Origin of the sequence: Bacillus sp. Bvel1 (assembly GCF_014872755.1) — a bacterium.
Taxonomy (GTDB): Bacteria; Bacillota; Bacilli; order Bacillales; family Bacillaceae; genus Bacillus; species Bacillus velezensis.
In genome coordinates this window covers 171265-228518 of sequence record NZ_JAAOBZ010000006.1, presented here as the reverse complement: position 1 = coordinate 228518, position 57254 = coordinate 171265, and the positions used below count along the sequence as shown (strand labels likewise).

Genomic DNA, 57254 nt, shown 5'->3' with positions numbered 1-57254 from the left:
TGGTATGATACAACGTAGAATAAAATGAAGGACGAGGTGGAAACGTGCGGTTTATTATCGGTTTTATTTGGACGTTCCTTTTAACACATATGGCCTGTTATTTGGTCGCCTCCATGAACAGCGCGGCGTACAATTTCAAGCAATCATCCGTTATTGCCGTGGTTATTGCGGTGCTAGTCTTTGTTCTTGCGGAGATCATGCCTGTCAAACAGGATGCAAACCAGCATTAAATAAAAAAACCTGCTATTCAGCAGGTTTTTTTGTGTTCACGGTTTTCGTTGGTACGTCCACAATCTGTTGTGGTTTGAAGTTTCAGGGAACATTTCTCCCACCGTAAGCTTGATTTTTTGCGGATTTTTGACCATGCTTCCCGTTTCGCCGATTTCAACGTACACACCGTTATTCGGCGCTTTTTGTCCCGGGCGGAATTGATGCTGCTGTCCCACGTCATTTCCTCCTTTTTCTTTTTTATGTAGTATGCGCTTGTATGCGGAGAAATATCAAAAACCGCTGAATGAGATTCAGCGGTTTTTTTGTTCATCCTGTTTGTATAGAAGAGCTTTCAGGAGCGCTTTTTGCGCGTGAAGCCGGTTTTCCGCCTGCTGGAATACCGCAGAGTTCGGGCCGTCGATAATCTCGGACGTGACCTCTTCTTCCCGATGCGCCGGCAGGCAATGCAAAAATGTATAGTCGGGTTTGGCGAGACTGACGAGTGAGGCGTTGACTTGATACGGAGCAAACACATTCAGCCGCTGCTGCGTCTCTTCCTCCTGCCCCATGCTCGTGAAGACGTCGGAGTAAATCACGTCTGCATCCCGCACCGCTTCCTGCGGATTTTCGGTAAGGGTGATTTTCGCTCCGGAAACAGCCGCCGCTTCTTTCGCGGCATTCACCGCCTCTTCCTCTGCTTCATAGCCTTTCGGCGAAGCAACCGCAATGTCACAGCCCATTTTTGCGCAGCCGATCATAAGTGAATGCGCGACATTATTTCCGTCACCGATATAGGCGACTTTTACCCCTTTTAATTTTCCTTTTATTTCTTGTATTGTTAACAGATCCGCGAGTGCCTGACACGGGTGATACCGGTCGGTCAGCCCGTTTATGACGGGAATATCAGCATGCTCGGCAAGCTCTTCGACTTTTTCATGCTCAAAGGTGCGGATCATAATGGCATCAACGAAGCCGGACAGCACCTTCGCCGTATCCGCGACCGTCTCCCCCCGCCCAAGCTGCAGGTCGCTGCTTGAAAGAAATAGTCCCGTTCCCCCGAGCTGGGCCATTCCCGCTTCAAAAGACACACGTGTGCGGGTTGAAGATTTTTCAAAAATCATCGCCAATGTTTTCCCTTGGAAAATCGGCTGTATCGGATGTTGTTTTAATAATGAAGCTTCTGTCAGAAGCGCATTGATGTCTGACGGGCTGACATCTTTTAATGAAAGAAAATCTTTGCCGTACAAATGGGTTAATGTGTGTTCCGCTTTTATTGTGTGCATGATGCCACTTCCTTTTGATAAAGATCTTTGAGCGATACAGGCTGAGATTTGCCGGAGCCGCTTGCTAAAAATGCCTTTACGGTTTCCGGTTCAGTAAAGACCGTCACACCGTGCGTCATGGCTTCGATCCGTTGTTTACGCGCTTCTTCAGAGTGATTGAAATTAATATGGACCGCTTTATCCTTTCGCTCTGCCCATGCCGGGAACGCATCTTTGCATACGGTAAATCCCGCCTCTTGAGCCTGACGTTCCAATTCCGCATCACAGCCTTCCAGATAGATGCTGCCTTTTTTCTCCCAGACGTGCGCGTAGATTTTTTTCAGTGCGCTTTCTGCGTCAAACGCGACACACATGCCTTCTCCGGTCGACTTCATTTCCGGCCCGGGCTTTACGTCCACATCCTGAATGGCGTGAGAAGAAAAAACCGGGAATTTCACTGCCGTTCCGTGCTGATTTTGAACCTCGGGCTTGATGTCTTTAAGGGAAGCGCCGGCCAGCAATCTGGCGGCAAGCGGGATCATCGGCACCCCCATCACCTTAGACACGACAGGAACCGTGCGGCTTGCCCGGGGATTCACTTCAAGAACGAGAATATCCCCTTTGTCATCAATGACAAACTGAATGTTCATAATGCCTTTAAAAGCCAGTTTTACCGCGATTTTTTCGGCGGCCTCTTTTATATTCCGCTGCATATCAGGTGTGACAGACGGACCCGGAAGAATCGCAAAACTGTCGCCCGAATGGACGCCGGCCCGTTCAATGTGCTCTGTGTAAGTCGGCACGAATACTTCATGTCCGTCGGAAATCAGATCGATCTCCAATTCTTTTCCTGTAATGTACTGATCGATCAAAATCGGGTACGGCATGCCCGCTTCTTTTCCCAGCAGCTCTGACATTTGCGCTTCTGAATGAACGATGATCATGCCCATCCCCCCGATGACATAAGACGGACGGATCAGCACGGGGTAGCCGATTCGGCTTGCTTTTTCCGTTGCTTCTTCTTTTGAATAAGCCGTTTCGCCTTTGGCATGTTTGAGGTCAAGATCGTCAAGCAGCTGATAAAACAGATCCCGATCCTCCAGGGCATCAAGGGTTTCAAAGGATGTTCCGAGCAGCGGAATGCCCGCTTTTTCCAGCGGTTCAGCGGCATTGATCGCGGTCTGTCCCCCAAACTGGACGATGGCAAAATCAATGTTTTCATGTTCCGCCACGTTTAAAATATGTTCTGTCGTCAGCGGTTCAAAATAAAGCCGGTCGGCGATTTCATAATCCGTGCTTACTGTTTCCGGATTGTTATTGATCATAATCGTTTCATATCCCAGCTTTTGCAGGGTCAGAACGCCGTGGACGGCGCTGTAATCAAATTCCACTCCCTGACCGATGCGGATCGGGCCTGAGCCGATGATGAGAGCGCGTTTTTTCTCTTTTCGGCTGACATCTCCGTCGCTTTCCCCAAGGTAGGTGGAGTAGAAATAATTCGTCTTGGCATCAAATTCAGCGGCGCATGTATCTACGATTTTAAACGACGGGACGATGCCTGATTTCTTTCTGAGAGCACGGATGTCTTCTTCCGTTTTTCCCGTGAGAGATGCGATCATGACATCCGTGAAGCCTTTTACCTTCGCCTGCTTTAAAAGCGGGACAGACAGATGATCCCCTTCTTCCATCAGCTTGTTTTCTAATATGATGATATTTCGGAATACATGGAGAAAAAACGGGTCAATTTTCGTTTTGGCATGGATATCTTCTATCGTTTCACCGCGGCTTAACAGTTCCATGACGACGAAAAATCTCCGGTCATCCGGCGTTACCGCTAATTCCCACAGCTGATTGATCGTACAGCCGCCGAGTTCAGGCAGGCGGGTGCCGATCGTTTTCAGCTCAAGGGAGGCCGCCGCTTTTTGAATGGCCGCTTCCATATTTCTTTCGATCGCCATGACCTCTCCCGTCGCTTTCATCTTTGTTCCGAGCGTGCGGTCGGCATGTTTAAATTTATCAAACGGCCAGCGCGGGAATTTGACGATGACATAATCAAGCGCCGGTTCAAAGCTTGCATAAGTAGAGCCCGTCAGCGGATTTTTCAGTTCGTCGAGCGTATAGCCGACGGCAAGTTTCGCCGCCATTTTGGCAATCGGGTAGCCAGTCGCTTTTGACGCGAGGGCCGATGAACGGCTGACACGCGGGTTCACTTCAATGACATAGTACTGTTTGCTGAACGGATCCAGCGCAAATTGAATGTTGCAGCCGCCGACCACATCCAGCGCCGAAATAATCGCCAGGCTTGCTGAACGCAGCATCTGATATTCTTCATCCGTTAACGTCTGGGACGGTGCGACGACGATAGAGTCTCCTGTATGCACGCCGACGGGATCGATGTTTTCCATATTGCAGACGGTGATGCATGTATGATTGCTGTCGCGCATGACCTCATATTCGATTTCTTTAAATCCGGCGATGCTTTTCTCGACGAGGCATTGGCTGATCGGACTTGCTAACAGCGCCTGTTTAATAAGCGTCTGAAACGCTTCTTTTGTTTTCGCGATTCCGCCTCCCTTTCCGCCTAACGTGTACGCCGGTCTCAGAATAACCGGAAATCCGATAGACTCAGCGAAGCGGAGGGCGTCTTCTTCGTTGTCGACGATTTCGCTTTCCGGAACGGGCTGGTCGAGCTCTTTCATCAGGGCGCGGAACTGCTCCCGGTCTTCGCCTTTTTGAATGGTTTCCACCGATGTTCCTAAGAGCTTGACGTGATGCTTCTTCAGCACGCCTGCTTCTTCAAGTTTAACGGCTAAATTCAATGCCGTCTGGCCGCCCAAATTGGCAAGCAGACCGTCGGGCTTTTCTTTTTCAATAATGGCCTCAATGCTGTCGGTTGTGAGCGGTTCAAAATATATTTCATCGGCAAACGCCTCATCCGTCATAATCGTTGCCGGGTTGTTATTGACTAGAATAACGCGGTATCCTTCTTCTTTCAGAGCCATGCAGCCCTGCGTTCCTGAATAATCAAATTCAGCCGCCTGGCCGATGATGATGGGGCCGGAGCCGATGACTAATATGCTGGAAATGGTTGTATCTTTAGGCATGAGCGATTTCTCTCCTTGCTGGTATCACTTTCTCTAGAAATTCATCAAATATCCACTCGCTCTCAGCCGGACCGGGATGAGCTTCAGGGTGGAACTGGACGCTTAATACGGGAAGGCGCTTATGAATGAGCCCTTCCACTGATGTATCATTGACATGGTGAAATCTGATGGACAGCTCGTTTTCGTCAATTGACGCTTCATCGACGACATAGCTGTGGTTCTGGCTTGTCATAAACACCCGTTTCGTTTTCCGGTCAATGACGGGATGGTTGGCACCCCTGTGGCCGAACGGCAGCTTATACGTATTTCCTCCGAAAGCCAGGGCAATCAGCTGATGCCCGAGGCAAATGCCGAGTGCAGGGAAATCACTGAGTAAAGATGTAATCCGGTTCATGTACGGCGCAATCGCTTTCGGGTCGCCCGGGCCGTTTGAGAGCACGATTCCGTCAGGCTGAATGTCATAAACGGCGTTCATCTGCTGATACGGAATGACCGTTACTTTACAGCCGCGCTTTACAAGTGACGAGGCGATTGATTTTTTATATCCGAAATCAATCAGCGCAATATGCCGGTCTCCGTTCCCCATTGAAGTGATGTCTTCAGACTGCGCCAGCTCCGCCGGGTTTTGTGTTCCGGATGCTGCGGGAATTTCTCCTGCTGTTGACACGGCAGCGTTCATCGTGCCGCCGGAGCGGATGGCTTTGACGACGGCCCGTGTGTCCACTTCGGTTAAGAGCGGGATGTTCCATTTATTTAAATACTCTCTCAAGCTTGAGACTGCTTCATGGTGAGAAAAATGTTCACACGCTTCATAGACGGCAACAGCCTTGACTTGAGGAATTTTACTTTCAAGGTCTTTTTCATTAATTCCGTAGTTTCCGATCAGCGGATACGTAAAGACGATGATCTGCCCCTTATATGACGGGTCTGTAAGCACTTCCTGATAGCCCGTCATTCCGGTGAAAAAAACAGCTTCGCCAACACAGCGGGCCTCTTTTTCAAGTTCACCGCCGAATGATGTTCCGTCTTCCAATACTAAATAGCCTTTCATCTAAAGCCCACCTCTTGATGAATAATTAATTAAAAATATGAATTTTTATACTTTTATATCGAAAAAAATTACCGTTTCACTGCCGAATGCGCTTCGATCGCTGCTTTCAGCATACTGACGGCCGACAGCATTTCTTCTTCAGAAACCGTAAGCGGCGGGAGCAGCCTGATGACATTCGGTCCGGCCGGAAGCACGAGAAGCCCGCGTTCCTGCAGATCTCCGATGATGCCGGACACGGGACCTGCGCATTCAATGCCGATTAATAACCCTTTTCCGCGGATTTCTTTTACAAAAGGCCCTGTCAGTTCACGGTTCAGCTGCGCTTTTAAAAAAGAGCCTTTGTCTGCCGCCGCCTGGAGAAAGTCCGGCTGAAACACAATGTCCAAAGTTGCTTTCACAGCTGCCATGGCGAGCTTATTACCGCCGAAAGTCGTACCATGCGTACCCGGCGTAAAGGCGTCGCCAAGCTTCTTTTTGCCGATCACGGCTCCGACGGGAAAACCGTTTCCAAGCCCTTTCGCAGCAGTGATGATGTCCGGAGAGATGCCGAAGTGCTCATAGCCGAATGCCTTGCCCGTCCGGCCGATTCCGGTTTGAATCTCGTCTGCGATAAGCAGCGCCTGTTTGTCTTTGCAAAATGTCTGTAAGGCTTCGATGAATTCCGGATCGGCGGGATTGACTCCCCCTTCTCCCTGCACCGTCTCAAGCATGACGGCGGCGATATCATCCTCTTTTGAAAGCGTGCTGAATGCCGACGGGTCATTAAACGGAAGATAGTGAAAGCCTTGGAGCATCGGTCCGAAACCGGTCTTGATTTTGTCTTGTCCGGTGGCGGCCATCCCCGCATAGGTCCGTCCGTGAAAGGATTGATGAAATGTTACGATTTTTGTCTTTCCCGTTGCTTTACGGGCAAGCTTAATGGCGCCTTCATTCGCTTCGGCTCCGCTGTTGCAGAAGAAAACGAGATCCCCCGCGCTATGTCCGGCAAGCTTTGCCGCGGCTTTTTCCTGAAGATCATTTTCAAACAGATTGGAAACGTGCCATACGCTGCCAAGCTGTTCTTTCACCGCTTCTGTCACCGCATCATGACAATGGCCGAGATTGGAAACGGCGATGCCCTGAATAAAATCGAGATACGTTTTTCCGTTTTCATCCTCTGCGATTGTCCCTTTCGCTTTTTTAATATCGATAGGCCAGCGGCTGTAGGTTTGAAATAGGCTGCTCATGACACGCTCTCCTTTTCTTTGACGATTTTTGTTCCTCGGAAGACTTGATTGGTGAAAAACGCTCCTTTTCCGTTTACGATCATCACTTCCTCGACATCTTCACTCAGTGCCGATAATGCCGAGTTTACCTTCGGAATCATCCCCCCTGAAATCACGCCGTCATCGATGAGAGCCTGAATTTCTTGCGGCGACAAAGTATCCAGCCTGTTCTCTCCGTCCATAATTCCTTCGACATCCGTGACAAATAAAAGTTTATCGGCGTGTAAGGCTGAAGCGACGGCCGATGCTGCGGCGTCTGCATTGACGTTCAGCGTTTCGAAATCACTTGTCATGGAAAGCGGAGCAATAACGGGAATGATGCCTTCTTTCATTAATGCGTGGATGATTGACGGATCGGTTTTTTGTATTTCGCCAACTTCTCCGTATTTGTCTTGGTTAAGGTAAGATGCTTGAAGGAGACCGCCGTCCTTTCCTGATATTCCCGCGGCTTTCAGCCCGTTTTTCGCGAGTTCGGTTACGAAAAATTTATTGATCGTCCCTGACAAGACCATTTCCGCTGTTTCCAGCACCGGTTTGGTCGTTTTCCGCTGTCCATCGACAAATTCCGTTTCAATCTGCAATGTTTTCAGCATTCTTGAAATGTCCGGGCCTCCTCCATGCACGACGGCAAGGTTCCAGCCCGATTGCATAAGCTCTTTTACATTTTGAAAAAAATCGGCGGATAACTCGCGGATTACACTGCCGCCGCACTTAAAAACGATGGTTTTCTTCATGCCGCTCCCCTTTGCTATGTGCGATAGCTCGCATTGATTTTGATATAATCATAGGTTAAGTCACAGCCCCATGCCCGGCCGCTGCCGGAGCCTTCCTGCAGGCGGACTGCAATCGTAATTTCATCACCTGATAAGTACTCCTTGGCATCAGTTTCCGAAAACGGCTGAGGTTCGTTGTGTTTAAACAGACACTGACCGCCGAGGAAAACTTCCACTTGTTCGGCCGTTACGCTTGCCGCACTGTGCCCGATGGCGCCGATGATGCGCCCCCAGTTGGCATCTGTGCCGTAAACGGCGGTCTTCACGAGGCTTGAGCCGACGATTTTTTTGGCGATAATATTCGCCTCAAGGTTATTTTTCGCGCCTTCGACTCTGGCTTCAATTAATTTCGTCGCTCCTTCACCGTCTCTGGCAATATCTTTGGCAAGGTCTTCGCATACAAGCTTTAACCCCTTTTTAAATGCCGGCCAGTCAGGGTGCTGCTCCGTCAGGCAATCATTCCCCACGCAGCCGTTCGCCATCACAAGCACCATGTCATTCGTCGATGTTTCTCCGTCAACGGTGATTTGGTTAAATGAAACATCCGTAATCTCTCTGAGCGCGTTTTTGAGCGACTGTTCTTCCACGGCCGCGTCCGTTGTGACAAAGCCGAGCATTGTCGCCATGTTGGGGTGGATCATGCCGGAGCCTTTCGCCGCTCCGCCGATCGTGATGATGTTTCCGCCGATCACCAGTTCATAACACGTCTGTTTCGTCACTGTATCCGTCGTCAAAATGGCTTCTTCAAATGCTCCGGACACTGACGGCGCTTGACCGAGCTGTTCAATGCCCGCCTGAATTTTTTTCATGTCTAAAAGCTCGCCGATCACCCCGGTTGACGAAACCGCAACAAGCTCCGGCTCAATGCCGAGCTGGCTCGCGAAGCTGTCCCGCATTTCATAGGCGTCCTTTAATCCTTGGTCTCCCGTACAGGCGTTGGCAATCGCGCTGTTGACGATAACCGCCTGAAGCACGGCCTCTTTTTTTAAGCTCTCTTGCGTCACTTTCAAGGGCGCTGCCTGAAAATGGCTCTGCGTATATACCGCCGCACTGACTGCAGGCGCTTCGCTGATAATCGCTCCGAGATCTTTTTTTGAATAGCGCAGACCGCAGTGCACGCCCTTTGCCTCAAACCCTTTCGGCGAAGATACGCCGCCTTTTATTTTCGTGATTTCCTCACTCAGCTGAATCATATTTTCGAATCCCTCTTTCGTTCTATGGATAGACTGGCGTCATCGTAAGTCCCGTTTCTTCCTGCCAGCCATTCATGATATTTAAATTTTGAACCGCCTGCCCTGCGGCGCCTTTCATCAGATTATCTATGACAGAAACGATGGTGGCACGGTTTGTTCTTTCATCCACGGTGACACTGATATCACAAAAATTGCTGCCGTATACCTCTTTCGTCGCCGGAAATTCACCTTCCGGCCTGATTCTGACAAAATATGAATCTTTGTAGAATTCGGAATACAATTCTCTTACCTGTGCAGCAGACATACCAGGGGGAGCCTCCGTATATATCGTCGCCATAATGCCCCTTGTCATCGGCGCCAAATGTGCGGAAAACGTGATCGGACCTGTGCCGGGCTGCCAAGCCGCTAATTGCTGTTCAATTTCCGGAGTATGCTGATGCTCATTAACCTTATAAATTTTAAAATTATCATTCAGCTCAGAATAATGAGTGCCCATGGATGCTTTTCGGCCGGCACCGGATACGCCTGTTTTCGCATCAACAATCAGAAATGAATCTTGTAAAAGCTTATTCTTCGCCAGCGGGGCGAGCCCGAGCAGCACAGCCGTCGGAAAACATCCCGGATTGGCAATCAGCTTAGCAGTCTGAATCTCTTCTTTTTGCAGTTCGGCTAAACCGTAAACCGCGCTTTGAATCGTTCCTTTCGGCGCGGCCTTCCGCTTATACCACTTTTCATACACGGCCGGGTTTTGAATCCGCAGATCGCCGGATAGATCAATGACCGGGATGCCCGCCTCCGCCAGCTTGGGCGACCACTCTCCGGAAACGCCGGGCGGCGCGGCTATAAACATGACATCAATTTCGTTTCGAATCGTTTCTATATGAAGCGGCTGAAGTGATTGTGACGCTATATTCCTCAAATGCGGATATGAAGCGGCATATTCTTTCCCTTCGTCGCTCGATGAATATAATATACAATCTTCTGTATAAGGGTGATGGTTAAGAATCCTGACAAGTTCGGCGCCTCCATAACCAGTCGCGCCTATAATACCTATTTTCAACGGGTTCACCTTCTTGGTTTTTGTGAAATTATTTAACATTATAACATGAATAAAAATTAATTCAATTGTATATTTAATATTTTTTCATTCATTTTCCATCGGTTTTCGCTGACAAAAAACCCCCTCTCGATCGAGGGGGTTTCATAAGAAAAACAGGCTGATCGGATCAGCCTGTTTTTTTCAGCATCATCAGCCCGCTTATAAAAAACAGCACGGAGCTGGCGTAAAAAATAATATAAACCGTGAAGAAATCAGCGAGAAACCCGCCGAGAATAATGGCGGCAGCTGAAAATACGGCCGTCCAGAAATGATAGCTGCCGACTTTTTTCCCCCGCTCCCCGCCGTCAGTGTAATCGGCGATCATGATTTTCTCGCCGTGTTTTTGCATGGCGCCGAACAGGCCCAAAAGCACCTGCACCACATAAACCTGGTGCACGCCGGTAATGTGCGGGAGCGTCAGAAGAAGCACCGCCATCCCCCACGAATTCGCCATCAGGAACCAGCGGGGATCCAGTCTTGCCGACAGCCGGCCGAGCAGCGGATGAATCAATGCGCCGCTCAGGCCGAACAAGCCGTATGATAGACCGAATTGCGTGTAGCTGGAACCGATGTTTTTAATAAATAAAATATAAAACGGAAAGATCAGGCTGCCGGCAAAAAAGACACTGCTCTGAGACAGGATCAGCCATTTTAAATGGTTGTGTTTCATGATTTGTACCTCTGATAAAAATAATTCATAAACAAGTCATCGGGATCATATTTGTGTTTTTTCTGAAAGAACATATCGCTTTTCGGATATGCCTCGCGCATCTGCTCTTTCGTTTGATACAGCATATACGGCAGATAATAGCTGCCGCGGTGGCGCAACGCCGTATCCGTCATTTTTCTGACAATCCGCGCTGCACTCGCCTGGCTGTCTTTTGAAAACCCTTCATTGATTAAAAGAACGAGTGAAAACATGTCTTCCTTTGCGTATGACAGATCGGCTTTTTCATTTTTTTGCACGTAGCGGATCGTAATATTTACGAGATTGAGATCTTCATGTGACAGCGTCTTGCGTAAATCATGAATGTACGGTGCAAATTCGCCGACGGGCACGAAGTATTCTTGAAGCACGTCGGTGTTGTCCGTGTTTTCATATTCCAAAAATTTCGATTCTGACCGCATGACATTGTTCCTGGAGACTTTCACGCCGTTTTGACTGAGAAAATAAGACTGCTGGGTTGACCAGAACCAATTTCTTCCCCAGTCATACCGGCGGGAGAGGCCGAGCGCGAATTTCGTCAGCGCCGGATGCTCATCTTCTTTCAGTTCATTGTGCCGCTTTAATTCTTTCTGGTTGTCTGAGAGTGTGTAATCAGTCACATACATATCGTGCAAAAAGCCTTTATCCCCTGTTGCGATCCGCGCGAGATGCATGCGCACGGCGGGGTTGCGCTGAACATGCTGCGTAAAATATTGACTGTATGTATCAGCGTTCATGCGTTTCGTTTTCATTTCATAAAGCTCATCATCCGTCAGCTCAATATCCGCGTCAAGGATGACGCCGAACAGGCCGTAGCCGCCGATGACGGCTGAAAACAGGTCATCTTTCGGAGTAACGGTGATGACTTTGCCGTCCGCCTTTAAAAGATGAAACGATTTGACCGTATCAATCAGCGAACCGTACCGGATATCCCGGCCGTGGGCGTTGGCGCTCAGTGAGCCCCCGATCGTAAAAATGTTTTGCGATTGCATGACTTTTACCGCGAGCCCGTACGGATTGACATAGCGCTGAATATCATTCCACGTCGCTCCCGCCTGCACTCTGATGATTTTTTTCTTTCGGTCGAGACCGAGTATTTTGTTGTAGCCCGTCATGTCGAGAACGATACCGTCTTCATAATACGTCTGGCCGCCCATTGAGTGCTGGGCGCCTGCGATTGAGATCTTCAAATGCTTTCTCTTTGCTTCCTTAATCGTTTCGACCAATGTTTCTTTCTCTTTTCCTTTGACCGTCTGCTTAATTTTCACGGGCATGAGACGGCTGACATCCGTCATTGTCCCTGCCTGCCGCTCCGGCTCTTTGTGATAGGCGGAAACAGCGAACAGCGCCGTATAAACAAGAATGCTAAGGATAATGAGAAGTAATTTTTTCTTCATGGGTTCCTCCCTCGCATGCAGCCGGTCTATTATATCATGCCTCCGTCCGTTTTTTTCCTTTTTAACCCGATACCGCAAAAAACCCCGAATGGCGGGAAACTTGTTTTTTTAGTGACTTGCCCTTCTTTCCGCACGCCGGTCTGCAGCGACAAAGCAGACGCGTCCGGCAGAATCATGTTTAGTACAGTTCAAAACGGTCATCCGGAAAACACCAGGCATAAAAAATACACAGAAATCCCTAAAAATGATTTTTTAGTCAGTATATAAGGATATATATGCAGATGTATTACCAAAGGGATTGTTTAAAACATAGATGTTAAATGAGGTGGGGAAAATGAACATAAAAGGGATCAATCATCTTCTTTTTTCTGTTTCAGATTTGGAAAAATCCATAGAATTTTATGAGAAAGTATTTCATGCACAACTTCTGGTTAAAGGGCAAAAGACAGCATATTTTGATCTGAACGAGCTTTGGCTTGCACTTAACTTAGAGGCGGATATACCAAGAAATGAAATACATAAATCCTATACGCATACGGCCTTTACAATTGACCCAAAAGATTTTGATGCAATACTTCAAAGGTTAAAAAATCTAAATGTAAATATATTAAATGGGCGTCCTAGAGATAAGCAAGATCAAAAGTCAATTTATTTTACTGATCCCGATGGACATAAATTTGAATTCCGCACAGGTACACTCCAGGACAGACTGTCCTATTACAAAAAAGATAAACCTCATATGAAATTTTATATATAAAGGTTTGTTTGCAATCCAAAACAAGCCCTCACTGTCGCTTATATGCAGACAAAAGAAAAGCACCTCCAAACTTTAGGATGTACCTAAAATCCGGGGTGCATTTTCTTATTACTGAATCCCTAATGCGATTTTTGCGTAGCGTGACATTTTGTCTCTTGTCCACGGCGGATTCCAGACGATGTGGACCTCCGTCTCTTTTACATCCGGAATGTCGGCGAGCGCTTTTTTCACCTCGTCGACGATGATCGGAGCGAGCGGGCACCCCATTGATGTCAGTGTCATCGTAACGTGCGTCAGGCCGTCGTCATCCATATCAACGTCGTATACAAGGCCGAGATTGACGATATCGACGCCGAGCTCAGGGTCAACAACCTGCTCCAAGGCGCCCATGATGTTTTCTTTTAATGCTTCTTCCACGTTCCATCACTCCTTTTTCCTCAGTATAACGTAAAAGCGGCTTTTGTTAACACCTTTGTGCTTTATAAATGCTTATCGAACCAGGCGACGGTTTCTAAAACGGCGTATCTCGGGACTTTATGATCAGCCCGTTCGTCTTTCAGAAACTGAAGATGGTCGGGCCGGCTGCTGTAATGAGGTTTAATCGTTTCATAAAATCCGCGGGTCGGTGCATACGGAACGACTTTGTCTTGAACACCGTGCCAGAACAGCAGCGGGCGGCTGCGGAGTTTTTCCGGTTCCAGACTGAGATCGAACGGTTTGAGCCGCGCAAACAGTTCATCGACCTGTTCTTTTGTGACGTCAATGTCGATGTCCTGCTTTTGAATGTGGTCAATCTGCTGCTGAAAAAATGCCGTATAGTTCGGACTTCCCATCAGACTGACGCCGGCTTTGACCCAATCATACGCAGCCATCGCGCCGAATGTCGTAATTCCGCCCATTGACGTCCCCGCAAGACCGATCCGCCCGTCTTCAATCAGACCGCGCCCTTCAAAATCCTTTTTCAGCACGTCAAGCTCCTCGATTTCATTTAAGACAATGTCCCAAAAATGGACGGCGAGCTCTTCTGCTGACAGCTGTTCAGCGCGTTCACCGTGGTAAAGAGCTTCCGGCAGCACGGCTCTGAAACCCTTTTCAGCAAGCAGGTAAGCGAAATGAAGATTATGCTCCTTTGCGCTTGTAAAACCGTGAATAAAGAAAACAAGGGGAGCGGGACGGTCCCGATTTTCTTCTTTTACAATATGTAAAAACGGAATGCCTGATACGGTTTGATGATCAATAAGAATCACGTTGACTCCCTCCTTAGGATAACCATAATCATAAGTGTAACATGTAGACAATAAAGATGGTAAAAAGCTACACTGTACATAAGAGAAAAACAGCAAATTATATGACAAAAGGAGTTATTTATGGAGACAAAACCTTACCTCATCGCCTTAGATCTGGATGGAACCTTATTAAAAGATGATAAAACCATTTCCCCTGAAACGGCACGGACGATTCAGACGCTGAAAGAAGCGGGCCATCATGTCTGCATCTCAACCGGCCGCCCTTTCCGTTCCAGTTCGATGTATTATGACGAGCTTGGGCTGACAACGCCGATTGTCAATTTTAACGGAGCGTTTGTCCACCACCCGAAAGACGAGTCATGGGGACGATACCACACGTCTTTATCTGTCGATGTGGTCAGACAGCTTGCCGAACTTACAGAGACCTACCAAATACATAATGTGCTCGCTGAGATCATTGATGATGTGTACTTCCATTATCATGATGAGCATTTAATTGAGGCGTTTCATATGAATACGGCGAATGTCACATTCGGCGATCTGCGCGAAACGGTCCAAGAGGATGTGACGTCCGTATTGATTCACGCGAAGGAAGAGGACGTCGCGGACATACGCGCGCATTTATCCGATGTGCACGCCGAGGTCATTGACCACAGAAGATGGGCGGCTCCTTGGCATGTGATTGAAATTATTAAACACGGGATGAATAAAGCGGTCGGCCTGAAGAAAATCAGCGACTATTACCAAGTGCCGAGAGAACGGATCATCGCGTTCGGCGACGAAGACAACGATCTTGAAATGCTCCGATTTGCCGGGTGCGGCGTAGCGATGGGAAACGGCACGGATGAAGTCAAACAGGCCGCCGATCGCGTCACGGGTTCAAATGAAGCGGACGGAATCGCCGAATTTTTAAAATCCTATTTCTCCCTGTGAGGTTTTCCCGCTCATAACACAAAGCCTTCCGCCCATACTAAAACAGACGACTCATCTCGTCTAAATATGGAAGGGGGACATTGCAATGGGTAAACGAAACAAATCAAAACGGTTTATTCAGCAAGGCAAGGACTCTGTCAGTCTTCATGACGCAAGATTTCCATATCGGTCTACATTAGAGGAAGCACAGCATGATGCAGCAAAAGATTCGGCTGAAAGGCAGGTTGACTTTTAATGAGAAACGAACTGTTTTCTCAAGCCAAGTCATTTGTCCAGCAGGCCGTCATGATTGCTAACGGTTTCGAGGACGGCGACCAGGAAAAAGCTGTCTCACGCGCCAAAAATGCCGTGTCTTCCGCGTACGCCAATTCGACGGATGCAGAACGTCAGCAGCTGCACCAATTTCAGGATCAGCTGGAGAAATTGCAATAAAAAAAGGCGCCCCGTTTGAGATGAGGGCGCCGCTTTTTTATTTTACTTCAAATGTTTTTACCGTTTTCAGTCTTTTTCCGATCTGATCGGACTTCCCTAAAAACGTCACCGTCACCGTGTATGTTCCCGGACCGGGCACGTTCTTCCACACATCTGAAAAGTCATACGTTTCATTCGGCATTAAGGTCACGGTCTGAAACGCCTGGGTAAACATTTTGTCTTTTGAATAGCGGTACAGTTCTTTGTGATGTTGGTCATGTACGGTCAGTTCGAATTTCTGCCCTGAGCTGAATGTGAAATCGATCGGGCTTTCGCTTTTGTTTTTTAAAGACATTTGAAATTCGATCTGCTGATCTGTCTGCACAGGGTTTACGGCTAATTCCGCTTGCTGTTCATTCATCTCTCCGGATACCTCCTCAGTGGGCTCCTTCTGCCCGGATTGACTGCTGCATCCGATCAATAAAATGACCGGTAATAACAGGCCAAACAGCCACTTCATTCTATCCGCTCCTATCAGTCTTTTCTGAAGAAACCAAAGATCCCCGTCGTTTGCACGATGTTTGTGAAGGCTTTCGGGTCGACTTCTTTCACGATTTTCTCAAGGTCATACAATTCGTACCGCGTGATGACGATGATCATCATTTCTTTCTGTTCGTTTGTGTAAGCGCCTTTTGCCGGCACCGTCGTAATGCCTCGGACCATTTTCCCGTAAATCGCTTCTTTGATTTCATCAGCTTTTTTTGTAACAATCATGGCGGTCAGTTTCATGTGGCGCGTGTGAATGGCGTCAATCACCCTTGTTGTGACATACAGAGCGACAAGGGTATATAATGCTTTCTCCCATCCTTGCAATAATCCTGCCGTCAAAATGATAATCCCGTTCAAAATGAAGAAATATGTGCCGACCGGTTTATCCTTCCATTTGGCCAGCACCATCGACACGATATCAAGACCGCCTGTCGAAGCGCCGAATTTCAGCGTTAAACCGATGCCGATAGCTGAGATGACTCCTCCGAATACGGTATTCAGAAGAATATCGTGTGACAGTCTCATTTCCGGGAGAATCCCCATAAAGACGGACGTCAGCGCTACGCTTAATATGCTGTACACGGTGAATGATCTGCCGACTTTCAGCCACCCTAACACACCGATGGGAATGTTTAAGAGGAACATGAGAACTCCTGTCGAAATATAAAAGGGGGCGTATTGATCAACGACGCTTGACAGCAGCTGGGCGACACCGGTAAAACCGCTGGCATATACATTCGCCGGTATCAGGAATAAATTCAGTCCCGCCGCATACAGAAACGCGCCGATGACGACGATTGCTAATTTTTTTACTTGTTCTAGTACCATGGCTTGCTCCTCCGCTCATTTTCATTATTAGCTTTTCCCTTAAAATAAAGTTTTGAACACTATTTTGCCAAATTTATATGATATAGTTGGCATCACTCTCACCAACCGGAAAGAAGGGAATTATGATGACAGTTCACCTTATTGCTGACAGCGCCTCTGACCTGCCGAAATCTTATATTGAAGAAAACCGGATCGGGTTCATTCCGCTGCACGTAACACTTGACGGAAACGAATATGAGGACGCTGTCACCATTCAGGCGGATCATATCTTTCAAGCGATGCGGGAAGGGAAAGTTCCGAAAACATCCCAGGCATCACCGGATACGATAAAAAAAGTATTTTTACAATACGCGGAACTGGGAGAACCGGCGATATACATCTCCTTTTCCTCAGGTCTTTCCGGCACCTATCAGACGGCCGTAATGATCGCCAATGAAGTAAAAGAGGAATTTCCCGATTTTGATTTACGGATTGTAGATTCCAAATGCGCTTCATTGGGCTGCGGCCTCGCGGTGATGCACGCGCAAACACTCTGTGTTAACGGGAATACAATACAAGAAATCGAAACGTCTGTAAAGAACTTTTGCGCACGGATGAAACATATATTTACGGTCGATGACGTCGCCTATCTCGCACGGGGCGGCAGAATTTCAAAAACGTCCGCTTTTGTCGGGGGGCTTTTGAACATCAAACCGATTCTGCATGTGGATGACGGCAGGCTCGTGCCGCTCGAAAAATTGCGCGGACAGAAGAAACTGTTTAAACGGATTATAGAAATGATGAAGGAAGAAGGCGGCGATTGGGCGGATCAAACCGTGGGAATCAGCTATGCAGATAATGAAGAGACGGCGATTGGGATGAAGGAAATGATTGAAGAAGCGTTCCATCCGAAAGAGATCATTCTTCATTCAATCGGCTCTGCGATCGGCGCCCACTCCGGGCCGGGCACGCTCGCGATTTTTTTCCTGAAGCCATAATTTCAATGCGGGCGGGCATCCTAACGGACAGAAGGGAGGCTTTGCCGCATGAAAGATGATGACAAAAAACCGTTGGACAATAACGCCGTAAATCAGAAAAAGAACCGGCTTGCCGAAAAAAACCGGCAGGCGGGAAAAAACCAGAATTCCAAAAAACCGGACCATCTGTAAAAGCAAAACAGCCCTCTTGTCTTAGAAGAAAGAGGGCTGTTTTTTGCGCACGGATGTCTGTTACAAAGTAAACCGGCGGACCTGATCGTTTAACCGCTCTGTCAGGCTCACCAGATTATTGACGCTTTCCGCCATTTTATGAAAAGAAGACAGCTGCTCAAGTGCGGAGGCAGAAATCTCTTCGCTTCCTGCAGCCGTTTCCTGAACGACGGCGCTGATGCTTTCGGCATGATGCAGCACTTGCTCACCAAGCTGTTTCGATTCGATGATCCGTCCGTCCAATTGAGTAAGCTCCGCCTTAATATGGGCGGCTTTTTGTTCAATATGGGCGAATGATTCTGACGTTTTCTCCATCAGCTCCTGCTGTCTGTCCGCTAAAGCGACGCCGGTCGTGACAGCTCCGATAATAGATGTGATGCCGTCTTCAATTTGCTTTACCATATCGAAAATCTGCGCGGTCGCTTTGGCTGATCCGTCTGCGAGCTTCCGTATCTCCTCGGCAACGACGGCAAATCCTTTTCCGGCCTCGCCTGCTCTGGCCGCCTCGATTGCGGCGTTTAAGGACAGCAGATTGGTCTGGCCCGCAATGTCGGAAACGGTCTGCGCCATCATACTGATGCCTGCCGCATGCTCTATGAAGAGATCGGCGGCTTCGGAAATCTCTTTTGATGTCTCATTGCTTTTATCAATGGCTTGCTTGGTCTCGGCTAAAGCACCTCGCCCCGCAGCCACCGCCGCAATCGTCTCTTCGCTGCTTCTCGTCGTTTGTTTTGAACGTTCGGCGTTCGCCTTTGAATGTTCATCCATTTGTTCAATGAATTGCACCGCATGCTGCAGATCTTCTGAAATGGTTTGGGAGCCTTGCGCCATTTCTTCCGTCGATACGGACACCTGCTCGGTCATGTCCTTCAGCGTCTGGTTTTCCTTCGTCAAACCTTCCGCAAAAGTCTCGACTTCACGGCCGACCTCTCCGATCGCCTGAATTAAGGTGCGGAGCTGTTCAGCCATCATTCCGAATGAGTCATTCAGCTCTTTCAGTTCGTCCTTCCCTTTATAATCAAGCATTTCAACGGCAAGGTTCCCCGCTGCAATACGACGGGCATTTTCAGCCATGCGGCGGATCGGCCCTGCAATTCTCTTCGTCAGCCTGATGGAAGATATGACGGTGACAGCAAGTATCACGATGGTCAGCACGGCTGCGCTGTAAACGATAAACTGAATCTGGTCAGCCGTCTGCTTCTGCATGTCTTCATAATGATCCCGGCTTTTCAGATTCAGCATATAAATATCATTCAGAAGACCGTTGATGCGGGCCGCCGTCCTTGTCGCTTCAGCCGGGCTTTTCGAATCAAGAGCAGCGTCCGCCTCCGCCTGCCACGATTCGTATTTTTTGGCGAGTTTGTCATAAGCGGCTTTGTCCGCATCGTCCGTCATCGTTTTTTTGAGCGCCGCCAGTTTGTCTGAGCTGCTTTTCATATAGCTTCGTACATCTTCTTTCTGGGCGTCTGCGAGCGTATAGGAATAGCCGGTGATGCTTTCTTTTAACGTATTAAGGTCGGCTTTTGCTTCCTGGACGTTTAACAGCGCGTCCACTTCATCTTCATTTGAAGCCTGAATCTTCATCATGTTTGCGATGGTAAAGCCGATGACGGCGGCGAAGCAAATCATCGTAACGGCTGCGTTAACGAGCAGCCTTGTCCGTAATGTCACTTCAGATCGCCTCCTTGTTCAATCAGACTGTTTTTCATATCCGTGATCTTTTTCGTCAGCCCGCCTGCGTTTTTGACAACTCTGATCTTGGCTAAGTCCATGCCGTTTTCCTTCAGTCCGTAAACGATCTCACCGCTTTTGATCTCCTTGTTGTCTTTTAAATCTTTCGCCAATTCATAGATGACATGGTCGACGTTTTTCACTAAAGAAGAGATAACCGCGTGCTCGGCGGTGTAATATTGATCGCTGTCAACACCGATGGCGTATACTTTTCGCGCCTCCGCTTCTTTCAGTGCGCCGACACCCGTGAAGCCGGCCGCCGTAAACAGGACATCGGCTTTTTTTCGGATCATGTTTTGGGCGATGCGCTTCCCGAGCTTATCATCATCAAACGTACCGCTGATTTCCGACAGCACGCGGATGTTCGGTTTGACTGATTCCGCGCCTTTCAGATAGCCTTTCTTAAACCGTTTAATGACGTCGGCATCTGAACCGCCGATAAATCCGATCGTGCCGGTTTTGCTCGTCATAGCCGCGAGCGCTCCGGCTAAGAAGCTTCCTTCATCCTCTTTAAACGTGACGGAGGTGACATTATCCAGGTCTGATACGGAATCAATCAGCACAAACCGCTGCTTCGGATATTTTTTGGCGACCTTTTCTAAATCCGCCTGCATGCTGTAACCGAGCCCCACAACAAGATCATTGCCTTCCCGGACAAGCTGGGTCAGTCCTTTTTCGTACGTACCGGTGTCTTTTATTTCTCTGTAATCAAATGTGATGCCGAGCTCGTCTCTTGCTTTCATCAAACCTTGAAAGCCTGAATCATTAAATGATTGGTCGCCGAGGCCGTTGTCTGTCAGCATGATGCCGATTGTTTTCGTTTTTTCAGCCGCCGCCCCCTCGGATTTGCCGGCACATCCCGCCGTGCTGAGCGCAAGCAGCAGTACAGCCGCAAATATCGCCATTTTTCTCATTGAAACTCTCCTTTTGTTTTTTTCTATAGTTATATATCGGTTCGGATGTCAGAATATTTTATTTCAATAAAATATGTATGTTCGGCAGGGTGATAAACAAATGAGGGCATAGAAGCTTTTGAGAAAATAAAAAACACCGGTTTTGGTTCACCGATGTTTTTGCAGAAAATTTATTGTTTTTCGTATGTCCAGCCGTCTTTCTGATACACTTTGCCGTTTTTCATCAGGTGCCCGAGCGCCCGCTTAAAGGCGGCTTTGCTTAAATGAAACCGTTCGCGGATATCGTCAGGATCGCTTTTGTCTCCGTAAGGCATCGCGCCGTTTCTTGATCTCAGATAGGTCAGAATCTCCTCCGCGTCAACCGAAAGCGCATCCTGCTTTCTCGGCAGCAGGGACATGTTGACGGAGCCGTCTTCCTTCACCTCGATGACACGCCCCGTCACGCGGCTGCCGAGTCTCGGCTCTTCTTTTCTTTCTGAAGGGTGAATAAACGCGCGGATGCCTTCATCGGTAATCAGAAAAGAGCCTGATGCGATCAGTCTGTACACCGTGCCTGTCAGGTCTTTATTCATGACGTCTTCCTCTGCATCCGTAAATAATTCACTGATGATATCCTCAGGCGCCGGCTTGGCAAACATGCGTCCGCGGCTTGTCACCTTCAGCATGCAATACAGTCTGTCGCCTTTTTGCGGCCAGACGGATTTGTACGGAGGCAGGTGCTCCGTTGCGACGAGCGCGTCTTTTGACAGACCGACGTCGACGAATACGCCCATATCCTCCACAGCGTCCGTCACTTCCACCCATCCGTAGTCATAAAAGCTGATGAGCGGCTTTTTCATCGTCGCCGCGAGTCTTTCCTGATGATCGACGTAAATAAATACGTCCACTTCATCTCTGTCTTCAATATCCTCTGTAATTTCACTGTTATGTAAAAGAACCGTATCCTCGCCGTCGGTTAAAAAATAACCGAAATCGGTTTGGTGATCTATACTAAGCGTGAGCTGCTGCCCTGGTCTCATGTTATCGTCCTTCCTGATTCGCCTGTATGGGGCTGATGTTTTTCTCATTTTTTCCAATATGCATAAATTCATGCTTTATGCAGTTGGACATTTCTCTTTATTCTACTATAATCAACTCATAAGTGAAATGTTATAGGAGGTTTTCTCATGGCAAAAGAAAGTTCTTTTGATATTGTATCCAAAGTTGAATTTCCCGAAGTGCAGAATGCGATTCAGATGACGCTGAAAGAAATCGGCACGCGCTATGACTTTAAAGGATCTAAAAGCGATGTAACTTTAGAAAAGGAAGAACTTGTCCTGATTTCTGATGACGAGTTTAAACTGAATCAGCTCAAAGATGTGCTGAGCGGCAAGCTGATCAAACGGGACGTGCCGACGAAAAACATTGAATACGGCAAAATCGAAAATGCCTCAGGGGGCACGGTGCGCCAGCGCGCGAAGCTTGTACAGGGCATTGATAAAGACAGCGCCAAAAAAATCAACGCGGTGATTAAAAACTCCGGCTTGAAGGTCAAGTCGCAGATTCAGGACGACCAAGTGCGCGTCACCGGAAAAAATAAAGATGATCTGCAGCAGATTATTGCAGCCGTCCGCGGGGCAGACCTGCCGATTGACGTCCAATTTATTAATTTTAGATAAATTATGTGATTCCTATTGATTATTGTCTCTATTTTCGGTAAATTTGGAGAAAGGGATTTTCACAGTTAAGTTTTGGAAACCCATGACAATTACATGAACGTTCTTATCAAGAGAAGCCGAGGGACTGGCCCGACGACGCTTCAGCAACCGGTGTAATGGTTTAACCCAAACCATGACCAAGGTGCTAAATCCAGCAAGCTAAAAACAGCTTGGAAGATAAGAAGAGAGACAAATGATTACAGAGTCTTCTTCTTAAGAAGACTTTTTTTATTTCTCTTTTTTCCTTGCTGAATGTGACGAAGGAGGCAAACAATGGGACTATTACAAGACTTAAAAGAACGGATTTTAATCGGAGACGGCGCGATGGGCACTCTCCTCTATTCCTACGGCATTGACAGATGTTTTGAGGAACTGAACGTATCAAAGCCCGAGGAAATCAAGCGGATACATAAGGCTTACGTCGAAGCCGGAGCAGACATCATCCAGACAAATACGTACGGCGCGAATTTTATTAAGCTCTCAAGATACGGACTTGAGGATGAAACGAAAAAAATCAATCAGGAGGCGGTCAGAATCGCGCGCGCTTCCTCAGACGGCGCTTATGTATTGGGAACGATGGGCGGCATCCGCACATTTAACAAAAACGCCTACAGCCTGGAGGAGATTAAACGCAGCTTTCGGGAGCAGCTTTATTTATTGCTTCACGAAGAGCCGGACGGTCTGCTCCTGGAAACATACTATGATTTAGAAGAGGCGCGCGAAGTGCTGAAGATAGCGAGAAAAGAAACGGAACTTCCGATTATGCTGAATGTATCCATGCACGAACAGGGCGTGCTGCAGGACGGAACGCCGCTTCGGGAAGCCCTCAGGTCAATTGCCGATCTCGGCGCTGACATAACGGGAATCAATTGCCGGCTCGGCCCGTACCACATGATTGAAGCGCTCACCGAAGTGCCGATATTCCGTGACACTTATTTATCGGTCTATCCGAACAGCAGCCTCCCGTCTTTAGAAGAAGGCCGGCTTGTTTATGATACGGACGATGCCTATTTCCGGGAGAGCGCCGTACAGTTCCGCACTCAGGGCGCGCGCATTATCGGCGGCTGCTGCGGTACGACGCCAAACCATATCAGAGCCATGGCTGAAGCGGTCCGCGGACTTTCCCCCGTCACTGATAAAGAAGTGAAAATCAGACGGGAAGAAGAAGTCATCTCCGTCCGGAATGAACGGACCGAGCCGGGTTTAAACGAAATCGCCGCTCAAAAACGGTCAATTATCGTAGAGCTTGATCCGCCGAAAAAATTGAATTTTGACAAATTTCTGCAAGCGGCGACTGAATTAAAAGAAACCGGCATAGAAGCGCTGACGCTCGCCGACAATTCATTGGCGACACCGCGGATCAGCAATGCCGCCTGCGGTTCATTGCTGAAAGAACGCCTTGATATCCGTTCTCTCGTTCACATTACATGCAGAGACCGCAACATCATCGGCCTTCAGTCACATTTAATGGGGCTGGATACGCTCGGGCTCACCGACATTTTAGCCATCACGGGTGATCCTTCAAAAATCGGCGACTTTCCGGGGGCTACCTCCGTCTATGATTTAACGTCCTTTGACTTGATCAGGCTGATTAAACAATTCAACGAGGGCATTTCTTTATCAGGGAAACCGCTCGGCAAGAAAACGAACTTTTCCGTAGCCGGAGCATTTAATCCGAATGTCCGCCATCTTGATAAAGCGGTAAAACGGCTGGAGAAAAAAATCGAGTGCGGAGCTGACTACTTCGTGTCCCAGCCTGTCTACTCGGAGCAGCAGCTCATTGACATTCATCATGAAACGAAACATCTCAAAACACCGGTGTATATCGGAATTATGCCGTTAACGAGCAGCCGCAACGCAGAGTTTATTCATCATGAAATCCCGGGCATTAAGCTGTCAGACAGCATCCGGGAAAAAATGGCGCTCGCCGGCGAAGACAAGCAAAAGCAGAAAGCCGAAAGCCTCGCCATCGCCAAGTCGCTTCTCGACACGGCGTGCGAACTGTTTAACGGAATTTATTTAATCACCCCGTTTCTCCGTTCTGATTTGACATCAGAACTTGCAGCTTATATTAAGCAAAAGGATGAAAAGCGGGCTGATGTATATTTGCATTGACGCGGAAGATGCCGCCTGATACGACAGGCGGCTTTTTCATGGTACGATACAGAAAAAGAATCAAGCAAAGGAGGATTTTTTCATGGTTGAAGTAAAACCCATCACCGCAGAAGACACATACGCGATCAGACACAGCGTGCTGCGCCCCCATCAGACGATTGAGGATTGTAAATATGATCAGGACAGCGTCAAAGGAGCATTTCATCTCGGAGGTTTTTACGACGGGACATTGATCAGCATCGCTTCTTTCTACCCGAAGAACCAGCAGGCTTTACAGGCGGCGCCCGCCTACCAGCTGCGCGGCATGGCAACGCTTGAAGAATACCGGACGCAAAAAGCGGGAAGCACGTTAATCGCCTATGCGGAACGAAAACTGGCAGATATGGGGGCGGCGCTTGTCTGGTGCAACGCCAGATGTCACGTGAAGGGATATTACGAAAAGCTCGGCTGGAAAAGCACGGGCAGCCCCTTTGACATACCCGGCATCGGCCCGCATGTGATCATGTATAAAGAACTCGCCTGAAACAGACAAAAGCCCTTGGCATCCCTTATAAGGGCTTTGTTTTGTTATCTTTCGGCGTGCCGGATGACGTTCAAACGGAATGAAGCTTTTATAAGCGCCGCTATTGACGCGATCCCGCTTTGATATTAACCTTTGTTCAGTAAACAACACGCAATTCGGCAAGGGTGGGCAGGGGCGAAAACGATATCTGCCAATTGCCGATTTCAGCTATTATGTTTAGAAAAGGGAGTATGAGATGAATACGATCCAAAAACCGAAAATCCCGAAAGAATTGCCGGTGCTTTCTTTCACTGAAGCGCTTCAGGATGAGGAGCTCAAAGAAGTCATCATTGAAAACGGCATCGTAAACGGCAAACTGGACGGCCTGCGCGCCGAAAAAGTCATTTTCAGAAACACCGTTTTTACGGATGTCTCTTTCAGACATATGGAATGTACGGATGTCCTGTTTGACAAATGTGATGTCTCAAACGCTGATTTCAGCGGAAGCATCATCCATAGAACGGCGTTTCAGCATTCAAAACTTCTCGGCTTGAATCTGGCGGATTCCGCCATGCGTCATGTACGGTTTGAAGACTGCCTCGCAAATTACAGCTCCTTCAGCTATTCCAATATGAAGCATGTCCGTATTGACTCGTGCGGCCTTTCAGAAAGTGAGTGGAATGATGCCGTTCTTGAATACACAGATCTTGACGTCTGTGATTTGAACGGCGCAAACTTCATCGGCACGTCTCTTTTTAATATGGATATCAGCACGTGCACATTTGATCATCTGCATGTCTCGCTTGATAAGCTGAAAGGATGCCGCATCTCTCCGTCTCATGCCGTAACATTCGCAGAAGCGCTCGGCGCCATCGTGACGTGATCTTTTATTAAACGAAACGGCGGATACAGGCGGCCGGCTCCTCGGCATCCTGAATCAATGCTCGGCATTAGTGATGTGGGGTGCTGCTTTTTATTTTGCGGCGCTTTTGTTTCGATAAAAGGAATTCGGCCAGGTCATGTTGAATGTACCGGAAGGAAGAGGGGGAATTGGAATGTCAGATATTTTAAAGCTGTATCACTACCATAGATGGGCAAATGAGCAAGTTATTCAGCATCTGAAGACCCTGCCCGCGGCAAGCTTACAGCAGGAACTGGATAGTGTTTTTCCGACTTTGAACGCCGTGCTTGTGCATATATGCCGGGCTGATTACATTTGGCTTCACGTGCTTTACGGAGAAACTTACGAACAAATCGTCTCGCAGTTTGATCAATTTGAAAAGCTTGACGGAGATTTTGAGGCGATTGAACATAGAATGACTGAACTGGACAAAGAATACAGCGAATTTTTAAGAGAAATGGAGAACACGAAAGGCCCGATCTCCATTTCTCATCCGCGCATGGGAACGCTCCGGACGACATATGCCGATGTGATCCGGCATATTGTGAATCACGGCACATACCATCGCGGCAATATAAGCGCGATGCTTCACCAAATGGGCTATAAAGGCGTGCCGACTGACTACATTTTTTTCTCATATGAATCATAAAAAAGCAAAGGCATGCCGGGCCTTTGCTTTTTTACTTCGAATCTATCATAATCCGGCATAGCCGGGGGCGCCCGGGGTAAGCTTTACAGGCCTTCCGGTTTTAAAAGATTCCGTCGCGGCGATCCCGATTTTTAAGTTAATCGCGGCATCGATGTCTGTCACAATCGGCGTTTCCCCTTTTTTCACACATTCGGCAAAGTGCTCAAGCTCCAGACGGTAAGCGTCTTTAAAGCGGGCTTGAAAATCCGGAATAATTTCGTAGCTGCTGCCTGACTCCGTTAAAATGGTGACATGGCTTTTCCGCAGCGTGCCGACTAAAATGCTTCCCTCCGTCCCGATAATTTCCGCGCGGATGTCATGGCCGTACGGAGAATTTCGGCTTGCCTCCACATCGCCGGCCGCGCCCGAATCAAACTCAAGATACGTTAATGCCTGATCGACATCGCCGCACTCCTCCATGAACGGGTGCTTTAAAATCCTCCCGTGCCCGCTGACAGACGTAACCTCGGCATTCATGAGATATCTCGCGATGTCGTAATCATGAATCGAGCAGTCAATGAAAAGCCCTCCGCTATGTTTGATAAATTCCGCGGGCGGTGCGCCTTGATCTCTTGTAAATCCTTTATAATAAATGGGTCTGCCGATTTCCCCGGCGTCGATTCTTCTTTTCGCGTCGGCGTATGCCGGATCAAACCGCCTCATAAAACCGACCTGGCAGATGACGTCCGTTTCTTCGATTTTTTTCATGACTTTTATCGATTCCTCAAGACTCAGGGTGAGCGGCTTTTCAACAAAGATGTGCTTGCCGTTCTCAGCCGCCTTCATGATCATTTCCGCATGTGTGCTTGTCGGCGTGACAATGATGACGGCGTCAATCGTGAGATCTTCCAGCAGTTCATATGGATTCTCCGTCCATTTGGCGATTCCTAATTCTTTCGCACACGCTTCCGCCTTCCCCTTCATCGGGTCACAGACGGCCGCAAGCTCGGCTCCCCGCACTTCGCCGGCTAAATGCTTCGCATGAAAATACCCTAATCGTCCTAATCCCAGCACCGCACACCTGACTTGATCTGTCATCTATCACCGCTCCTTTTTTCTTGAGGCCGCATGCCGTAATGGCGCAAGCGGTTTCTCTTATTAAACAGAAATCATTATTTTGAAAGCGCTTTATTTACAACTCAAGCTGTTTGCTTTCTTTGCTTGCAATCCGCAGTATTTGCGCAAGCGCTTTCTCAAAAGCTGTTTTAATTTTACAATGCTTTTCGCTCGTTTGACAATGTTTTTCACAGAAAAAAACGCGCCTTATCGCTGAGGGCGCGTTTTTACCGGTGCCGTAGAATGCCTGATGACGAGTTCCGGAGATAAAATGATTTTGCTTTTTGTTTTTTTCTTCCCTTGAATCTCATCAATGAGAAGTTCAACGACACGCCGCCCCATTTCGCGGATGGGCTGAGAAATCGTCGTGAGCGGCGGTGCCGTCATTTCAGCGAGAATGGTATTGTCAAAGCCGATGACGGACAAGTCTTCCGGCACCCGAATGCCCCGGGAGCGCGCCGCCTGTATCGCCGCGCATGACAAGACATCATTAAAGGCGAAAACGGCGGTCGGAAGGTCTCTGTCAAACAGCTCGCCCGCTGCCTGTTTTCCGCTTTCCAGCGAATATTCCGTCGGTATGATCAGCGATTCATCTAGTGTCATCCCCGCTTCCCGCAGCGCTTTTTGAAAACCTTTGATTCTGTCTCTTTCACCCGTGGTCGAACCGTTTCCGACGATACAGGCGATTCTTTCATGGCCTAAAGATATGAGATGCTCAGCCGCCGTATAGCCGCCGAGAAAGTCATCGATAATGACGACGTCCATCGGCGCGAGCGGTTTATCCTGCGTAATCATCGCAAGCGGGATGCCCGATTTCACAATATCATCAAGCGCCGTGACGCTGTCATCATGATCAAGTCCCGTCGCGAATATAATGCCGTCCGCCTGCTTCTGCCGCAGCATCGAAAAATACTTCGTTTCTTTTTCAGGCTGATAATCGGTGCTGCAGATAATGATATGAAACCCAAGTACACCGGCGCTGTCTTCAATGCTTTTCGCCAGTTCCCCGAAAAACGGGTTTGAAATGTCCGGGGTGATCAGGCCGATCATATTCGTCTTTTTGCCCGTCAAAGCGGATGCGTGAACATTCGGATGATAGTCCATCTCCTCCATGACACGGAGCACCATCCGGCGGGTTTTGTCACTGATCCTCCCCGTATTGTTGATGACCCGCGAGACGGTCGAGATGGAGACGCCCGCTTTTTCGGCCACGTCGTAAATTGTCATTTTCATGCTTACCGATCCCTCTTCTGTTCTCTGGTATTAGGTCAGTCCGTTTTCCGGCTTACGAATTTGCGGTATTCAAGCGGCGAAATGCCTTCAATCTGTTTAAACAGTTTGGAAAAATAGGTTGGGTCCTCCATGCCGATGGCGTCCGCGATCGCCCCCATTTTGTCATTGGTTGCGGACAAAAGACGTTTCGCCTCCGTCATTCTGACTTTGTTCGTATACTGGCCGGGCGTGACGCCGAGCACCTGCTGCATGCAGCGGGTCACGTAGTCTTGGTTGTAATGAAGAGCCGAAGAGAGCGCTTTGATGGTTGTTTTCTCCTGATAGTGCTCCTGCAGGTACCGGGCGGCCTCCCATGCGACTCTTTCCTTTGCGGACGGGATTTGGAACGCTTCTTTCTGAAGATGGAGCAGCAGCTCTTCAAACAGAATCTGCTTTCTGAGCGGCAGGTCGGAGTTCTCGGCGCTTTCATCTGTCAGCACACTGAATTGCCCGGCCATAAACTGCGGGCGTCTCACCTTCCCTTTTTGCGGCAGGGACAAGCGGTAGCGGGACGGCTCTTCAAAGCTCCCTTTTTTTCGCCTCAGCTCCGACCAGTTGTTCCCGGTGGTTTCCGTCACCTCATAATCCGCTCCTTCAAAATGAAGCCACGAATAGGATGTCGTTTCTTCACTGCCTTTTGTTCCGTAATGTTCAAGCCCGGGAGAAAGCAGAATATATTCTCCCGCTTCAACGGAAAAGGCGTTTTCGTCTTCTGTAATGTAGAGGACGCCTTCTTTCACATACAGCAGATCAAACACCGGGAAGACCCGTCTCACATGGGTTTCGCCTTTTTTGAACACTCCTTCTCCCGCAGCGATAAAGACCGGGAACGGAGGGACTGTGAACTCGAGAAAGGACATATTTCCGGCCCTCCTTTTTAAGTCGGATTTTTGCAAGAAGTTTCGTTTCTCTCCCTTTTTATTATAAGAAAATGGAGGTACACTTTTAAACGTTGATTTTTTCAGGAAAGGGGTTAAAAGAAATGAAACAAGCGATTTTAAAACGGGCTGCATTCAAACAATCCTCTGATCACAAACTCTCATTATACGCGCTGACTTGGCCGATATTTATTGAGGTTTCATTATATATGTTTATGGGAAACGCCGACACTCTTATGCTTAGCCAATACTCTGACAACAGTGTGGCGGCCGTGGGTGTCAGCAATCAGATTTTAAATTTAATTATCGTGATGTTCAGCTTTATCGCAACGGGTACGACAATTGTGATTTCACAGTTTTTAGGATCTAAACAGAAAAAAGAGGCGCAGGAAGTGGCTTATGTATCAATAGGAGCGAACTTTGTCATCAGTCTCGCCATCAGCGCCGCCATATTTTTTGCGGCCGTTCCGCTGCTTCATGTGATGGGTCTTTCCAATGAATTGATGCCGGATGCCAAAGTCTTTTTGCAGGTGGTCGGCGGGCTGTCCTTCATTCAGGCTTTGATTATGACGTTCAGTGCCATTTTAAAAAGCTACGGTCATACGAAGGATACGATGTTCGTTACGATCGGGATGAATATTTTAAATATTGCCGGAAACTTTCTTGTCATTTTCGGGCCGCTCGGCCTTCCGGTGTTAGGCGTCGCCGGTGTTGCGATGTCAACGTCCTTTGCGCGGATCATCGGGCTCATCGCGATGATTGTGATCGTCAAAAAACGCATCGGACTCGGTCTGACATGGCAAAAGATTTTTCACGTCCATAAAGAGCACTTGCGGAAACTCCTGAAAATCGGGATTCCGTCTGCCGGCGAACAGCTGTCTTATAACATTTCACAAATGGTTGTCACTTATTTTATCGCCATTATGGGCGCTCAGGCGCTTACAACAAAGGTTTATACACAAAACATCACCATGTTTATCCTGCTGTTCGGAACAGCGATCAGCCAGGGCACACAGATTTTGATCGGCAGATATATCGGCGCCAAACGGTTTGACGACGCTTATGACCGCTGCATGAAAAGTCTGTACTGGGCGCTTGGCATTGCCGCTTTGACATCCGTGATCATGACCTTGTTTTCAAAGCAGCTGATCGGAATTTTCACAAGCAGCCCTGACATTATTGCGACGGCGAGCATGCTGATCGCCATGACGATCATTCTTGAGCCCGGCCGTTCATTTAATGTCATTATCATCAACTCGCTGCGGGCTGCCGGAGATGCAAAATTCCCCGTCTACATGGCGATGATTTCCATGTGGGGTATCGGACTGCCTCTCGCTTATCTGTTCGGCATCCATTTCGGATTGGGGCTTATGGGCATCTGGATTTCATTTATCGCGGATGAATGGGTCAGAGGCATTCTTATGTACAGAAGATGGCGGTCGCGGATTTGGATTCAAAAAGGGATTGCATAAACGCCCGGAGCTTCGTTAAGAAGCCGGGCGTTTTTTTATGCTTGCGAAAGCCGTTTTCTCATGTCACCGAGCTCTGACCGGTAATGTGCCAGCAAACCGGTAACGGCGGGCCTTGAGTATAACGGAAACAGCTCCAGCTCTTCAGACGCCTCCTCGAAATACGCCTCAGCCTCGAATGCGATGTACTCCCATACATTCATAAAAGCTTTGTTGACGGTATGGCTCTCCAGCTCTTCTTCCGTATAGCCGAATTGCATCATCACCTGGCGCGGGAGACGCTTTTTCGACCACTCATCCGTATGGACCCTCAGAAGCACCCGGGTCAGCTGAATGGCTGCTCCTAATGAAACGGCTGCATGGCGGAGTTTCTCTTGGTTCCGGCGCGCGCAAACCGGCAGCAGAAGCAGGCCGAGGGCTCCGCCTGTTTGGCCCGCGTACATCAGCAGGTCATCAAACTCTTGATACGTTACTTTTTCTCTGTCAGAGATGTGGCCGGCGATAAACTCACGCAACGGCTCTTCTTCAAGCGCAAATTGCTGCCGCACATCAGTGAGCGCCTCCCACAAAAAGCCGTCGGCGCGTGCCCCGTTCAGAAAGTCTTGTGCCGCCTGTTCAAATCCCCCAAGTTCCTGCATATCAAGCCGATCAGCTTCGTGAAACAAAGCAAGCACCGCCCATGCGGCCCGCCTGTTTTTTGGCGGCAGGGATGAGAAAGTCCGTTTATATAAAGGAAAGTGCACCTCGGCAAGATGGGCGCATGTTTCGTATTCGGTCATGGTATCACTCCTCTGTTTTTTAGTGTACCATATGTTTCACAATAAAAAGACCGATATCCTTCAGCGGAAACCGGTCGCGGCACTGTTATTCTTCTATATCGATACGGTACGCCTCAAACCATGTATGGATCTGGGCAAGATGGGCGATCAGCTGCGGGCCTTTCATCAGCTGGCCGAACCACGGCACCTGAAAAGATGAACCTTCTGTCTCCAGCAGCATTTCCAGCTTCTTTCTGTCAAGCAGGGTGTGAAGCACGGAATCTTTCTGTTGTAAAATCGTTTTCAGCCATTCTGTGACCCCCTGCGTGTATTTCGGGTGATGCGTTTTCGGATAAGGGCTTTTTTTGCGGTACAAAATATCTTCAGGAAGCAGTCCTTCAAGCGCTTTCCGCAAAATGCCTTTTTCCCGGCTGCCATGCATTTTCATTTCCCAAGGAATATTCCAAACGTATTCCACAAGCCTGTGGTCGGCGAACGGCACCCGTACTTCAAGACTTGCGCCCATGCTCATGCGGTCTTTGCGGTCGAGCAGATTGGTCATAAACCAAAGCATATTTAAGTAGAACAGCTGCCGTCTCGCTTTATCTGTTCCCGTCTCACCGTCTAACAGCGGCGTTTCCGCAATGGTTTCTTCATATCTCGCATTCACGTATTCTCTAAGATTCAGCCGTTTTTGCCACTTTTCATCCAAGAGCGTGACCCTCTCCTCAGTCGACCTCATCCAAGGAAATCCGTCTTCTTCTGCCGCGGTGTGAAACCACGGATATCCGCCGAAAATTTCGTCCGCGCATTCTCCGGAAAGGCTCACGACAAAATCTTTTTTAATTTCCCGGCAGAACCATAAAAGCGATGAATCAACATCAGCCATGCCCGGCAGGTCTCTGACGAGAACGGATTCCTCCAGATGTTCAACCAGCTGATCCTGCGTAATCACGCATTTATGATGCTGTGTGCCGAATGCATTTGTCATTTTATCGATCCACGGGCCGTCATCATTCGGCTGAAAGGCGCTCGCTTTAAAAAATTTGCTGTTCTCCTCATAATCAATTGAATAAGTATGAAGGGGATCTCTTCCTTGTTTCTCAAAATGAGCGGCGGCTATCGCGGTTATCGCGCTCGAATCAAGCCCCCCTGATAAAAACGTGCAAATCGGCACGTCAGATACGAGCTGGCGTGTCACTGCATCCTGAAATAAGTACCGAATGTGAGCGGCGGTTTCATCGAAGCTGTCTGTATGCTTTTCGCTCTTTACATTCCAATAACGCCATATGGACAAACCGTCCTTTGAGAAAGTGAACGCATGGGCGGGACGCACCTCGTGAATTCCTTTAAACACCCCGCAGCCCGGAGTTCTGGACGGCCCGAGTCCGAATACTTCCGCAAGTCCGCCGCTGTCTGTGCGGGCTTTCACATCAGGATGAGCAAGGATGGCTTTCAATTCCGACCCAAACAGAAAGGAAGAGCCGTGTTCTTTATAAAAAAACGGTTTGACGCCGAGCCGGTCTCTTGCCCCGAAGAGCCGCTTTCGCTTTTCATCCCAGATGGCAAAAGCGAAAATACCGTTCAAGCGGTCCACGCACTCCTCCCGCCACTCAATATAGCTGTGCAGCAGCACTTCTGTATCAGAGGTCCTCTCAAAACGGTGGCCCCTCGCCTGAAGCTCCTTCCGCAATTCCTCCGTGTTATACAGCTCGCCATTATAAATGATGGTGTACGTTTCCTCTTGATGCGTGCAGGCCATCGGCTGGCGGCCGCCTTCAATGTCAACGACCGAAAGTCTTTTATGTCCGAATAAAACATGGGGCTCTCCCCAGACGTTTGAATCATCAGGCCCTCGTTTTGAAAGAGTGTCTATCATATTGTTCATAATATGTTTCTCTTGGACGAGCTGCTTTTGAAAATCGACCCAACCCGCAATTCCACACATGTGATATCAGCTCCAATCCCGTTTCTGTCGGTTTCAAATTCGTTTCTATCAGCACTTTACCCAGTTTATGCAAAGAAACGCAGATAGTTGATTTGTCCCACTAAGAGTTGTATGAGACAAGCCCGATTTGGAAAGAACGGAAGAGAAGAAACAAACAAAGGAGACGGGCACGGTTATGAAACGAAAACAGCTTTTCTCAGAAAAAAACAAATGGGGGCGCGGCACACTGATGATAGAGGACGGCATCTGCCTCGTCGAAAACGATGAAGGCGATATCCTGCTTGCAGACAGTCTCGGAAACGCAGACGTATTGATGAAACGCGACGGCAGATGGCAGCCGGCACGGATTTGCGGCGGTTCGGCCGAAATCGGCGCAGACACCATCCCCCTGCTCGGCGGGGAAGAAATCCGTTATGAAAAGGCGGTCAAACGGCCGCTGTTAACCTTGCTCGATTCGCTGGACGATGAAACGTTTCTGCTGTTTCTCAGCCATCTGCACGGGTTCGGCCTGTCTGTATATGATTGCGTATTTTCCTATAATCAGGCGCTGTTTTCCGGTGAAGGCGTTTCGTTTTATCACTTCTCGGCGGATGACGCACAATGCGCCCTGCAGCATCACCGCGGCAGCTCGGGTAAACACGACAGATTTGAATGGACGGCATCTGACGGGCGGCGCTCCATTATGTATTCAGCGGCAAGACAAGACGGCACCGCATAACAAACAGGCGGCACCTTTTAAATAGGTGCCGCCTGATGTATTCAGCTTTGTTTTTCACGCTGATTGACGGCCGGCGTTTGCTTTTACCCATCACAGCCGTAGCTTTTGCGGCAACAAGAGTGATTGACGCTTTTGGCATCCTGCACATCTCTTTCGCCTCATCAACACGGCATTTCTCATTCAGCGGCCCAGTTGCGCAACTAAAAAAAACCCGGATGCATCCGGGTTTTTCAAGCGATTGATTAAAATACGTGAAAACCGATCGGCAAGTGAAGGCCCAGCAGCACCGTCAGGACGAGCACGATAATAAAACCGATCCACAGTCCGCCGGTTGATTTGCCTTTTTTCTTGCGGATGACGAGCATTTCCATCAGTCCGATGGTAATGATGCCGAGCAGCATTTTTCCTGCGTACTCTCCGTTCCAATTCGCAAAACGGACAAAAAGCTCAGCTCCGGTCAGAATAATAATAATGTAGAATAAGCGCAGAATCATATGCGTAATTTTTGCGCCCTTCGCTTTTCCGGCACCGTACAGCCCGTAGCTGACAAACACCAGGATAAGCGCAACGACCCATGAAGTAATATGCCAATGTGTCATTATGTTCAATTCCCCCTATCAGATCAATCTGCCTCATTTATGGTACCACAACAAGCCGCTCGGAGCATTATCAATCGTGCGAAAGACACACAATTATCCGATTTGGTTCGACAGCGTGCCGATCGGTTCAATTGTAATGTCAATGCGGTCCCCCGGCTTTAAAAATTTCGGCGGCTTAAACCCTTTTCCGACACCGGACGGCGTTCCCGTCGCTATAATGTCACCGGCTTCAAGCGTCATCCCTTTTGACAGCGTCTCAATTAATTCAGCTATCGGAAAAATCATGTCACCCGTTGATCCTGATTGGCGCAGTTCTCCGTTCACCCGCGTTTCAACTTTCAGGCTTTGCGGATCACTGACGGCCGACTTATGTACAATGACCGGGCCCATCGGGCATGTCGTATCGAGGCTTTTGCCGATAAAAAACTGTTTATGTTTTTTCTGCAGATCGCGCGCTGTGATATCATTTACAATTGTATAGCCGAATATATGATCAAGCGCATGTTCTTTGGAGATGTGCGACCCGCTTTTTGATATGATTACCGCAAGCTCCCCTTCATAATCAAGCTGCTCCGTTACATCCAAGTGGCTCTTCACTGTTTCTCCGTGTCCTGTAACGGCAGCCGGGGCTTTCGTAAAAACCATGGGATGCTCCGGTATATCCGCCTCACTCCCCATTTCAACGGCATGATCACGATAATTTTTCCCGATGCAGATCACGTTCTTTGAAGGTCTCGGAATAGGCGCGCAAAGCTTTACGTCAGACAGCGCATACATAAATGAACCCGACTCGTCATTCGGTTTTTTCGCCCATTCCGCAAGCTGTCCGGCATGCGCGACGAACTTATCTCCTTTTTGAATGCACTCGATCAGCGAACCCGGAATCGTCTCAAGTTCAAACAATTTTTTTTCAGCCTTTTGCAGATCTAAGATTTTGTCATCATCAATAATCAGACCGACAAATTTTCGGCTGTTCAGTTCCCCTGTCGCAAATTTCATGTTAATCCCCCATCATTTTTAAATGGCATTCCTTTATGTATTCTTCCTCCGGGCGGGAAATCCCTCTTTTAAACAGGCTGAAAATAAGTGTAAAAGAGTATCAAAAATTGTCACTTTTTTAGTCATATTGACGAAATAAAACCTTCTTGGCCAAAATGGGTTATACTATTATCATCCTATGTTTTCCAAAATAATCGAGAATTGGAGATCACACGATGAACAAAATTGAAGAAAAAAGATTAACTTTATTCGAGACAGCGCAAAAATTCGGAATCAATGCGACGGAGACCATCAGGTGCAGCCAGGAGCTGGACAGCCTTTTAAACGGGTGCCGGGGCGGGCTCATCCAACAAACGAAAGACAGCGGGCCGAACCCGGCCGCACAGATTCAGCACGGCCGCGAAAGAAAAGAGGCTTTCTCATAAACGTGATATGTATATAAATCTGTATCATTTATGTATAAGACCCGGCATGTGTAAAGTGCCGGTGTTTTTTACGTCTAAAGTTTTTTCCGCTCACAAAAATGTGCATTTGTCATAAGCTATTTTAGGCAGGCAGCCCAGATAAGCTCCTGGAGTGCAGTCATGAAAATCTTCACGAAAAGGATGTGCTCGTATGCCCGCAATTGTCGGAGCGTTTAAAATTAATGCCGTCGGTACGAGCGGAGTCGTTCATATAGGCGACTGCATCACCATTTCTCCAAAAGCAGAGGTTAAGACATTTGCCGGAGCGGGCAGCTTCAATACCGGAGACAATCTCACACTGACGAATTACAGGAATTCAACGAATGTGTACGATAATGATGTAATCGATCAGCCGATGGCAGGAAACGCATAAAGGAGGCGCCGTATGAATTTTTACGTCAATCAGTCGATCCATATCAATTACATGCGTGTAGAATCTGTCAGCAATTCCTCCATACTGCAAATCGGAAGCGCCGGTTCAATTAAATCTCTTTCCAATCTGTACAACACAGGGAGTTATGTTGAGCCGGCGCCGCCTGTCACCGCGGGGCAGCAGGCTGTAACAACAGGGGGAGGTCCCGGCACCTCATCATTTGTACCGCTCCAGCCGCCAAGCCGGTAGTTTTAATGAAGGAAACGAGACGCGAGGTGAATGTCATGTATGATCAATCCGTTTCATCCTACCTGCAGAATTTAAATTCTTTCGTCCAGCAGCAGGCGCAGCAGATTCAGGAGCTCGAACGGCAGCTGAAAGAATTCCAAAATGAAATTTCAACGCTGAAGCAGCAGCCTTCTACAAGAATCGATCGGCTCGAGTATAAATTTGATCAGCTGAAAATTGAACGGCTGGAAGGAACGCTGAATATCGGATTGAATCCGACTGATCCGAATGCCGTGCAAAACTTCGAAGTCGGCCAGACATCTCCGCAGGTCGGAATGATGCAGCAGGAACAGGCGGGCCAGCAAATGCAGCAAATCCGTCAAAACGTCGATATGTACCTGAATGAAGAAATCCCCGCGCTTTTAGAGCAGCTCGAAACTCAGTATGAGAGCAGGCTGGACGAAACGAACAAATATCATATTATTGAAGATATCAGAAAGCAGATGGACAGCCGGATTCAGTATTATCTGTCCCATGTCCCGAAAGAAGAAAATACGGCGCCCGCGCAATATGCCGAGCAGATTGCCGAACATGTGAAGCGTGATATTGTCAGGGCCGTCGAGCACTTTATTAAACACATACCTGGTGAAATGAAAGGTGATGATCCGTCATGATTTTTACAGTGATTAACCGGAATATTGAAGTCGGCGACATCCGGTCTACCGGTGTATCCAGTTCTTCCTTATTATTAATCGGCGACACCGATTCCGTCTATCTGTCTTCCATCTTTGACACGCCTCCGGAATCTCTTATTATCGGGCCTTATGTGCCGCTGGCGCCGGAATAATGTTAAAGCGCATTTCACGCCTCCGGAACGCCAAAATCAATTCAGTCGGGATTGCGAGTGTCTTTCAAGCAGGCGATACGAATGAAATCAATATGCGGATCAAAGTATTGGCCGATCAGCGCAGTCTTGCTGTATACAGAGATGATGAAGGCTCATTTAACAAAAAAGAGTACCAGATCTTTCGGCAGCCGGCCGTCATGCCGTTACCGGAAACGGGAGTCCAAAGCGCATTCTGCCATGAAAATCCTTCAATTCGGGTAAGGAATGTGAAAGTTCAAGGGGTATCGTCAGCGTCCGTGGTTCAAATCGGATCGACGTCGGTCGTTCTGGGAGATTCGCGGCTGAAACATATTAGGCAGATCTTCACGCCAAGCTCACAATCACAGCAGCCCTGACATATAATGACGGTGAGACTTCTATAAAGGGTGTCGTTTATGCCAGCAATTACCGGACCTATAGCTATCAATTCCATATCGGGCGGAGTCGTAAACTTTGGTGATTCCTTTTACCTTTCTCCAAAAAGCTCTTCTAAATCTGCGCTCGGTTCGGGAGCAGGCAATACCGGAGATTTCCTGTTATTAAACAACGTTGTCAATGCGACAAACTATATAGACCCCGATGTCAGCGATCAAAATGTGGTCGGAAACGCCTAAAAAGCAGCCGCTCTTTCAGAAGAGGGCTGCTTTTGGTTCAGCGTTATTTTCGTTCATTTGCTTTTTTTGTTTTTACAAGCTTTTCCGGCGGCTGTTTTCTGATCCATTTCACAAACCGCGCGAGTTTCGGGTCACGCCGCAGCTCTTCTATTCCCGCGAGCCTTGCCGCAAGCTCCTGATTCGTATAGAGCGCGTGAACCTGTTTATGACAAGGGATGCAGAGCATTGCGGTCGGAAGGAATGTGCCGCCTTCTTCCTTAGGCGTTAAGTGGTGCTCCGTCAGCCGCACATGATGGCGGCCGCATAATTCACATGTGCCCTCGGCAGAATCAGCCATAATTCCTTCTCCTTTCTACATGATCTCTAATGTGACCCGGGTGCCTTTCCCGCCCGGTTCGGACGGATGAACGATTAATTTTTTCGGCAGACGCGCTCTCAGCTCCTGCACATGGCTGATCACTCCGACGGATAAGTTGTCCGATTGCAGCTTTTCGAGCGCTGTGACAACGGTGTCTAAGAGCCCTTGGTCAAGAGTCCCGAATCCTTCATCTAAGAAAAAGAATTGCAGCGGGTATTGCCCCCGCAGCTGAATCTGGGCGGACAAGGCCAGCGCAAGCGACAGCGATGTCAGAAACGTCTCCCCGCCGGAAAGGCTTGATACGGGCCGTTTGACGCCTCCGTTCGCGTCATCACGCATGACGAAACCGCCTTCTGAATCGACTAATATGGCATACCGCTGCCTTGTCAGCGCTCCGAGACGGGCAGAGGCGTCCCGAGCCACGCTTTCCAGCTGTTCTTCCGCTAAAAATTCGACGAATGTATTGCCTTTACATACAGACTGGAGCTTATCAAGCCTGTCAATCTGTGTCTGCCAGTTTTTCAGTTCGGCTTCAATCTCTTTAAAGCGCTTATGCTGTTTTTGCATAACCGCGAAGGCTTTTGCCTGTGCTCCTTTTTCCTCCATGGCGGCGCCTGACTCAGCCTCTGCCTGCTTCAGCAGAGAAACGGATGCTGTCCATTCTTCCTCCGATATCCGGCGCTCGGCTAATTTATCAGTAACACGGCTGATATTTGCCGATAGCTGTTTTGAGGTGTCCAGAAACTCATCAATTTCTTTTTTCATTTCCTCTGCACGCCCTTGCGGAAGCAGACTTTTTTTAACTTGGTCCGGTTCGGTAAACCCGGTGTCTTTTGACCTCACGCGCCAGTCGTTTTGCGCTTTCTCAAGAGAGGCCTCAGCATCCCTGAGTGACATGAGACTCCCTGATTCCCGGCCTTTTGCGTCATTCAGCGATTGCTGCGCCTGCTTCAGCGCATCGAATAGGGACTGTTCTTTTGATTTTAACAGCTGTAATTCCTGCCGCACCGCTTCAAGCTTTGCGGAAATTGATGTTTCTTCAGCTGCTGTTCCGAGCTCTTGTTCATATCCGTCAATCACCTGCTGCAGGCGCTCAGACGCATAGTGAAGCTCGAGCCGTTCCCGTTCAAGCCGATGCTTCATCTCCTGCAGGCGTTCTTTCTCCTCTTCATGTTCCTTGAGGAATGCGATGCTTGTTTCAATGCGCTTCTCACATTCTTCTGCCTGCCTGTCCTTCTCATCTATCGAAGCCTGCCAGGCGTCAATCCGGTTTGGCGGAATATGACCGCAGACTTCGTTGTACTGATTCAATCGGCTTTCTGACAGCGATTCAAGCTCTTCTAATGAATGTCTGAGACGGTCGGCTTCTTTTTCCTCGTAGCGGATTCGTTCGGCAAGCTGCTCAGCTTGTTTTACCGTCTGCTGATGCGCGCTGATCAGTCTTGTGACCTTCTCTTTTACCGACAGCATATCCTGTTTCATTTGTTTCCATTCCAAGCGGACGGCGCTGAACGCTTCATCAAGCGGGCGTCCGCTGATGGAAGAAGCGGCTTCCAGCTCCGGAACCCGGGCGCTTTGCAGAAACGGACATTCTTCGGTAAAACGCCCCGACTGTTCTTCTAATGCAACCTTGGCTGTCAGCACTTCCTGAGAAAGAGCCGCCGCCTCAGAAAGCAGTGCTTCCACCTGCTGCAAATGTTCCTGCACAGCGGTATCAGGCGAGAATGTTTCATGAGCGGAACGCGGGCGGTCATGCTGCGTCGAGCCGCATACAGGACAAGGCTTTCCTTCGATCAGTTTTTCCGATAATTCTTTTGTTAATGCAGCCGTTCTCGCTTCCTCTGAGCGCCTGCGGAGATCGGCTTGCGTTTTTTCAGCCCGTTCGGCTGCGGCTTTCAGTGAACGTTCCGTTTCACAGATCATATGGTAAACGGTTTGCAGCGTTTGATAAGCGCGCGTAATGTCTTCCTCTTCCGTTTTCGCTTTCGCTGTGAGCGACTCGCTTTCTCCGTTGAGCTTCTCCACGTTTTTCAGCTGCGTTGTCAGATTGGCCCGCTCTTTCGTGATTTGTTCCTGTGTCTGCTGAAAGCCCGCCGCCAGCTGTGCTGCGGTCTGGCATTTTTTCCGTTCATCGGCGGTCACTTGAACTGCTTTCAGCTCTTCTTTCAGCTCATTCTGCCTGTTTTGGCCGCGGGTCAGGCGGTCTTTCACTGCGGCCAGCTGTTTCGAGGCGGCTTCGTATTCTTCCTCTTTTTTGCTGTGCTCCGCATTTGTTTTTTCCGCTTCTTTTTTCGCTTCAAGCAGTTTTTGTTCAATGGCTGAAAGTCTTTGATACAGCTCTTCTTCCTTGACAAGTTTCGGCTCCTGTTCGGCCTTATGGGCGCGCCATGCTTCATAGGCTTCATTTTGCCGGGTAAATGAAACGGTTTCCGCCTCTGATTTCCGTTTGGCCAGTTCGTGTTCCTGTTCGGCTCGCTGCTTCCGGCGGACGGCTTCGGTGCAGCGGTCTGCGTACGGCTCAAGGGCGAGAGCTGTTTCCGCCTCTTTAAGACGCTCAGTCAAATCCGTGATGTACGGGCGTCTTTCCTCAAGCTTTTTCTCCCGGCGCTCATATTCATCTCTTTCTGTCTGCAAGTTCCAAATTTCCTGGTGATTTTCAAAACGCTCTTTTGCCCGGACCCGTTTCTTCTCAGCTGCTTCAAGCCGTTCGTTCGCTTCGTGAAACTGCTGTTCAGCCTGCTTCAGCGCATCTTCTCCTGCGTCTCCGAGGCCGGATTGTTCGGCCAGCATTTCATTTTTTTTCGCTGCCGCTTCCTGCGCCCGCCGCCGCAATTTTTTGACAAGCCTGTCCCCGTACTGTTCCAGATTAAACAGACGCTGGAGCATATGTCTTCTTTCCGCACCTTTAAGCGACAGAAACTCGGCAAACTTTCCTTGCGGCAGCACGACGGCTCTTGTAAAGTCGTCAATGGTCAGGCCAAGAAGCTCCTCTACCTTTTTGTTCACTTCATTCGCTTTATCGGCCAGCACCGTTTGTTCGTCTTTGATTTCAATCAGCCGGCAGAGGGCGGTTTTTACTTTCGTTTCATCCGTTCTCTTAAAAACGCGCTCGACCTTGTAGGAAACCCGGTGGCCGGATTGAAGCGCGAATGTAAATGAGACGGCAAGCTGATCTTCGGCATGATTCAGAATGCCGTGCGTATTATTTGCGGCGCGCTCCACTTTTCCGTATAAAGCGAGTGTCATGGCATCAAGGATCGACGATTTTCCGCTTCCGGTCGGCCCGAAAATCCCGAACACCCCGGCTCCTGACAGTCCGGCAAAATCAATGGTCTGTTCCTCCCTGAAGCTGTGGAGCCCTTTTATCGTTAACAGAATCGGCTTCATGTCGCATCCTCCTCATCATCTGCTGACGCAAGCTCTAAAAACAGCTTGACCATCTCCTCATCCGGCACGCCGCCGCCCGTTTGTTTTTCATAAAACTTCTTAAATCGATCCTCAATTGATGTGTGTTTCACTTCAATCCGGTCATTTTCGGTCTCTTTTTCTTCAAAAACCGGCCTGATATGGATAAAGCCGGGATGCGCCTTTCTCAGCCGATGAATTTCCTCGAGGGAAAGCTGATCCGTCAAATGGATATCAAGATCGATCCAGGCATTCCGGTCACGCCCTTCATCAAGCCAGCCGTGAACCTCGCTCAGCCCCTGCGCTTTCCATTTGACGAGCGGTTTACCGGAAGACAGGAAAATCTCTTCCCACTTCGCTTCTCCGCCGGGCTTCGCTTCTACCACTGTCACCGATTTGGCATAACCGGCTTCCGAAAAGCTGTATGCGAGCGGAGAGCCTGAATAACGGGCAGCCGTCTTGGCGCGCTTGATCGTTTGCGGACGGTGGAGATGGCCGAGAGCCACGTAAGCCGCATCAGCCGGCAGGCTGTCAGCGGCGACCGTGTAAGCGCCCCCGACTTCAATCGGACGCTCTGAATCGGTCTGATTTCCCCCCGCGACATAAATGTGGCTCGCCGCGATTTTCACGGCATCGTTCCGGCACAGTCCGCACATGTGAGCAAACGCCTCTCTGATTTTCACATCGTAATGATCGCGAAGAAGCTTTTCCTCAAACGTATCAGAAAGCACTTCGTTTAATCTCGCCTCTGACGGATATGCCAGCGCGGCTACGGCTAACAGCTCGTCCGCCGACGGCACCTCAATATGGACGGGTTCTGTCCGCGGATAGCCGATTAAATGAATGCCGCGCTCATTTGTTAACGGAGAAGCCGCCGCCAGCCTGTCGGGATTGTCATGGTTTCCGGCAATGACGACAACCGGGCGTTTTCCGCCGTCAGAAAGCGCGGAAAGACTTTCGTAATACAATTGTTCAGCGAGCGCAGGCGGGTTGACCGTATCGAATACATCCCCCGCCATAATGACCGCATCAATGTTTTCTTCCTTGACAATGGTATTCAGCTCTTCCAGTACTTCGGCCTGCTCGCTCAGCCGGCTTCTGCCTTCCAGCGTTTTGCCGAGGTGCCAGTCAGCTGTATGTAAAATGCGCATACCGCATTCACCTCACTTTTTGATAGAAAAAAAGATCCGCTCCAAAAAGGAGCTTCGGATCTCGTTACAGTGTAAGAACGTGACCTCCATCGAAGAAATAGAGCGCACGCCCTTTCACTTTCGTTTTTGTAATTTGTTCCACCGCTTTTGTATACAATTCGATTTGTGTTTCATATCTTTTTTGCAGAATCGGAGCCGCGCCTTCAAATCCATTCCGGAATTTCCCCTCTATCCGATCTGTTTTATAGTCCAGCAAATAGAGACCGTCCGCAGTTTCGTAGAGGCAGTCAATAATCCCTTGCACGAGCAGCGGTTCACCGGCCGTTTCGGCATCCTTGTACACCTCGCCGGCCGGAAGCGCCATACTGAACGGCACTTCCCGGTCAATCCGCAGCGCCCCGAGAAGGTCTTTACCGATTTCAGTTCCGAAAAACCGGACAATTTCTTCTATATCAATGGCTTCCTGCTGCTCTTCTGTCAGCAGCTCTTTTTCGTAAAGCATCCGGACCGTCCGCTCTGCTTCTTCGGCAGTCGGAACGTGCGTCAGCGGTATGTGCTGCATCACCGTATGCATCGCCGTCCCTTTTTCGGCGGCTGTCAGCCCTTTTTTCATCATAAAACCGGGACGCCTGTATAAAAGCGTGTCTCCTGACGGTTTGATGAGAGAGCGGCCGCTGTATTCATCCTCGTACTCTTGCTTTCTCTTCAGCTCAGAAACTGACTGCTTCGTTCTGATAGCCGTCAGCTCTCGGTACGGATATTCCCATTTAAGCAGACGGCGCGCCTGATCATCAAATGAAAACGAACCAGGAATCGGCTCGCCCTGCTGTATCGCCTTGAGACGTTTGCTCTTTTCTTCAGCACGTTCTTTTGGATTCTCTTCCAGCAATTCACTTTGCTGAAGCATCCGGATGTGAAAACGCGACGGGTCGCGCAAGATATCCTCAGTCGAAGAAAGTCCCGGCGTCCTGTGCGCCTCCATGTCACGGTGGCGGATGAGCGCCGGCCCGATAAAGTCCAAATAAGATGACGCCTGATAGCGGTCGAATTCAGAAAGAAGCCAATCAGCCCGGTCTGCTTGCGCCTGCCATTTGGCCAGCTGTTTTTCCCGGTTTTTGCAGGAACCGACGAGAAACAGCTTTTCCTTCGCTCTGGTCAGCGCCACATACAATACGCGCAATTCTTCGGATAAGAGCTCTCTGCGCATCTTTTTCTTCATCGCCACAAGCGGAAGAGTCGGATAGCTGATTCTGAGTTCCGGATGAATATAATTCGTGCCGAAACCGAGCTCTTTATCAAGCAGGTATGATTTGTTGAGATCCATCATATTAAAACTTCTGCCGAGTCCGGCGGTGAAAACGACGGGAAATTCAAGTCCTTTGCTGCTGTGGATCGTCATCAGCCGAACGACATCCTCCTGCTCGCTGAGCGCACGGGCGGTCCCCAGATCATCGCCGCGCTCCTGCATCCGTTCAATAAACCGCAAAAAGCGGAATAACCCGCGGAACGCCGTCGCTTCGTACGAGCGCGCCCGGTCATACAAGACGCGCAGATTGGCCTGGCGCTGCTTTCCGCCGGGCATGCCGCCTGCATAGTCAAAATATCCGGTATCGCGGTATACTTCCCAAATCAGCTCAGACACCGAATGATTCGTCGAAAATGACCGCCACTTTTGCAGACTGTCATAAAAGGTTCTCAGTTTTTGATACAGTTCATCATGCCTGTCACCGTTCGCTATATATGCTTTCAGCGCTTCATAAAACGGCGCTTTTTTCTTTTCAAGGCGTATCAGCGCAAGTTCATTTTCGTCACAGCCGACGATGGGCGAGCGCAGCACGGAAGCAAGCGGAATATCCTGATACGGATTATCAATCACCTTCAAGACTGAAAGCGCCGCAGCCACCTCCACGGCTTCAAAGTAACCCGACGTCAAATTGGCGTACACCGGAATGCCCTGGTTTTTCAGCTCTTCCATTAATTGCGGCGCCCACGGCATGGAGCGCAGCAAAATCACGATATCCCGGTACTGGATATTCCGGTGTGTTTTTGTTTTCCCGTCATAGACCTTAAACGGAGATGAGACAAGCTTTCGGATCTCCCCGGCTATCGCTTTCGCTTCCCAATGCACGGTTTCAAAGTCTTCGGCATCCTCGGAGCTGTCTGCGTCATCAGCGCTGTCAATCAGCAGCAGTTCCGTTTTTGCCGCGTCATTCGGCGGATACGATGCGCCGAGCTTCAATGCCGCCTGTTCATCGTAGTCCACTTCGCCGATTTTTCCGCCCATCAGCTGCTTAAACAAGAAATTCGTACTGTCCAAAATATCGGAACGGCTGCGGAAATTTTGGTTCAGGTCAATTTTCTGCCCCGCGCCTTCCCCGCTTTCTGTAAACCTTTTATATTTCCCGAGAAACAGCAGCGGCTCAGCAAGTCTGAAACGGTAGATCGATTGTTTAACGTCGCCTACCATAAACAGATTTCCCGCCTCTTCATCCCCGCTTTTCACAAGCTGCAGGATAGACTCCTGCACAAGATTGGTATCTTGATATTCATCAACCAGAACTTCATGAAACTGGTCTTGATAATAAACGGCCGCTTCGCTCGGCACCCGCCGGCCTTCTTCATCAACCGCAGTTAGAATCGCCAGGCAGTAATGTTCCAAATCTGAGAAATCAATAATTGATTTTTCTTGTTTCGCCGCTTCAAATCGTTTTCCGTACAATATCACGAGCTGAACGAGCGTTTCGATGACAGGCTTCATATCTGTTAAACTCTTCAAGTGATCTTGCGGACTTCTTGTAAAGTAATCGGTCTTTAACTTTTCGATCAGTTTCTTCGCGCCGTTTCGCAAATCGGTCGCTTCGTCCAAAAGCGCTTTGTCAAATTCATCACCCTTTACCGGCTTCGCCCGCTTAAATGAGACTGCGGGAACCCGTTCATACAGCGCATCGAAGTCATGCCGGCAGCTGATCAGCTCTTCTATCTGCTGAAGGTCATCCAGAAAATTACCAGCGCGCGGGGCCGGCCCGCCGGGCGCTTTTGTCAGTTCAAGCGCCTTCTCAAGCTTTTGTTTTGCCCCGAAGAGCGCCATTTCCGCATCTTCTCTCACATACTGGTAAAACGGAAGCTCTTCCATTTTGCTTTCTTCCGTCACGTCATACAGGCGGACAAAGCTTTGCAGCCACGCTTCCGGGTCAGGATGCGACCGGGAATACTCGTACACCCGTTTGACAAGGTCTTGAAGATCCAGATCATGCCTGTCTGTCGTATATCTGTCTGCAAGCTCAAAAAACGCCTGATTCCCTTTTGCGTATTCATCTTCAAACAGCTCATCAAGCACTTCGTCTCCGAGCAATTCGCCTTCCGTCTGGTCAGCCATGCGAAAACCGGGGTCAAGATCAATCATATAATAATATTTTTTAAGCACTTGCAGACAGAAAGAGTGAAGCGTCGAAATGCTCGCCCGATTTAATAGAGAGAGCTGCCGTCTGATATGCAGAGATCCCGGATTTTTGGCGAGCTCTTTTTCTAATGCTTCAGCGATCCGATGCTTCATCTCCGCTGCTGAGGCGTTTGTAAAGGTCACCACAAGGAGCCTGTCAACATCAACAGGATCTTCCTCCGCGGTTATCTTTCTGATCATCCGTTCCACGAGCACGGCCGTTTTACCTGATCCGGCTGCGGCAGCGACAAGAATATCGCGGCCGGAAGAAACGATGGCGCTCCATTGGTCATCCGTCCATATGCTGTCTTTCGGTTTAGGAATTTGCATCATCATCCGCCTCCTTTTTCAGCCAATCCAGTATGGTGCCGTCTTTTTCCGCTTTCAGGCTGCGGTATTCATTTTCCTTAAGCGACTCATCAAACTGGCACACCGATTTAAACGCACAGTACGTACAAGGCGTCTTATCTTTCAGCTTATACGGGGTAATGGACACAAGCCCGTCCGTTATCGCTTCGCCCGCCTGTTCAAATGTCCGCCGCACATGGTCTGTCAGCAGATGAAAGTCCTGTTCGCTGACCGCCGCTGAGTCGGATCTTAAAGACCCGTCCTTTTTCAAACCGGCATTGACGATATTTGAACGCCCTTCCTCCAAAGTCGTGTCCATCAGGCTGATCGCCTCCCGGTCACCGAGGAGAAGGCCTTTCATTTTAAATTTCTTGAAAATTTCCTGCTCGATTTCATCAAGCCCCATCGGCAGACTGGCCTGAATCATCGGATCATGGATATGGAAATACAAAACGCCTGCCGGGGTCGCTTTCATGCCGAGCCAATCCGCAGAATGTGTAATCGATAAGTCAAGATATGTGAGCATTTGCAGAGCGAGCCCGTAATACACCTCAGCCAGATCAAGCCCCCTGTCGCTTGATTTATAATCAACGATTCTCAGCAGCAGGCCTTTTGAACTTTCCGCTTTATCCACGCGGTCGATCCGTCCGACGAGTTCCATCGTACAGCCGTTTTTCAGCGTGAAAGTGAGCGGAGGCAGCGGTCCGCTTCCGCCGAAACCGAGTTCAAGACCGACCGGGACGAAACCGCTCGCCTTCGCATGCTCGCTTAATATGCCAGAAACACGCGTGACGATCTTCTGCAGTTTTTCCTTCACGTAAAAGTGTCTGTTTGAGCTGAGCAGAATCTCTTTTTGCAGCTTTGGCGCAAGCCGTTCCACCGCTTCATAGGAGAAATGCCGGCACTGATCTTTCGTCAGATCGCGCCATTCCAGCTTCTGCTCACGAAGCCGGTCTGAAATCAGCTTCAGACTGGAGTGAAACAGCTGGCCGATATCCGGCGCTTCCAGCTTGAAAAACTGCCGCTCTTTTAATTGCAGCCCGTGAGATGCAAAATGAGAAAACTGGCAGGCATTAAACGCCTCCATCCGGGAGACGCTTCCTTTAATATGCTCGCCGTAAAGCTGGCGCGAAACAGGCCGTTCAAGACGCTTCGCCTCATTGCGGAAAAACAGGCTTGAAAACAGCTTTTTCGCACGCTGGTGATCAGACTCTTTCATCAGCACATTGTATGCGCTCCACCATACGTCACTGATCTCGTACTCTCTTGTCCACAGCCTGAGCTGACTTGCCGTATACGTCTGAGCCACCTGTTTATTGACGAGATACTGAAGCTGCTCTTCTTCGCTTACCTGCTCGGGATCAGCCGCTGACAGCTTTTCCTGATGATCGGGAAACAGCTCGCCAAGCCTGTTTACAACGATTGACGGCAGGAGCGTTTTTCCTTCCGCATCGGCAATCGGGTATGACACATAAAGACGGTCAGACGGACTCGACAGCGCCATATAGATGAGAAAATGCTCATCAAGCAGCCGCTCACGCCCCGCGGAAGACAGCTCCACTCCGACCGCTTTCAGCCACTCCCGGTCATCATCAGACAGCACGCCGTTTTCATCCGGGCGCGCCGGAAGAACGCCGTCATTGGCCCCGATGACGAATGTGCAGGACGTGCCGTACATTCTTGAGAGATCCATATTCCCTACAAATACTTGGTCAAGCGCAGGAGGAATTAAAGAAAAATGAAGCGATTCCGTTCCCGTTTCAAGCATTTGCTGGAACAGCGCCAAAGATATTTCATCTTCACCCATCATGCCGGCAAACTCCTCGAGAAGCTGGATAACGGCATCCCACGCCTGGCCGTGCTGCTGCGCTTCGATCATGTTTCCGGCCTCTTCGGCCCGCTGCCTTTTCCGGTCCAGCTTCAGGGGAACATCGGTATCTTCCAAAAAGAGATAAAGAGCCTCCGCCATGCTTTGAACCGTTTTCGCTTTTTTCATCCGGTTCTGCAGCCGGACAAGGGGTGCAGCTATCCACTCTCTCGTCTCATTCAGCATGTGTTCCATCTCGATTTCCTGATCCGTCTGCGCGAAATCCTCATCGAGCGATACGAAGCGCCTGTATACAAACCGCTCGCCGTTCGTCCAGCGCTCCCCTTTAATGCCGTAGGCGATACAGTAATTTTCAAGCTGATCTACCTGCTCTCTTATTTTCTGCTCCGGCTGATCAAGCGGGAATAACAGTTCGGTTTTCGCACAGCGGAACACCGCTTCGTATCTCCAGTTCCCCTTCACGACATCCAGGCTTGAACGGATGAATTCAATAAGCGGGTGATGCTGCATAGAAGCTTTTCCGTCAATAAAATAAGGAAGCCCGTAATCGGCAAACACTTCCTTCAGCAAATCTTTATAATCTTCCGGCTGACGGATGAGAATCGCCATATCTTTGTACCGGTATCCTCCGTCCCGGACAAGCGATTGAATTTCCCGGGCAATACCTTCGAGCTCAGCTCTTCTGTTTTGCGCCTGCATGACGGTAAAAGCTTCCTGTCCGCCGGTATACGCGGCGGCGGGACGCACATCGTACTGCGACTCTATACAGGCAAGCTCCGGCACATGCCGATGCCGCTTCGTGCCATGCAGTTCCTTGCAGGAAATATCGGCATTCAATTCCTTTGCCGTCTGATAAAGCTTATAGTATGTGCTTCCCGTCATTCTGAACAGATCGAGCTCATCCGGTGCCTGTTCCGCCGAAGGGCTGTCCGCCGTCAGCGAGAATGTGACATGTTCAGCATGCATGATCAGCTGCTCCAGCACCCTTAATTCCTGCGGCGTAAATTGATAGAATCCGTCGACGTAAACACGGGCGCCTTTTACAACGTCCGCCAAAGGAATCTGCTGAGCGAGCAGCGTCAAATAGTCCTCCGAATGCAGATAGTGTCCGGCGAGGCTTCTTTCCATCTGCTGATATAAAATGCCTAAGTCATGAAGTTTTTCAGACAGCATCCGCTCTCCGCGATACTCTGACGCCGTTCCGCTTTCCGCCATGCGGCGGACGTCTTCAGGCTCAATACAGTATCGCTTAAACTCTGTCAGCATCCGTTCCACCTGCTCAGTGAATCCGGCTTTGTCACTCGCTTTTTGATACACTTTAAAATCGTGCTTATGTTCTTCAATCAGTTTCCTTAAAAGCATCTGCACACCCGTCGTCGTCACAAACGGACGGTTCATGCCCCCGGTATGCTGAAGCACGCGCCACGCCAAACGCGAAAAACTGAACACTTGAGCGCGTATCATGCCGCCGATATCCGGCGTTTTAGCAAGCTCATATTCCATTAAAAACGTCATTTGATCCGGGACTAGAAAAATGATCGGTTTCCCGAACGGCTCCCGGCGCAGTTCATCTTGAATGCTGTCGATAATCAGCCTCGTTTTCCCACTCCCCGATCTGCCTACTAAAAACTCAACACCCAAATTAGAAGACCCCTCTCTTTTTATCTTTCTACATTTTATCGAAAGTTGACGAAAATGACCAATCTCATCTGCTGGTAAAAACGGGATGACTGTTTTAAAACATATCGTTTTTGACCAAATTAAAGAAAAAAAGGATTAAATATGATGTCAGAATATCCCGAAGTGATTGTGCGAACGATTCTGTCGTTCAGCATTTTGTTTATCGGCGCCCGGATACTCGGAAAACAAACCATTTCACAGATGACGCTTTTTGATTTCATTGCGGCCATCTCGCTCGGCGCCATCACGGCAAATCTGTCGTTTAATACAAAACTGCCGATTCATTTTACTGTCAGTGCTTACACGATTTTTGTGGTTATCATTTATCTTGTCGCATATCTTTCTATGAAAAACAGAACTGCCAGGGGTTTCTTTGCAGGCAAACCGACCATTATCATTCAAAACGGAAAAATACTTGAGCATAATATGAAAAAGATGCGCTATACCCTCGACTACTTGAACCAGCAGCTTCGTGAAAATGATGTATTTGACATTTCTCAGGTTCAGACTGCCATCATTGAAACAAACGGCAGCATGTCAGTGGAGGTCAAACCGGAATTTGCGCCCGTTACAAGACAGGATCTCGGCATCTTTGCCGGACATGAAAAGAACTTTGCCGTTGAGCTGATTATGGACGGCCGGCTGGTAATGAAAAATCTGGAAGAAAACCACGTATCGGAAAAATGGCTGAGAGAAGAATTGGATAAGAGAAACCTCAAACCGGAAGACGTCGTATACGCTGTGCGCGGAAGCAACGGCCGGCTTTTTGTCGACACATACGACGACCATATTACATCGCCGCTGGATCAAGAATAAAAATGACATCCGCACATGTCACGGGCTGCCGCCGTATAATACCCTATAAACATCCGGGGGTGAGTCCAATGCACGAGAATTTTTTTCATTATACAGCCATCTGCAGTGACGATTCTGTGCTTATAAAGGATCTGGTAAAATCCATAAACGGTGAATACAGCGCTGTGATTTGCTACTCAATATTAGCCGAAAAAGCGCCGACCGCAGAAATCAGAAGACGAATCGAACATATCAGAGAGGAAGAAGTGCGCCACATGCACGCTTTCTCTTCACTGTATACGTCAATTACCGGAAAACAGTTGACGCCGAAACAGACGGAGCATTGTCCGCACACATACAGAGAAGGACTGAGGGCGGCGTTTTATGATGAGCAGAAAACGAATGATTTTTATTTACAGGCATCCGATAGAGCGGTGCATCCGGAAGCGAAACGGTTATTTGCCCGCACGGCATTTGACGAGCAGCGTCATGCCGTCTGGTTTTTATACGATATGGCCCACTCTCCTTTCCACCATACAGGGGGAACGGTATCAAACTCGCCGAACACAAGCTACACCGAGGTAAATACCGGAAAATAACGATTCAGACGCTCCCCGCTGGGAGTCATAGACGGCAAACCCCGTTCTTTCAACAGGAGAGAATGGGGTTTATTTTTCGAGCCGTTTTTATACTTCCACTAAACAATGGATAACTTCTTCATTGTATAGTCAGCAAAAACCCTTTATAATAAAATAAACCAACTGGTCGGTTTTAAACGAACCGAGCCCCGCTTTGCCGGGACAACGATATGAATGAGGCGGAAAGGATCTGTGTGAAGTGACAAATACAAAAGGCGGTGCCGGAAAGAGCGAAAAGACGAAGAACAGGCTCGTATCCGCTTCGCGTGACTTATTTGCAAAAAAAGGATATTCAGAAACATCGATTCGGGATATTTTAGAGGCGGCCGAGATCAGTAAAGGCAATCTTTATCACCATTTTAAAGGAAAAGAGTTTCTGTTTCTTCATATCATGGAAGAGGATCACCGCGTGATGATCGAGACGTGGAGGGAAATGGAAGCTGATCTGAAAGATGCTGCCGAAAAGCTGACGGGCTTTGCGGAGCTGCTCAGCCGGATGAGCATCAATTACCCGCTTATGAGAGCAAGTGAAGAGTTTTATGCGAGTGCGTTTACGTCAGAGGAGGTCGTAAAGCGGCTCAACAAAATTGATATTGAATATGACGATGTGATGAGAGAGATCTTAGAAGAAGGAAATCAAGACGGAAGCTGGTCCATTCCTCATGTCGAATCAAAAGTAAAAATCCTGCTATCCGTCTTCTACGGTTTAGATGTGTTATATAAAAACGATACCATTCAGCAAAGAATCGAATTGCAAAAAGAAGCCATCTCCGTGTTTATTCACGGGTCGATCAACGCTGATAAACTGAATGACAGCTGACAAAGGAGAAACAACATGCAAAAACCGATCAGAGAACAAAAGGCTGTACTCATCATCTTATTAAGCAACATATTTATTGCGTTTTTAGGCATCGGATTGATCATTCCCGTTATGCCGCTGTTTATGAATGTGATGCACTTGACGGGCAGCACAATGGGATACCTTGTCGCTGCCTTCGCCGTCGCGCAATTAATTGCATCTCCCATTGCGGGGAGATGGGTTGACCGTTTCGGCAGAAAAATCATGATTCTCGCCGGACTGTTTTTGTTCGCATTATCCGAGCTGACCTTCGGATTGGGCACACATGTCTCCATTTTATATTTCGCAAGGGTGCTGGGGGGCATCAGTGCCGCTTTTATCATGCCCGCCGTTACAGCGTATGTCGCAGATATTACGACGGTGCAGGAAAGATCGAAGGCGATGGGCTATGTATCTGCCGCCATCAGCACAGGGTTTATCATCGGGCCCGGCATAGGAGGATTTATTGCCGATCACGGCGTTCGTATGCCGTTTTTCTTTGCGGCGGGAATTGCATTTATCGCAGTGATTTCCTCTGTCTTTATGCTGAAAGAGCCGTTAACTAAAGAAGAACGCGCAAAGCAGATGGAAAGCGCCAAAGAATCAACCTTCTTAAAAGATTTGAAAAAGTCGATTCATCCAAGCTACTTGATCGCCTTTATCATCGTTTTTGTTTTGGCATTCGGGCTGTCGGCGTACGAAACGGTATTCAGCTTATTTACAAACCATAAATTCGGCTTCACGCCAAAGGATATCGCCATTATTATTACGTTCAGCTCCATTGTGGCAGTCCTCATTCAAGTGCTCGCGTTCGGCAGACTTGTCAACTTCCTCGGGGAGAAAAAAGTCATTCAGCTTTGTCTGATCATCGGCGCTGTGCTGGCTTTCGTTTCTACGGTGATGTCAGGGTTTTTGCCCGTGCTCGCTGTCACCTGCATCATTTTCCTTGCGTTTGATTTACTGCGCCCGGCACTGACTACTTATCTATCGAAGATCGCAGGAAATCAGCAGGGGTTTGTTGCCGGTATGAACTCAACATACACGAGTTTGGGCACCATTTTCGGCCCGGCTCTGGGCGGTATTTTATTTGATATGAATATTCACTTCCCGTTTCTGTTCGCAGGTGTGGTTTTATTTCTCGGTCTGGGATTGACGCTTGTGTGGAAAGGAAAAGCGGGCGAGGTTTCGGAGTAGGGTGCACTCACCCATCTCCGGAGCTTTTTTTATGTTTTCGATAAGAAAAATGAATGGATTATGAGAAATAATTCATTATTTATTTATCTCAAAATCTATACTATAGTAATAGTAAGGTTAACGAGCTTAACAATTTAATATGAATGTTTCAGGAAGAAGGGTTTTCATTGAAGAAAGACAAACATCTCCTTACGGATATCTGGTTTATTCTCATCAGTGCGGCAGGGGGGTTTCTTCTTTCGCTTACAGGGATGTCGATCGCCTGGATGCTCGGAACGCTTGCCGCCGGCTGCATCCTCTCCATGACGAGGCCCGGCTGGCTGTTCATGGCGCCTGACAGAAGAGGGATTCACCGCAGATGGCTTGCGGCGGGACAAATGATCCTCGGCATCGAACTCGGCCAGAAATTGAACCTGTCCGTTCTGTCGGTTTTACGGGAGCATTGGCTTCCGGTAGGCTTCATGCTGATTTTCTCTATCGTGATGGCGCTTGTTTCCGGATATGTGCTCTTTCGGTTCAGCCGGACGGACATGATGACAAGCTTTGTAGGAACGGCGCCGGGCGGTTTATCCGCCATGCCGGGTATCGCCCAGGAAGTCGGCGCAAACACCGCGATTGTAAGCCTTATTCAGCTGACGCGCGTCCTTTTGGTCGTCATGACAATACCGTTTCTCGTCATTTTCTTATTTACCAAACAAAACGGTGCGGCTCAGACATCAGCCGGAGCCGTTTCAGCAGGAGCTTCACATCCGGGCCTTATTCCCGTCTTGTTAACGGCCGGATTTATTTTAGCTGCCTGGCTTGCAAGTAAAGGCGCAAAACGGCTGAAATTCCCCGCCCCTTGGCTGCTCGGCAGCATGATCGGCGTTGCTGCTGCGGAAATCGGCGTGTCCGCCTTGGCGGGCAAAGACATGCTGGCCTGGTGGCCGCCGGAAGCGAACCAGCTGTCACAAATTTTTCTCGGCGCCACAATCGGATCAAAAATGTACAAAAGCATGTTCACCGGTGTGACGAGAGTGCTGACCGTCGGATTTATTTCTTCCGTCGGATTAATCGCCGCCATGATTCTGAGCGCGGTTGCGGTTTCTAAATTAACGGGCATCTCCATGATTACATCTGTTCTCGCCTTTTCTCCCGGCGGGATCGCCGAGATGGCGGCGACTTCGATCACCCTGCACGAAGACTCGACTTTCGTCGTCGCGGTTCAGGTCATCCGGATCGTTCTCGTCATCGCCATGCTTCCGCCCTTCTATCGGCTGCTGCACCACCTTTCTCAGCTGAAACGGGCACACGGCGAAAGAGGCCGGGCAGAAAGAGGAACATGATCCGAATAAAAAAACACGCATCCATATGCGTGTTTTTTATTTGAACAGCTCTCCGCCGCCATTTACAGACCGCCAGTTTGCTGACAGATCACGGAACAGCCGTTCAGCAAATAACAGTTCTTCATCTGTATAGCGGTCTAAAAACGCCAAGAGCCGCTGTTTTATCAATTCATGATATTCATGATGAAGGGAATGCAGCTCTTTCCCGGCAGGAGTCAGCCGGAAATAGACTTCTTTTTTATTGTCACTCAGCCGGGTTCTGCGCAGAAAGCCGGCTTCCAAAAACTTCGCGCAGCTTCTCGACACGGTCGGCTTTGTCGTCTTCATTTTTTCCGCTATTGACGTGACATTGATCGGTTCATGATCTCCGATACACGACAAAATGTGAATTTCCGTCAAGGTCAATTGTAATTTTTTCCCGTTTCCTTCGCGGAGTTCATCCATCCGTCCGGCCAACGACGCCCTGATATCCTCCTGACACCTCTCCTGCTCGTGAAAAATATCGGTCAGCCCTTCAAGAATCATGTGTTTTGCATGGTCTGGCTGTCTTCTGTCCAACTGCTGAGTCACCCTTCCGTATTGATTGTTTCTTTTACTATAACGTTTTGTTACATAAGAAACAATCACACAGGCGCATAAAAAGGTTATTAGATGAATAATCCCCATCTCTCCAAACCGGCCAGAACGGCTTCTTCCGCTTCACGTCCCGAGCCGCCGGCTGCCCATGCCGCATGGCCGTCCGGCCGGATTAAAACGGTGTGGACGTCATTCCAATCGGCACGTGTTTCAGCAAGCTCCGCCCTGACTGCCGCCACGCTGTCCGTATCAATACCGGCGGGAATGCTCCCTCTTAATGACAGAAGCACAAAGCCGCCCTTGCGGAGAAAATCATACAGCCGGGCCGGCCGCCCGTCATGAAGGGTCAGTTCGATATCCGGCAGGCGTTTTCCGTTCAGGGTATGCGGCGGCAGCTCCGCATCCGGTTCATAATGCAGATCAAGCGCGGATACTTTTCCCGCCAATAAACGGTTGGACTCCTGAAAATCCAGCAAAGCGGTCATCGTTTCTCTTAATGCCATCCCCGACTCGGTAAAATCCATGAGCTTTATCTGCGTTTTGATATTGTGCAGCACTTCTTTTCCTGTGCTGTGCCTTTCCTGATGATAGCTGTCCAGAAGATGAGGCGCCGCTTTTCCCTTCATTTGCGCCGCCAGCTTCCAGCCGAGATTGACGGCATCCTGAAGCCCCGTATTCAGGCCTTGGCCGCCTGCGGGAAAATGAATGTGCGCCGCATCCCCGGCCACAAAAATCCGGCCGGAGCGGTACTGCTCAGCCTGACGCTCGGCATTGCCGAACCGCGACATCCATACCGGATCACTCAATCCGAAATCAGTGCCGCATATCCGCCGCAGGTCTTCTTTCAGCTCATCTTCGGTGACCCGCTCTTCCTTCCGCTTTTGCGGGACGTGCGGA

General features: G+C 49.0%; 58 protein-coding genes and 1 riboswitch (1 of these 59 running past the window's edge). Of the genes, 27 read left to right on the top strand and 31 right to left on the bottom strand.

Features of this window, described 5'->3' with window-relative positions; all coding sequences use genetic code 11:
* The first annotated feature begins 44 nt into the window (after window positions 1-44).
* Entirely contained in the window at window positions 45-230 is a 186-nt protein-coding gene (locus HAP68_RS05230; RefSeq protein ID WP_003155069.1) for a YjzD family protein, read from the top strand.
* A 36-nt stretch (window positions 231-266) separates the two neighbouring features.
* Here the strand turns inward: HAP68_RS05230 and HAP68_RS05225 are convergent, their stop codons facing one another.
* The 10 genes from HAP68_RS05225 to HAP68_RS05180 form a co-directional block, all read right to left on the bottom strand.
* On the bottom strand, window positions 267-446 hold the full coding sequence (locus tag HAP68_RS05225; protein ID WP_003155070.1) for a YjzC family protein: 180 nt from the start codon (window positions 444-446) through the stop codon (window positions 267-269).
* Window positions 447-521: 75 nt separating this feature from the next.
* Window positions 522-1493 carry an ornithine carbamoyltransferase gene (argF, locus tag HAP68_RS05220; protein ID WP_015388451.1) on the bottom strand — a complete coding sequence of 324 codons (972 nt, stop codon included), beginning with the start codon at window positions 1491-1493 and terminating at the stop codon, window positions 522-524.
* Window positions 1481-4576 (bottom strand): carbamoyl phosphate synthase large subunit, encoded by a 3096-nt coding sequence (locus HAP68_RS05215; RefSeq protein ID WP_024085119.1) that lies wholly within the window; start codon window positions 4574-4576, stop codon window positions 1481-1483. Before HAP68_RS05215 ends, argF begins: the two co-directional genes overlap by 13 nt.
* Window positions 4569-5627, bottom strand: coding sequence for a carbamoyl phosphate synthase small subunit (locus tag HAP68_RS05210; RefSeq protein ID WP_024085118.1), 1059 nt, complete (start codon window positions 5625-5627; stop codon window positions 4569-4571). Before HAP68_RS05210 ends, HAP68_RS05215 begins: the two co-directional genes overlap by 8 nt.
* A gap of 68 nt (window positions 5628-5695) precedes the next feature.
* On the bottom strand, window positions 5696-6853 hold the full coding sequence (locus HAP68_RS05205; protein ID WP_014304776.1) for an acetylornithine transaminase: 1158 nt from the start codon (window positions 6851-6853) through the stop codon (window positions 5696-5698).
* Window positions 6850-7626, bottom strand: coding sequence for an acetylglutamate kinase (argB, locus tag HAP68_RS05200; protein ID WP_024085117.1), 777 nt, complete (start codon window positions 7624-7626; stop codon window positions 6850-6852). Before argB ends, HAP68_RS05205 begins: the two co-directional genes overlap by 4 nt.
* A gap of 14 nt (window positions 7627-7640) precedes the next feature.
* Window positions 7641-8858 carry a bifunctional ornithine acetyltransferase/N-acetylglutamate synthase gene (argJ, locus tag HAP68_RS05195; RefSeq protein ID WP_024085116.1) on the bottom strand — a complete coding sequence of 406 codons (1218 nt, stop codon included), beginning with the start codon at window positions 8856-8858 and terminating at the stop codon, window positions 7641-7643.
* A gap of 22 nt (window positions 8859-8880) precedes the next feature.
* Window positions 8881-9918, bottom strand: coding sequence for an N-acetyl-gamma-glutamyl-phosphate reductase (gene argC / locus HAP68_RS05190; protein WP_024085115.1), 1038 nt, complete (start codon window positions 9916-9918; stop codon window positions 8881-8883).
* A gap of 166 nt (window positions 9919-10084) precedes the next feature.
* The gene (locus HAP68_RS05185) at window positions 10085-10627 is read right to left on the bottom strand and encodes an MFS transporter (RefSeq protein ID WP_003155082.1); all 543 of its coding nucleotides are present in this window, start codon (window positions 10625-10627) and stop codon (window positions 10085-10087) included.
* Window positions 10624-12060 carry an FAD-binding oxidoreductase gene (locus tag HAP68_RS05180; protein ID WP_024085114.1) on the bottom strand — a complete coding sequence of 479 codons (1437 nt, stop codon included), beginning with the start codon at window positions 12058-12060 and terminating at the stop codon, window positions 10624-10626. Before HAP68_RS05180 ends, HAP68_RS05185 begins: the two co-directional genes overlap by 4 nt.
* Before the next feature lie 334 nt (window positions 12061-12394).
* On the opposite strand from HAP68_RS05180, the gene fosB reads away from it, so the two are divergent.
* Window positions 12395-12817, top strand: coding sequence for a metallothiol transferase FosB (fosB, locus tag HAP68_RS05175; RefSeq protein ID WP_024085112.1), 423 nt, complete (start codon window positions 12395-12397; stop codon window positions 12815-12817).
* Between the two features lie 108 nt (window positions 12818-12925).
* On the opposite strand, the gene HAP68_RS05170 is transcribed toward fosB, so the two are convergent.
* Both HAP68_RS05170 and HAP68_RS05165 read right to left on the bottom strand, forming a co-directional pair.
* Window positions 12926-13234, bottom strand: coding sequence for a metal-sulfur cluster assembly factor (locus HAP68_RS05170; RefSeq protein ID WP_003155088.1), 309 nt, complete (start codon window positions 13232-13234; stop codon window positions 12926-12928).
* 62 nt (window positions 13235-13296) lie between these two features.
* A complete protein-coding gene (locus HAP68_RS05165; RefSeq protein ID WP_003155090.1) occupies window positions 13297-14064 on the bottom strand; it encodes a prolyl oligopeptidase family serine peptidase in 768 nt (255 codons plus the stop codon).
* Window positions 14065-14184: 120 nt separating this feature from the next.
* Here HAP68_RS05165 and HAP68_RS05160 point away from each other — a divergent pair, with 120 nt between their 5' ends.
* The 3 genes from HAP68_RS05160 (at window position 14185) to HAP68_RS05150 (ending at window position 15429) form a co-directional block, all read left to right on the top strand.
* A complete protein-coding gene (locus HAP68_RS05160; RefSeq protein WP_007610550.1) occupies window positions 14185-14997 on the top strand; it encodes a Cof-type HAD-IIB family hydrolase in 813 nt (270 codons plus the stop codon).
* An 85-nt stretch (window positions 14998-15082) separates the two neighbouring features.
* Window positions 15083-15232, top strand: coding sequence for a hypothetical protein (locus tag HAP68_RS05155; protein WP_003155094.1), 150 nt, complete (start codon window positions 15083-15085; stop codon window positions 15230-15232).
* Window positions 15232-15429 (top strand): DUF3813 domain-containing protein, encoded by a 198-nt coding sequence (locus tag HAP68_RS05150; protein WP_003155097.1) that lies wholly within the window; start codon window positions 15232-15234, stop codon window positions 15427-15429. Before HAP68_RS05155 ends, HAP68_RS05150 begins: the two co-directional genes overlap by 1 nt.
* Before the next feature lie 37 nt (window positions 15430-15466).
* On the opposite strand, the gene HAP68_RS05145 is transcribed toward HAP68_RS05150, so the two are convergent.
* Both HAP68_RS05145 and HAP68_RS05140 read right to left on the bottom strand, forming a co-directional pair.
* Window positions 15467-15928 carry a BsuPI-related putative proteinase inhibitor gene (locus HAP68_RS05145; protein ID WP_024085111.1) on the bottom strand — a complete coding sequence of 154 codons (462 nt, stop codon included), beginning with the start codon at window positions 15926-15928 and terminating at the stop codon, window positions 15467-15469.
* Between the two features lie 14 nt (window positions 15929-15942).
* Window positions 15943-16785 carry a YitT family protein gene (locus HAP68_RS05140; protein WP_003155101.1) on the bottom strand — a complete coding sequence of 281 codons (843 nt, stop codon included), beginning with the start codon at window positions 16783-16785 and terminating at the stop codon, window positions 15943-15945.
* A gap of 125 nt (window positions 16786-16910) precedes the next feature.
* On the opposite strand from HAP68_RS05140, the gene HAP68_RS05135 reads away from it, so the two are divergent.
* Together HAP68_RS05135 and HAP68_RS05130 are read left to right on the top strand one after the other, a co-directional pair.
* Entirely contained in the window at window positions 16911-17762 is an 852-nt protein-coding gene (locus HAP68_RS05135; protein ID WP_024085110.1) for a DegV family protein, read from the top strand.
* Window positions 17763-17810: 48 nt separating this feature from the next.
* Entirely contained in the window at window positions 17811-17933 is a 123-nt protein-coding gene (locus HAP68_RS05130; protein WP_003155105.1) for a hypothetical protein, read from the top strand.
* Window positions 17934-17993: 60 nt separating this feature from the next.
* On the opposite strand, the gene HAP68_RS05125 is transcribed toward HAP68_RS05130, so the two are convergent.
* The 3 genes from HAP68_RS05125 to HAP68_RS05115 form a co-directional block, all read right to left on the bottom strand.
* Window positions 17994-19643 (bottom strand): methyl-accepting chemotaxis protein, encoded by a 1650-nt coding sequence (locus tag HAP68_RS05125; protein ID WP_024085109.1) that lies wholly within the window; start codon window positions 19641-19643, stop codon window positions 17994-17996.
* Window positions 19640-20617 carry a BMP family lipoprotein gene (locus HAP68_RS05120; protein WP_024085108.1) on the bottom strand — a complete coding sequence of 326 codons (978 nt, stop codon included), beginning with the start codon at window positions 20615-20617 and terminating at the stop codon, window positions 19640-19642. Before HAP68_RS05120 ends, HAP68_RS05125 begins: the two co-directional genes overlap by 4 nt.
* Window positions 20618-20787: 170 nt before the next feature.
* Entirely contained in the window at window positions 20788-21684 is an 897-nt protein-coding gene (locus HAP68_RS05115) for a CvfB family protein (protein WP_171445675.1), read from the bottom strand.
* A gap of 99 nt (window positions 21685-21783) precedes the next feature.
* Here HAP68_RS05115 and HAP68_RS05110 point away from each other — a divergent pair, with 99 nt between their 5' ends.
* The 5 genes from HAP68_RS05110 (at window position 21784) to HAP68_RS05090 (ending at window position 26481) form a co-directional block, all read left to right on the top strand.
* Entirely contained in the window at window positions 21784-22275 is a 492-nt protein-coding gene (locus HAP68_RS05110; RefSeq protein ID WP_003155112.1) for a YajQ family cyclic di-GMP-binding protein, read from the top strand.
* Window positions 22276-22375: 100 nt separating this feature from the next.
* Window positions 22376-22498: riboswitch (SAM riboswitch) on the top strand.
* Between the two features lie 89 nt (window positions 22499-22587).
* Entirely contained in the window at window positions 22588-24429 is a 1842-nt protein-coding gene (locus tag HAP68_RS05105) for a bifunctional homocysteine S-methyltransferase/methylenetetrahydrofolate reductase (RefSeq protein ID WP_024085107.1), read from the top strand.
* Window positions 24430-24511: 82 nt separating this feature from the next.
* On the top strand, window positions 24512-24952 hold the full coding sequence (locus HAP68_RS05100) for a GNAT family N-acetyltransferase (protein ID WP_024085106.1): 441 nt from the start codon (window positions 24512-24514) through the stop codon (window positions 24950-24952).
* A gap of 235 nt (window positions 24953-25187) precedes the next feature.
* On the top strand, window positions 25188-25814 hold the full coding sequence (locus HAP68_RS05095; RefSeq protein WP_003155116.1) for a pentapeptide repeat-containing protein: 627 nt from the start codon (window positions 25188-25190) through the stop codon (window positions 25812-25814).
* Between the two features lie 172 nt (window positions 25815-25986).
* The gene (locus HAP68_RS05090; RefSeq protein WP_003155117.1) at window positions 25987-26481 is read left to right on the top strand and encodes a DinB family protein; all 495 of its coding nucleotides are present in this window, start codon (window positions 25987-25989) and stop codon (window positions 26479-26481) included.
* Window positions 26482-26526: 45 nt separating this feature from the next.
* Here HAP68_RS05090 and iolX read toward each other — a convergent pair whose 3' ends face one another.
* The 3 genes from iolX to HAP68_RS05075 all read right to left on the bottom strand — a co-directional run bounded on the left by iolX (window position 26527) and on the right by HAP68_RS05075 (window position 29708).
* Window positions 26527-27558 (bottom strand): scyllo-inositol 2-dehydrogenase, encoded by a 1032-nt coding sequence (gene iolX / locus HAP68_RS05085; protein ID WP_003155118.1) that lies wholly within the window; start codon window positions 27556-27558, stop codon window positions 26527-26529.
* Between the two features lie 225 nt (window positions 27559-27783).
* A complete protein-coding gene (locus tag HAP68_RS05080; protein WP_024085105.1) occupies window positions 27784-28809 on the bottom strand; it encodes a LacI family DNA-binding transcriptional regulator in 1026 nt (341 codons plus the stop codon).
* A gap of 35 nt (window positions 28810-28844) precedes the next feature.
* Window positions 28845-29708 carry an AraC family transcriptional regulator gene (locus tag HAP68_RS05075; RefSeq protein ID WP_003155120.1) on the bottom strand — a complete coding sequence of 288 codons (864 nt, stop codon included), beginning with the start codon at window positions 29706-29708 and terminating at the stop codon, window positions 28845-28847.
* Between the two features lie 122 nt (window positions 29709-29830).
* On the opposite strand from HAP68_RS05075, the gene HAP68_RS05070 reads away from it, so the two are divergent.
* On the top strand, window positions 29831-31198 hold the full coding sequence (locus tag HAP68_RS05070; RefSeq protein ID WP_003155121.1) for an MATE family efflux transporter: 1368 nt from the start codon (window positions 29831-29833) through the stop codon (window positions 31196-31198).
* Window positions 31199-31233: 35 nt separating this feature from the next.
* On the opposite strand, the gene HAP68_RS05065 is transcribed toward HAP68_RS05070, so the two are convergent.
* Window positions 31234-31974, bottom strand: coding sequence for a squalene/phytoene synthase family protein (locus HAP68_RS05065; protein WP_024085104.1), 741 nt, complete (start codon window positions 31972-31974; stop codon window positions 31234-31236).
* A gap of 85 nt (window positions 31975-32059) precedes the next feature.
* Entirely contained in the window at window positions 32060-33901 is a 1842-nt protein-coding gene (gene asnB / locus HAP68_RS05060) for an asparagine synthase (glutamine-hydrolyzing) (protein WP_015388459.1), read from the bottom strand.
* Window positions 33902-34076: 175 nt separating this feature from the next.
* Between asnB and HAP68_RS05055 the strand changes: the two genes are divergently transcribed.
* Together HAP68_RS05055 and HAP68_RS05050 are read left to right on the top strand one after the other, a co-directional pair.
* Window positions 34077-34619, top strand: coding sequence for a DUF2777 family protein (locus HAP68_RS05055; protein WP_024085103.1), 543 nt, complete (start codon window positions 34077-34079; stop codon window positions 34617-34619).
* A gap of 35 nt (window positions 34620-34654) precedes the next feature.
* On the top strand, window positions 34655-34861 hold the full coding sequence (locus tag HAP68_RS05050) for a hypothetical protein (protein ID WP_003155127.1): 207 nt from the start codon (window positions 34655-34657) through the stop codon (window positions 34859-34861).
* Here HAP68_RS05050 and HAP68_RS05045 read toward each other — a convergent pair whose 3' ends face one another.
* Window positions 34862-35218, bottom strand: coding sequence for a YisL family protein (locus HAP68_RS05045; RefSeq protein ID WP_003155128.1), 357 nt, complete (start codon window positions 35216-35218; stop codon window positions 34862-34864). It abuts the gene before it with no gap.
* Window positions 35219-35311: 93 nt separating this feature from the next.
* Window positions 35312-36217 (bottom strand): fumarylacetoacetate hydrolase family protein, encoded by a 906-nt coding sequence (locus tag HAP68_RS05040; RefSeq protein WP_003155130.1) that lies wholly within the window; start codon window positions 36215-36217, stop codon window positions 35312-35314.
* Between the two features lie 215 nt (window positions 36218-36432).
* Here HAP68_RS05040 and HAP68_RS05035 point away from each other — a divergent pair, with 215 nt between their 5' ends.
* The 7 genes from HAP68_RS05035 to HAP68_RS05005 all read left to right on the top strand — a co-directional run bounded on the left by HAP68_RS05035 (window position 36433) and on the right by HAP68_RS05005 (window position 38782).
* The gene (locus HAP68_RS05035) at window positions 36433-36642 is read left to right on the top strand and encodes an aspartyl-phosphate phosphatase Spo0E family protein (protein ID WP_003155132.1); all 210 of its coding nucleotides are present in this window, start codon (window positions 36433-36435) and stop codon (window positions 36640-36642) included.
* Between the two features lie 190 nt (window positions 36643-36832).
* The gene (locus HAP68_RS05030) at window positions 36833-37054 is read left to right on the top strand and encodes a spore germination protein (protein WP_003155135.1); all 222 of its coding nucleotides are present in this window, start codon (window positions 36833-36835) and stop codon (window positions 37052-37054) included.
* 12 nt (window positions 37055-37066) lie between these two features.
* Complete coding sequence (locus tag HAP68_RS05025; protein ID WP_003155138.1) at window positions 37067-37303, top strand: spore germination protein GerPB; 237 nt, start codon at window positions 37067-37069, stop codon at window positions 37301-37303.
* Window positions 37304-37338: 35 nt separating this feature from the next.
* Window positions 37339-37956 carry a spore germination protein GerPC gene (gene gerPC / locus HAP68_RS05020; protein WP_003155139.1) on the top strand — a complete coding sequence of 206 codons (618 nt, stop codon included), beginning with the start codon at window positions 37339-37341 and terminating at the stop codon, window positions 37954-37956.
* Window positions 37953-38129: a hypothetical protein gene (locus HAP68_RS05015; protein WP_003155141.1), complete on the top strand. Its 177-nt coding sequence runs from the start codon at window positions 37953-37955 to the stop codon at window positions 38127-38129. The genes gerPC and HAP68_RS05015 overlap by 4 nt, the downstream gene beginning before the upstream one ends.
* Entirely contained in the window at window positions 38129-38524 is a 396-nt protein-coding gene (locus HAP68_RS05010) for a spore germination protein GerPE (RefSeq protein WP_003155142.1), read from the top strand. The genes HAP68_RS05015 and HAP68_RS05010 overlap by 1 nt, the downstream gene beginning before the upstream one ends.
* Window positions 38525-38563: 39 nt before the next feature.
* A complete protein-coding gene (locus HAP68_RS05005; RefSeq protein WP_003155143.1) occupies window positions 38564-38782 on the top strand; it encodes a spore germination protein in 219 nt (72 codons plus the stop codon).
* Between the two features lie 43 nt (window positions 38783-38825).
* On the opposite strand, the gene HAP68_RS05000 is transcribed toward HAP68_RS05005, so the two are convergent.
* From HAP68_RS05000 to addB, 5 genes are all read right to left on the bottom strand, one after another.
* Window positions 38826-39119 (bottom strand): hypothetical protein, encoded by a 294-nt coding sequence (locus HAP68_RS05000; protein ID WP_003155144.1) that lies wholly within the window; start codon window positions 39117-39119, stop codon window positions 38826-38828.
* 15 nt (window positions 39120-39134) lie between these two features.
* Window positions 39135-42527: an exonuclease subunit SbcC gene (sbcC, locus tag HAP68_RS04995; protein ID WP_024085102.1), complete on the bottom strand. Its 3393-nt coding sequence runs from the start codon at window positions 42525-42527 to the stop codon at window positions 39135-39137.
* Window positions 42524-43696 carry an exonuclease subunit SbcD gene (sbcD, locus tag HAP68_RS04990; protein WP_003155146.1) on the bottom strand — a complete coding sequence of 391 codons (1173 nt, stop codon included), beginning with the start codon at window positions 43694-43696 and terminating at the stop codon, window positions 42524-42526. Before sbcD ends, sbcC begins: the two co-directional genes overlap by 4 nt.
* A gap of 64 nt (window positions 43697-43760) precedes the next feature.
* Window positions 43761-47465, bottom strand: a complete 3705-nt coding sequence (gene addA, locus HAP68_RS04985; protein WP_024085101.1) for a helicase-exonuclease AddAB subunit AddA — start codon at window positions 47463-47465, stop codon at window positions 43761-43763.
* On the bottom strand, window positions 47452-50952 hold the full coding sequence (addB, locus tag HAP68_RS04980) for a helicase-exonuclease AddAB subunit AddB (RefSeq protein WP_024085100.1): 3501 nt from the start codon (window positions 50950-50952) through the stop codon (window positions 47452-47454). The genes addA and addB overlap by 14 nt, the downstream gene beginning before the upstream one ends.
* Before the next feature lie 141 nt (window positions 50953-51093).
* Between addB and HAP68_RS04975 the strand changes: the two genes are divergently transcribed.
* From HAP68_RS04975 to HAP68_RS04955, 5 genes are all read left to right on the top strand, one after another.
* Window positions 51094-51807, top strand: a complete 714-nt coding sequence (locus HAP68_RS04975; RefSeq protein ID WP_021734194.1) for a DUF421 domain-containing protein — start codon at window positions 51094-51096, stop codon at window positions 51805-51807.
* 68 nt (window positions 51808-51875) lie between these two features.
* Window positions 51876-52385, top strand: coding sequence for a ferritin-like domain-containing protein (locus HAP68_RS04970; protein WP_003155151.1), 510 nt, complete (start codon window positions 51876-51878; stop codon window positions 52383-52385).
* A 238-nt stretch (window positions 52386-52623) separates the two neighbouring features.
* Window positions 52624-53244, top strand: a complete 621-nt coding sequence (locus HAP68_RS04965) for a TetR/AcrR family transcriptional regulator (protein ID WP_024085099.1) — start codon at window positions 52624-52626, stop codon at window positions 53242-53244.
* A gap of 15 nt (window positions 53245-53259) precedes the next feature.
* Window positions 53260-54456 carry an MFS transporter gene (locus tag HAP68_RS04960; RefSeq protein WP_003155154.1) on the top strand — a complete coding sequence of 399 codons (1197 nt, stop codon included), beginning with the start codon at window positions 53260-53262 and terminating at the stop codon, window positions 54454-54456.
* 167 nt (window positions 54457-54623) lie between these two features.
* A complete protein-coding gene (locus tag HAP68_RS04955; protein WP_024085098.1) occupies window positions 54624-55781 on the top strand; it encodes an AbrB family transcriptional regulator in 1158 nt (385 codons plus the stop codon).
* A 36-nt stretch (window positions 55782-55817) separates the two neighbouring features.
* Here HAP68_RS04955 and HAP68_RS04950 read toward each other — a convergent pair whose 3' ends face one another.
* Complete coding sequence (locus tag HAP68_RS04950; protein ID WP_003155156.1) at window positions 55818-56339, bottom strand: MarR family transcriptional regulator; 522 nt, start codon at window positions 56337-56339, stop codon at window positions 55818-55820.
* 89 nt (window positions 56340-56428) lie between these two features.
* Window positions 56429-57254, bottom strand: the 3' portion of a protein-coding gene (locus HAP68_RS04945) for a monooxygenase (RefSeq protein ID WP_003155157.1). The gene runs 656 nt beyond the window's last position; the window shows 826 of its 1482 coding nt (coding positions 657-1482); the start codon falls outside the window, past its right edge; it ends in the stop codon at window positions 56429-56431.

Bases quoted from the DNA above. Each gene is read 5' to 3' on its own strand.
- argF (WP_015388451.1), bottom strand. From the start codon at position 1,493: ATGCACACAATAAAAGCGGAACACACATTAACCCATTTGTACGGCAAA.
- HAP68_RS05110 (WP_003155112.1), top strand. From the start codon at position 21,784: ATGGCAAAAGAAAGTTCTTTTGATATTGTATCCAAAGTTGAATTTCCC.
- HAP68_RS05080 (WP_024085105.1), bottom strand. From the start codon at position 28,809: ATGAAAATGACAATTTACGACGTGGCCGAAAAAGCGGGCGTCTCCATC.
- HAP68_RS04975 (WP_021734194.1), top strand. From the start codon at position 51,094: ATGATGTCAGAATATCCCGAAGTGATTGTGCGAACGATTCTGTCGTTC.
- HAP68_RS05005 (WP_003155143.1), top strand. From the start codon at position 38,564: ATGCCAGCAATTACCGGACCTATAGCTATCAATTCCATATCGGGCGGA.
- HAP68_RS05055 (WP_024085103.1), top strand. From the start codon at position 34,077: ATGAAACGAAAACAGCTTTTCTCAGAAAAAAACAAATGGGGGCGCGGC.
- fosB (WP_024085112.1), top strand. From the start codon at position 12,395: ATGAACATAAAAGGGATCAATCATCTTCTTTTTTCTGTTTCAGATTTG.
- HAP68_RS05205 (WP_014304776.1), bottom strand. From the start codon at position 6,853: ATGAGCAGCCTATTTCAAACCTACAGCCGCTGGCCTATCGATATTAAA.
- HAP68_RS05070 (WP_003155121.1), top strand. From the start codon at position 29,831: ATGAAACAAGCGATTTTAAAACGGGCTGCATTCAAACAATCCTCTGAT.
- HAP68_RS05035 (WP_003155132.1), top strand. From the start codon at position 36,433: ATGAACAAAATTGAAGAAAAAAGATTAACTTTATTCGAGACAGCGCAA.
- HAP68_RS05180 (WP_024085114.1), bottom strand. From the start codon at position 12,060: ATGAAGAAAAAATTACTTCTCATTATCCTTAGCATTCTTGTTTATACG.
- iolX (WP_003155118.1), bottom strand. From the start codon at position 27,558: ATGACAGATCAAGTCAGGTGTGCGGTGCTGGGATTAGGACGATTAGGG.
- HAP68_RS05210 (WP_024085118.1), bottom strand. From the start codon at position 5,627: ATGAAAGGCTATTTAGTATTGGAAGACGGAACATCATTCGGCGGTGAA.
- HAP68_RS05065 (WP_024085104.1), bottom strand. From the start codon at position 31,974: ATGACCGAATACGAAACATGCGCCCATCTTGCCGAGGTGCACTTTCCT.
- HAP68_RS05000 (WP_003155144.1), bottom strand. From the start codon at position 39,119: ATGGCTGATTCTGCCGAGGGCACATGTGAATTATGCGGCCGCCATCAT.
- HAP68_RS05050 (WP_003155127.1), top strand. From the start codon at position 34,655: ATGTATTCAGCTTTGTTTTTCACGCTGATTGACGGCCGGCGTTTGCTT.
- HAP68_RS05185 (WP_003155082.1), bottom strand. From the start codon at position 10,627: ATGAAACACAACCATTTAAAATGGCTGATCCTGTCTCAGAGCAGTGTC.
- sbcD (WP_003155146.1), bottom strand. From the start codon at position 43,696: ATGCGCATTTTACATACAGCTGACTGGCACCTCGGCAAAACGCTGGAA.
- HAP68_RS05025 (WP_003155138.1), top strand. From the start codon at position 37,067: ATGAATTTTTACGTCAATCAGTCGATCCATATCAATTACATGCGTGTA.
- argJ (WP_024085116.1), bottom strand. From the start codon at position 8,858: ATGATTCAGCTGAGTGAGGAAATCACGAAAATAAAAGGCGGCGTATCT.
- sbcC (WP_024085102.1), bottom strand. From the start codon at position 42,527: ATGAAGCCGATTCTGTTAACGATAAAAGGGCTCCACAGCTTCAGGGAG.
- HAP68_RS04970 (WP_003155151.1), top strand. From the start codon at position 51,876: ATGCACGAGAATTTTTTTCATTATACAGCCATCTGCAGTGACGATTCT.
- HAP68_RS05150 (WP_003155097.1), top strand. From the start codon at position 15,232: ATGAGAAACGAACTGTTTTCTCAAGCCAAGTCATTTGTCCAGCAGGCC.
- HAP68_RS05040 (WP_003155130.1), bottom strand. From the start codon at position 36,217: ATGAAATTTGCGACAGGGGAACTGAACAGCCGAAAATTTGTCGGTCTG.
- HAP68_RS05115 (WP_171445675.1), bottom strand. From the start codon at position 21,684: ATGAGAAAAACATCAGCCCCATACAGGCGAATCAGGAAGGACGATAAC.
- HAP68_RS05140 (WP_003155101.1), bottom strand. From the start codon at position 16,785: ATGGTACTAGAACAAGTAAAAAAATTAGCAATCGTCGTCATCGGCGCG.
- asnB (WP_015388459.1), bottom strand. From the start codon at position 33,901: ATGTGTGGAATTGCGGGTTGGGTCGATTTTCAAAAGCAGCTCGTCCAA.
- HAP68_RS05120 (WP_024085108.1), bottom strand. From the start codon at position 20,617: ATGAGAAAAATGGCGATATTTGCGGCTGTACTGCTGCTTGCGCTCAGC.
- HAP68_RS05015 (WP_003155141.1), top strand. From the start codon at position 37,953: ATGATTTTTACAGTGATTAACCGGAATATTGAAGTCGGCGACATCCGG.
- HAP68_RS05030 (WP_003155135.1), top strand. From the start codon at position 36,833: ATGCCCGCAATTGTCGGAGCGTTTAAAATTAATGCCGTCGGTACGAGC.
- HAP68_RS05010 (WP_003155142.1), top strand. From the start codon at position 38,129: ATGTTAAAGCGCATTTCACGCCTCCGGAACGCCAAAATCAATTCAGTC.
- HAP68_RS05095 (WP_003155116.1), top strand. From the start codon at position 25,188: ATGAATACGATCCAAAAACCGAAAATCCCGAAAGAATTGCCGGTGCTT.
- HAP68_RS05075 (WP_003155120.1), bottom strand. From the start codon at position 29,708: ATGTCCTTTCTCGAGTTCACAGTCCCTCCGTTCCCGGTCTTTATCGCT.
- gerPC (WP_003155139.1), top strand. From the start codon at position 37,339: ATGTATGATCAATCCGTTTCATCCTACCTGCAGAATTTAAATTCTTTC.
- HAP68_RS05160 (WP_007610550.1), top strand. From the start codon at position 14,185: ATGGAGACAAAACCTTACCTCATCGCCTTAGATCTGGATGGAACCTTA.
- HAP68_RS05155 (WP_003155094.1), top strand. From the start codon at position 15,083: ATGGGTAAACGAAACAAATCAAAACGGTTTATTCAGCAAGGCAAGGAC.
- HAP68_RS05045 (WP_003155128.1), bottom strand. From the start codon at position 35,218: ATGACACATTGGCATATTACTTCATGGGTCGTTGCGCTTATCCTGGTG.
- HAP68_RS04960 (WP_003155154.1), top strand. From the start codon at position 53,260: ATGCAAAAACCGATCAGAGAACAAAAGGCTGTACTCATCATCTTATTA.
- HAP68_RS05100 (WP_024085106.1), top strand. From the start codon at position 24,512: ATGGTTGAAGTAAAACCCATCACCGCAGAAGACACATACGCGATCAGA.
- HAP68_RS05215 (WP_024085119.1), bottom strand. From the start codon at position 4,576: ATGCCTAAAGATACAACCATTTCCAGCATATTAGTCATCGGCTCCGGC.
- HAP68_RS05130 (WP_003155105.1), top strand. From the start codon at position 17,811: ATGAAAGATGATGACAAAAAACCGTTGGACAATAACGCCGTAAATCAG.
- argB (WP_024085117.1), bottom strand. From the start codon at position 7,626: ATGAAGAAAACCATCGTTTTTAAGTGCGGCGGCAGTGTAATCCGCGAG.
- HAP68_RS05145 (WP_024085111.1), bottom strand. From the start codon at position 15,928: ATGAAGTGGCTGTTTGGCCTGTTATTACCGGTCATTTTATTGATCGGA.
- HAP68_RS05105 (WP_024085107.1), top strand. From the start codon at position 22,588: ATGGGACTATTACAAGACTTAAAAGAACGGATTTTAATCGGAGACGGC.
- HAP68_RS05090 (WP_003155117.1), top strand. From the start codon at position 25,987: ATGTCAGATATTTTAAAGCTGTATCACTACCATAGATGGGCAAATGAG.
- addA (WP_024085101.1), bottom strand. From the start codon at position 47,465: ATGCAAATTCCTAAACCGAAAGACAGCATATGGACGGATGACCAATGG.
- HAP68_RS05135 (WP_024085110.1), top strand. From the start codon at position 16,911: ATGACAGTTCACCTTATTGCTGACAGCGCCTCTGACCTGCCGAAATCT.